Below are 41,945 nucleotides of genomic sequence, written 5' to 3' on the forward strand. Positions count from 1 at the left end.
GGGGAGTGGAGGCGATGTTGTGAGTCAGTTCCAGTGCCCGAGCGAGACGCATAAAAAAATCCGATACCTATTCAGGCATCGGATTTTGATTTCTTGCGGCCAAAGGTCAAGCAAGAGGGCTTAACTGATCGGCATTAACCCCAAGGTCTCCTTTTTTTGTCGCTCAAGTCGCTATCAGAACAACACACGGCAACGAATAGTAAATTCAACCATCCCGGTGCATCAGGAAAACTGCGTGTTCTGGGTTTATGACTGCTACGCAGCCGAAGCGGCCACCGCCTGAGTAGAGGTTACTTCTGTTGAGCGTGATGATGTGACACCCCTTCAATAAAGCCACATGAACTGCTTTTTATCTCTCTCCCAGAGGCAGACCGGTTTTACATAATGCTGCTGAGTCAAATTTTGCTAACAGATCATCAATCTCTACAGAATGCACCAAGAATTTCTGCCTGAAATCGGATTTTTTGATGTAAGAAATTTTACTATGGATAGTAGTTGGTATTGAGAGTACCCAATCTCTAAACACGTTATATGCAGTAAACATTTTACTGTTGATAGGGGGGTGTTGCGGCATAACTTACGTGCTCTATCAAATGGAATTCAAATTATTGCAAGGGATGCTATATGCAAAATTCTATCGCTTTTCCTCCGCCGTTGACATCGTCGAACGYTCTGCCCAACCAGCACAACGAATATCCAGGGTTTCTGTCAAATTTTGACAGTGCTCTAAATTGGGATGGAGAGCTTCCGACGGTTACTGTGGCTCACCGTGTTGAAACTATCAATAAAGAGCGCGACGCATATTCAAAGTTGGTAGCTATAGCACATTCGGTGCAGGATCAGATAGGAAGTGTTTTTTCGAATGGTACGGCGGGTGTGCGAAATGAAATAGAGGAGCGCATAAATTCATCTGTTGATACCCATTCATTAAATAAGCTGGAGGGGGACTTAAAAAAGAAATTCATTATTGTTGAGCTTCTGCAACAATTTAGAATGAATAGAAGTTGGTATGAAGCGGATATGTTTTTTGGCATAAATGCATTGTCGTTGGACAGTATGGAAACTGCCGAGCTATTCGCGGCTTATGTGGATACAGCAGAACACGAGGAAGAACGCCGAGGCTATTACGAAAACTTTCTGAGATCTCTGACAGCCGCCTACGTTAAACGAATCCTTGTCGAGGCTGTTTCCATTTTAGAGGACGCATCTCCAGCTATAGATGCTGCGATCCATTCTGCCTTGGCTAGAGGTGAAACGGCCTACAGCTTCAATTTAACCCTTAGTCAATCCGCGCAGGTGGTGACTGTAGCGGGTTCGGCTACTCTCCAAAACGCGGTCGGTTGGACCTTCGAGGCAGCGATCCGTAAAAGCACCCTGTTGTTGACAGGATTGGGAGAAGCACTTCTCAGTCGAGCGACGGCGATTGGGATCGGCACCTTGCTCTATTCGCCCGCTCTGGGTAACGGCGAGCGATATCCTCAAACGGTTCTCAAATTATCTGGTAGTGCAGTCTTGCCAGATGCATCGACTAACCTGAATGAAATCGCCGCTGTCGAAGGAACCATCGATCTTCCCTATCGGGTTTATGGTGATCTTGGCCAATACACACTGGTTGCAACACCGGCGGGAGGGAACATTTCGCCAGCGGTGCCAGTTCGGGCGCTGGAGTTCGACCAGCAGACTAACAGCTACAGTTTCACCTCCGCCGACGCACCGCCGATCACCCTAAGTTTTCCCATTATCCACTGGGATAACAGATCGACAACTTCACCTGCCAGACCCCTGCAAGTACCGCAATACACTGGCGTTGAACTGTTGCCACTACTCGTGCAGCCCGAAACATTGCCTGCGTTCGAGTTGCCGGACTTCAGGGACTGTATTTACTGCTTTCCGATCAGTAGTGGCTTGCCGCCAATCTACGTTGTTTTCAATAGTCCTTATGAAGGGGCTACCACAAGAGGAAAGCACAGCGGTCGATTGTTCAATCCCGCCAAAGCGGGAGGCCCGATCCTTGATCTCGATTGGACGGGTGCTACCGTGACTCAGGCGGGTGTTGACCTAGTTAAACTGCATACGGGCCGCTTCGACCATTCGGACGCCAATGCCATCATGGTTGACCGATTGGAAAAAATTCTGCGAGGTGAATTGATAACTACGGCTATCGACAAACGTTTCTATACTCATGAGTTGAGAGAGCTTGAACGTTTCAGAGCATTAGGGGTGGCTGACGGTGTAAATCCAAATGATTAAGGTGCTACCTGGAATAACACCCACGCGGCGACACTAGAAGACTACAAGCTAAAGGGTGAGTTTGAGTTGCTCTACACGCCTGAAGCTATAGAAGCAGATAACAAGCAGACAGAGAGAGAATACAAACAATTGGGAGGGACAAAGCAATGAGTGTCATAACAACCATCGTGCTCAACGAGAAACCTGAAGAGGTAATTCTATTTCTTACAAAAAATGAACTAGGTATCGATCTTCCTCGGCTTGACGGGCTTTATAATCGGGCTAGCTGGGCGCATGTGGGAGACAACATGGGATTATTGCATCTTGTTTTGAAAATGCGTGACGCTGGATTTGTAAAAATGGATGGAACCAGGATTAGGAGGGGGCCTAACTGGAGGGAACCGATATTCATGGTAGAGGGAAAATATACTTTTGATTGATATTGCTAAGCCTCTGTCACCTTTAGGGCGCGATTAGCAACTATTGTTTGGAAACGTCCGGCTTCCTGATATTGGTGATTGGATTCTGTCGAGCCTGGAGATAGGTTTACGATCGTTTGAGGGTTAGACAATTAACAAAAAAGAGAGCCCCTCGGCATTACGCCGAGGGGCTCCCTTTTTTCAGCGCTGGGCACCTGCGGTGTCCACGCGTTTTTCGCGAGCAGAGCTCGCTCCCACAGTCGCTATCAGAACAACACACGGCAACGAATGGTGCCGTTGATGTGCTGCAGTTTCTCTTGGGCGATTTCCGAGTAATCGGCGTCGACGTCGATGACGACGTAACCGACTTTCTCGTTGGTCTGCAGGAACTGACCGGAGATGTTGATGCCGTTTTCGGCGAACACCTTGTTGATCTCGCTCATCACACCCGGAATGTTTTCGTGGATGTGCAGCAGACGGTGCTTGCCAGGGTGAGCCGGCAGGGCCACTTCCGGGAAGTTCACCGACGATACGGAGGTACCGTTGTCGCTGTACTTGACCAGTTTTTCTGCCACTTCCAGACCGATGTTGGCTTGCGCTTCAGCGGTGGAGCCACCGATGTGCGGGGTCAGGATCACGTTGTCCAGGCCACGCAGCGGGCTTTCGAACTCTTCTTCGTTGGAGCGAGGCTCCACCGGGAATACGTCGATGGCCGCGCCGATCAGGTGCTTGTCCTTGATCGCATCCGCCAGGGCTTGCAGTTCAACCACGGTGCCGCGAGCCGCGTTGATCAGGATGCCGCCCTTCTTGATGGCGCGGATTTCCTTCTCGCCGATCATCCACTGGGTCGCAGCGGTTTCCGGAACGTGCAGGGTGACGATGTCGGACATGCCCAGCAGCTCGTGCAGGTTGCCGACCTGGGTGGCGTTACCCAGTGGCAGCTTGGTCACGGTGTCGTAGAAGTACACCTGCATGCCCAGGCCTTCAGCCAGAACCGACAGTTGAGTACCGATCGAGCCGTAACCGACGATGCCCAGCTTCTTGCCACGGATCTCGAAGGAGTTGGCCGCGCTCTTGATCCAGCCGCCACGGTGGCAGGAAGCGTTCTTCTCAGGGATGCCGCGCAGCAACAGGATCGCTTCGGCCAGCACCAGCTCGGCAACGGAGCGGGTGTTGGAGTACGGTGCGTTGAACACCGCGATGCCGCGTTCGCGCGCTGCGTTCAGGTCAACCTGGTTGGTGCCGATGCAGAAACAGCCGACAGCGACCAGCTTCTTCGCGTGATCGAAGATCTCTTCGGTCAGTTGAGTGCGGGAGCGAATGCCGATGAAGTGCGCATCAGCGATCTTTTCCTTCAGCTGGGCTTCCGGCAGAGAACCAGTGAGGTACTCGATGCTGGTGTAGCCCGCCGACTTGAGAACGTCGACAGCCGATTGGTGGACGCCTTCGAGAAGAAGGAACTTGATCTTGCTCTTATCGAGAGAAGTCTTGCTCATCTGCGTAAACCTGTATCCCGGAGAAAAATGGCAGGAAATAGCCAGCAGACGCTGACCCGGACGGCAAGAAAGCCGTCACCGCAGTTTGGCCGTTGGGCACTATGCTGCGGGGTCGGTATGCTAGCATATGCACCCCGCTAAACACTCATTCCTGCGACGTGAAGCGTTCTCAGGATGACCATGAATTGTTCGAGAGTTCTGTCGATGACCAATCCTGCCTTGATTGAAGAGCTGAAGACCCTGGTTGAGCCTGGCAAGGTGCTGACCGATGCCGACTCCCTGAATGCTTACGGTAAGGATTGGACCAAGCATTTCGCCCCCGCCCCGACCGCCATCGTGTTTCCCAAGACCACCGAACAGGTGCAAGCCATTGTCCGTTGGGCCAATGAACACAAGGTGGCGCTGGTGCCGTCCGGTGGTCGTACCGGGCTTTCCGCCGCGGCGGTAGCCGCCAATGGCGAAGTGGTCGTGTCCTTCGACTACATGAACCAGATTCTCGACGTGAACCTCACCGACCGCACTGCCGTTTGTCAGCCAGGCGTAGTGACCGAGCATTTGCAGAACGTCGCTGAAGAAAAAGGCCTGTATTACCCAGTGGACTTCGCTTCGGCAGGTTCCAGCCAGATTGGCGGCAATATCGGCACCAATGCCGGCGGGATCAAGGTCATTCGCTACGGCATGACCCGTAACTGGGTGGCGGGCATGAAAGTCGTGACCGGCAAGGGCGACCTGCTGGAACTGAACCGCGACCTGATCAAGAACGCCACCGGCTACGACATGCGTCAGCTGTTCATCGGCGCCGAAGGCACCCTCGGTTTTGTGGTTGAAGCGACCATGCGTCTGGATCGCGCGCCGAAAAACCTCACCGCGATGGTCCTTGGCACCACCGATTTCGACTCGATCATGCCGGTGTTGCACGCGTTCCAGAGCAAACTCGACCTGACCGCCTTCGAGTTCTTCTCCGATAAAGCCTTGGCCAAAGTCATGGCGCGCGGCGATGTCCCGGCGCCCTTCGAAACCGATTGCCCGTTCTACGCGCTGCTGGAATTCGAAGCGACCACCGAAGAAGTGGCCAACCACGCCCTGGAAACCTTCGAGCACTGCGTCGAGCAGGGCTGGGTGCTGGACGGCGTGATGAGCCAGAGCGAAACCCAGTTGCAGAACCTGTGGAAGCTGCGCGAGTACATCTCCGAAACCATTTCCCACTGGACGCCGTACAAAAACGACATTTCGGTCACCGTGTCGAAAGTCCCGGCGTTCCTCAAGGAAATCGACGCGATCGTCGGTGAACACTACCCGGACTTCGAAATTGTCTGGTTCGGACACATCGGCGACGGCAACCTGCACTTGAACATCCTCAAGCCGGACAACCTGAGCAAGGACGAGTTCTTCGCCAAGTGCGCGACCGTCAACAAGTGGGTGTTCGAAACCGTCGAGAAGTACAACGGTTCGATTTCTGCCGAACACGGCGTGGGCATGACCAAGCGTGATTATTTGACCTACAGCCGCTCGCCGGTCGAGATCGAGTACATGAAAGCGGTTAAAGCGGTGTTCGACCCGAACGGCATCATGAACCCGGGCAAGATCTTTGCTGTTTGATTTTCGAATGTTAAGAGCACGAATCAGGAGGCGGTAAATGAGCTATCAGCACCAGTATGTCGACGGTACGCGCATCCATTTCCCGTTGGGGAAAGTGGTGTGCATTGGCCGCAACTACGCCGAACACGCCAAGGAACTGGACAATCCGGTGCCAACCGAGCCACTGCTATTTATCAAGCCGGGCAGTTGTGTCGTACCGCTGGAAGGCGGTTTTGCCATTCCAGCCGAGCGCGGTTCGGTGCATTACGAAGCGGAAATCGCGGTGCTGATCGGCAAGCCGTTGTCGACCAAGCCAAGCCGCGAAGAAGTGCTGGATGCCATCTCCGGTTTCGCCCCGGCGCTGGACCTGACGCTGCGCGACAAGCAGGCCGAGCTGAAATCCAAAGGCCTGCCGTGGGAAATCGCCAAGTCGTTCGACGGCGCGGCGGTGATCGCGCCGTTCGTGTCTGGCAGCACCTTTGCTGACCTGACCGATATCGGCATTCGCCTGACCATCAACGGCGAAGTGCGCCAGGATGGTAACAGCAGCGCAATGCTCAACCCGATCGTGCCGATGATTCAGCACATGGCCGGCTGCTTCTCGCTGCAGGCCGGTGATGTGATCCTGACCGGTACGCCGGTGGGCGTTGGTCCGTTGAATGTCGGTGATGAGATTGTTCTGGAGTTGCCAGGCACAAGCCGCTTCACCAGCAGCGTGCGCTAACCCCGGCGCAAAACCCTGTAGGAGCTGGCTTGCCAGCGAAAGCGGTGTAACAGTCAACATGGATGTTGAATGTAAGGGCCTCTTCGCTGGCAAGCCAGCTCCTACAGGACTTGGGGCAATCCCGCCATTTYCCGTTTTTTTCACATGGTCTCTGGATAATTCCGGCGCTTGCGGCGTCTGAGCCGGTCCCAATTATGCTATTACCCCTAGCCTGAATTTCTGGAACGCATCCCCCAATGGCCACCACACCGCTGCCCACCTTCAAAACTACCCGCCGCTCCCGCTTCGGCTTGCGTTGGTATTCCTGGCTGTTGCTGGTTGCGGCCATCGCCTACGGTGTAGCGTTTGCGATGCATTGGGATGACCGGGGTGTGCTCTGGGTGAAAGAGCAATTCAAAAGCCCGGCCGAGCGTCAGGCCAGTGTCTGGCTGCCGGATTACCGGGCAGTGATCGACGCCAAGCTGCTGCCGGGCATGGAAAAGGATGAAGCCTCGGACCTGTCTTACGATCCGCAGACCAAAACCCTGTTTTCGGTGATGGGTAAAAAACCGTTCCTGGTCGAGTTGTCGTTGCAGGGCGACGTGTTGCGCAAGATGCCGCTGGTGGGTTGGAGCAACCCGGAAGGCGTGACTGTGATGGGCAATGGTCTGTTGGCCATTGTTGATGAGCGCGAACACATCCTGTCCATCGTCAAGGTCGATGCCGACACTCGCGAGCTGAACATCGCCGACTTCCCGAAATACGACCTCGGTCCTTCGAAAGACCAGAACAAAGCGTTTGAAGCCGTCGTCTGGGATGCACGCAACCAGCAGATCCTGCTCGGAGAGGAGCGTCCGCCCGCACTGTTCAGCTGGAAAAGCGACGGCAGCCCAGTGCTCAAGGGCGACAAGCAGAAACTGGTCAGTGACAAACTGGACATGCGTAACCTGTCGGCCCTGGCCATCGATCCGCGTACTGGCCACACTCTGGCGCTGTCTGCCGACTCCCACTTGTTGCTGGAGTTGGACGAGAAGGGCGAGCAGGTCAGCTTCATGACCTTGCTCAGTGGTTTCAACGGCCTGAAGAAAACCATTCCACGGGCCGAAGGCGTGACCCTGGACGAAGCGGGTACGTTGTACATGGTGAGTGAGCCGAATCTGTTCTATCGCTTCGAAAAGCAGAAGTAGTCGGCAACAATCGCGCGGTTGTGATTAAAAGCCACTGGCCATTAAGCTTGAATTCATACAGGCGTGATATTTCATCCGCCTGTTTTGTTTTTGAGCTTGCCTGAATGCGCCGACTTGCCCGTCCCAAACCCCTCGTTTTGATCCTGTCAGTGATTGCGCTGATCGCGCTGGTCGCGGTCGGCCAATACATGCGCCTGTTCGAACGTGCCTGGTTCAACCTGCATACCCTTTGGCAGCCGCAGAGCACTGTGTCCATTGGCCTGGATCAATACCGGGTGGACATCGAAGCGCGGGTGATCGACGGGCTGGACGATGACGTCTCGGCGCTGACGTTCGATCCGGTGCGCAAAAGCCTGTTCACGGTCACCAACAAAAACTCGGAACTGATTGAGCTGTCCCTTGAGGGCAAGATTTTGCGGCGTGTGGCGTTGATAGGTTTCGGCGACCCGGAGGCGGTGGAATTTATCAGTCCCGACACCTACGTAATCACGGATGAGAGCGAGCAGCGGCTGATCAAGATTCATCTGGAGCAGGACACCACCTTCCTCGATGCTGCAGACGCCGAGCAGATGACCCTCGGCGTGCATATGGGCAGCAACAAAGGCTTTGAGGGATTGGCTTACGATTTGGTGGGCAAGCGGTTGTTCGTCGCCAAGGAGCGCGACCCGATGCTGATCTACGAAGTGCAGGGCTTCCCGCATTACAACCCGGAAAAATCCTACGCCGTGCACGTGGTAAACAACCCCAAACGCGATGCCGGGATGTTCGTGCGAGACCTGTCGAGCCTGCAATACGACGAGCGCAGCGGCCATTTACTGGCGCTGTCTGATGAGTCGCGGTTGATTCTGGAAATGGATGTAGACGGGCGGCCGTTGAGCACGATGTCATTGAGCAAGGGGCGTCAGGGCCTGCAAAAGAACGTGCCGCAAGCGGAAGGCATCGCCATGGACGATGATGGCACGATGTACCTCGTCAGCGAGCCGAACCTCTTCTACGTCTTCAAAAAACCCACACAACCCTGACCCATGATCGGTGCCATACGCAGATAGTGGGTTCACCGCAAAACCACTGTGGGAGCGAGCCTGCTCGCGATAGCGGTCTGCCATTCAACATCTCTGTCAACTGACACGACCCCATCGCGAGCAGGCTCGCTCCCACAGGTTTTGTGTTGTATATGGTTTATTCGGCGCGCAGGGTTTTTACGCCTTCGCTGGTGCCCAGCAGCAGCAAATCCGCCGGGCGCGCCGCGAACAGACCGTTGGTGACCACGCCAACAATCGCGTTGATCTGGCTTTCCAGTTCAACCGGATTGGTGATCTGCATGTTGAACACGTCGAGAATGATGTTGCCGTTGTCGGTCAGCACGCCCTCGCGGTAGACCGGGTCGCCGCCCAGTTTCACCAGTTCACGGGCCACGTGGCTGCGGGCCATCGGGATCACTTCGACCGGCAGCGGGAACTCGCCGAGCACCGGTACCAGTTTGCTGGCGTCGGCGATGCAGATGAAGGTCTTGGCCACGGCGGCAACAATCTTCTCGCGGGTCAGGGCTGCGCCGCCACCCTTGATCAGGTTCAGGTGTTCGTCGCTTTCATCGGCGCCATCGACGTAGAACTCCAGGTCGCTGACGGTGTTCAGCTCATACACCGGAATGCCATGGCCCTTGAGACGGGCGGCAGTGGCTTCGGAGCTGGCGACCGCGCCGTCGAACGCGCCTTTGTGCTTGGCCAGGGCATCGATGAAGCAGTTGGCGGTGGAGCCGGTGCCGACCCCGACAATGCTCTTGTCGTCGAGTTTCGGGAGGATGAAGTCGACGGCGGCCTGAGCCACTGCCTGTTTGAGTTGATCCTGGGTCATGCGGGCTCCGAAAGCGGCAAAGGGAGAACGGAAAGGCGGGCATTATAGCTCCATGCCCGGTTAAAACCTCTTGATTCGTGTGGTCGCCTGCCCGAAAGCCGGGTTAGACTCCGAGGGTCTGTTGACGTTTGGTGGYGGGCCGCGTTGTGCGCCAAATTGCGCGAGGCAAGGCGCGGGATGCCGCCCATGGTTGTTCCCTTGGCAAATCCCGCAACGCAGCCTTGCGCAATTTGGCGCACAACCCGAAGGGACGGTGCCAATTTTGCGCAGGGCTGCGTTGCTCGGAACTTATTTGGAACAACCGAACTGCGTTCCTCGCGCCTTGCCCTGCGCAAAATTGGCCTCCGTCGCGGCCCRCCACCAAACGTCAACAGACCCTAACCCTGCCCAACCCGCTCAGTGATGCTTTCCGATGCTCGAACAGTACGTCAAAAAGATCCTCACCTCGCGCGTTTATGACGTTGCCATAGAAACCCCATTGCAGACGGCCCGCCAGCTCTCCGAGCGGCTGGGCAACAGTATTTGGCTCAAGCGTGAAGACTTGCAGCCCGTGTTCTCGTTCAAGATTCGCGGCGCTTACAACAAGCTGACCCAATTGAGCGATGAAGAGCGTGCTCGCGGCGTGGTGACGGCTTCGGCGGGTAACCACGCACAGGGGCTGGCCCTGGCGGCGAAAGTGTTGGGTGTCAAAGCCACCATCGTCATGCCCAAGACCACTCCGGAAATCAAAGTCGAAGGCGTGCGTTCGCGCGGCGGCAAAGTGGTGCTGCACGGGGATTCGTTCCCGGAAGCTCTGGCCTACTCGCTGAAACTGGTTGACGAAAAAGGCTACGTCTACATTCACCCGTACGATGATCCCCACACCATTGCCGGGCAGGGCACGGTAGCGATGGAAATTCTGCGCCAGCACCCGGCGCCGCTGGATGCGATCTTCGTTCCGGTAGGCGGTGGCGGGCTGATCGCCGGCATTGCGGCCTATGTGAAATACCTGCGCCCAGAAATCAAGATCATCGGCGTCGAGCCGGACGACTCCAATTGCCTGCAAGCGGCCATGGCGGCCGGCGAGCGCGTGGTATTGCCGACCGTGGGCCTCTTCGCCGACGGCGTGGCGGTGGCGCAGATCGGTCAGCACACCTTCGACATCTGCAAAGACTATGTCGATGAAGTGATCACCGTCAGCACCGATGAGATCTGTGCGGCGATCAAGGATATCTACGACGATACCCGCTCGATCACTGAACCGGCTGGCGCACTGGGCGTGGCCGGGATCAAGAAATACGTCGAGCAGAACGGCGTCACCGGCCAGACCTTTGTGGCCATCGACTCCGGCGCCAACGTCAACTTCGACCGTTTGCGCCACGTCGCCGAACGCGCCGAACTGGGTGAGGGTCGCGAAGCAATCATCGCCGTGACCATCCCCGAGAAACCGGGCAGCTTCAAGGCGTTCTGCGAAGCCATCGGCAAGCGCCAGATCACCGAATTCAACTACCGCTACAACACCGGCAGCGAAGCGCACATCTTCGTGGGCGTGCAGACGCACCCGGAAACCGATCCGCGCAGTGCGCTGCTGGCGAGCCTCACCGAGCAGGGCTTCCCGGTGCTGGACCTGACCGACAATGAGCTGGCCAAGCTGCACATCCGCCACATGGTCGGTGGTCGTGCGGCCCATGTCGTCGATGAAGTGGTGCTGCGCTTCGAATTCCCGGAGCGTCCGGGGGCGTTGTTCAACTTCCTCAACAAACTCGGCGGACGCTGGAATATTTCGATGTTCCACTACCGCAACCACGGCGCGGCGGATGGCCGGGTGGTGGCGGGGCTGCAAGTGCCCCGTGACGAGCGTCATCTTGTGCCGGCGGCCCTTGAAGACATCGGCTATCCGTACTGGGACGAAAGCGACAACCCGGCCTATCAGCTGTTTCTCGGCTGAGTGGCTACTCTGAAGGGCAGGTCATAAGGAAATCGACAATGGAAACGTTAACTGCCCTGAAAGCGGCGCACATGGTTGCAACGGTGGTGTTGTTGATCGGCGCGCTGGGCCTGGGGATCTGGGTCTGGCGCACACGGCGCAATGGCGACGCGACCGCTGCAAGCCGCACCTTGCAGCGACCTCGCGTGTTTATCTGGCTGTTGATGGGCCTGGCGCTGCTGAGCATGCCGGTGACTGGCTGGTGGATGGTGCATCTGGTGGGCTGGTCGTTGGGGCAGACGTGGTTGTTGGCGTCCAGCGTGCTTTATACCGTTGCGGCGTTGGCGTGGTTCTGGCTGTTGGTGCGGCTGAATACATTGCGCAAGGCGCCGGGAGGCGCGGGCAAGTTTACCTTTGCCTTGGCGTTGTTCAGTTTTGTCTGTTTTGTTGCCATTGCTGGGTTGATGGGTGCCAAGCCTGTTTAGCGCGGAATCTGTAGCAGCTGTCGAGGTACGAGGYTGCGWTGGGCTGCGAAGCGGCCCCATGGGCGGTCCTGCGGACCGCAACGCAACCTCGTACCTCGGCAGCTGCTACAGGCGATATCAGTCGCGCAGACTGATCACCGGCCAACCACGCCTCTCGGCTTCAGCGCGCAAATTCGGATCAGGATCAACTGCCAACGGATGAGTCACCTGCTCCAGCAACGGCAAATCATTCATCGAGTCGCTATAGAAGTAGCTGTCCTCCAGCGAATACCCGGTCTCTTCCAGCCAACGATTCAACCGCGTCACCTTGCCTTCCCGGAAGCACGGTACGTCAGTGCTGCGCCCGGTATAACGACCATCGACCATCTCGCACTCGGTGGCGATCAAGGTTTCAACCCCCAAACGCTGGGCGATCGGCCCGGTCACAAAGCGGTTGGTCGCGGTGATGATCACCAGTTTGTCGCCAGCCTCGCGGTGTTTGGCCAATAGCGCCATGGCCTTGGGCAGCACGATCGGCTCGATGCAATCGCGCATGTAATCCAGGTGCCATTGCTCCAGCGTGGCCATCTCGGTGCGGCCGAGGACTTCCAGGCAGAAGTTCAGGTAGGCGGCGTTGTCGAGTTTGCCGGCCAGGTAGTCCTGATAGAACTCGTCGTTGCGGGCCTTGTAGGCGACGGCGTCGAGAAAGCCGCGCTCACACAGGTAATCGCCCCAGGCGTGGTCACTGTCGCCGCCCAGCAGGGTGTTGTCCAAGTCGAATAAAGCCAGACGCATTGCAGTTACTCGCTGAAAAGTCTGTAGAAAGGCGCCCAGAATACGGACTTTTCACAAGAGTGCACATAAGGTCGGTCGGCGCGTTGCTGCTTTCACAACCTTTGTGGAACAATGCGGCGATATGCGTTTGCGAGGTTGTTGCCGTGATCGACCCCGATGGTTTCCGCCCCAATGTCGGGATCATTCTCACGAATGATGCCGGACAGGTGCTATGGGCTCGCCGTATCAATCAAGATGCGTGGCAGTTTCCACAGGGTGGGATCAACCCCCAGGAGACGCCGGAAGACGCCTTGTAYCGCGAGYTGAAYGAAGAAGTGGGKCTKGAGCGCGAAGATGTKSAAATTCTCGCCTGCACCCGGGGCTGGTTGCGCTATCGTTTGCCGCAACGTCTGGTCCGTACCCACAGCCAACCGCTGTGCATCGGCCAGAAACAGAAATGGTTTCTCCTGCGCCTGATCTCCAACGAGCAGCGGGTGCGGATGGATTTGACCGGTAAACCGGAGTTCGATGGCTGGCGCTGGGTCAGTTATTGGTATCCGTTGGGCCAGGTGGTGACATTCAAGCGCGAGGTGTATCGACGCGCTCTCAAAGAGCTTGCCCCGCGCCTTTTAACGCGCGACTGACGACGGAGTTCGACCCCGAGCCATGCTCAATACGCTGCGCAAGATCGTCCAGGAAGTTAACTCCGCCAAGGATCTCAAGGMGGCGTTGGGGATTATTGTGTTGCGCGTCAAAGAGGCCATGGGCAGCCAGGTTTGCTCGGTCTACCTGCTGGACCCTGAGACCAACCGCTTCGTGCTGATGGCCACCGAGGGCTTGAACAAGCGCTCGATCGGCAAGGTCAGCATGGCACCCAACGAAGGTCTGGTCGGCCTGGTCGGTACGCGTGAAGAACCCCTGAACCTCGAAAACGCCGCGGATCACCCGCGCTACCGTTATTTCGCCGAGACCGGCGAAGAGCGCTACGCCTCCTTCCTCGGGGCGCCGATCATTCATCACCGTCGCGTCGTTGGCGTGTTGGTCATTCAGCAAAAAGAACRCCGCCAGTTCGATGAAGGTGAAGAAGCCTTCCTCGTGACCATGAGCGCGCAGCTCGCCGGTGTTATCGCTCACGCCGAAGCCACCGGTTCGATCCGGGGCCTGGGGCGTCAGGGCAAGGGCATTCAGGAAGCCAAGTTCGTCGGCGTCCCGGGTTCGCCGGGTGCGGCGGTCGGTACGGCGGTGGTCATGCTGCCTCCTGCAGATCTGGACGTGGTGCCGGACAAGACCATCGTCGACATCGAAGCTGAACTCGGGCTGTTCAAGACCGCCATCGAAGGCGTGCGCGCCGACATGCGTGCCTTGTCCGCCAAGCTGGCAAACCAGTTGCGGCCCGAAGAGCGCGCGCTGTTTGATGTTTACCTGATGATGCTCGACGATGCCTCGCTCGGCAGCGAAATCACCACTGTGATCAAGACTGGCCAGTGGGCTCAGGGCGCGTTGCGTCAGGTCGTCACCGAACACGTCAACCGTTTCGAATTGATGGACGACGCCTACCTGCGTGAACGTGCCTCGGACGTCAAAGACCTCGGTCGCCGCCTGCTCGCCTATTTGCAGGAAGAGCGTCAGCAAACCCTGGTTTACCCCGACAACACCATTCTGGTCAGCGAAGAACTGACGCCGGCGATGCTCGGCGAAGTGCCGGAAGGCAAGCTGGTGGGTCTGGTGTCGGTCCTCGGTTCCGGCAACTCCCACGTGGCCATCCTGGCGCGCGCCATGGGTATCCCGACGGTGATGGGCCTGGTCGACTTGCCGTACTCGAAAGTCGACGGCATCCAGATGATCGTCGACGGTTACCACGGCGAGGTCTACACCAACCCGAGCGAAGTGCTGCGCAAGCAGTTCGCCGAAGTGGTCGAGGAAGAAAAACAACTGGCCCTCGGGCTGGATGCACTGCGTGATTTGCCGTGTATCACCGTCGATGGCCACCGCATGCCGTTGTGGGTCAACACCGGCCTGCTGGCGGATGTAGCGCGAGCGCAGAAGCGCGGTGCCGAAGGCGTCGGGCTGTACCGCACCGAAGTGCCGTTCATGATCAACCRGCGGTTCCCGAGCGAAAAGGAACAGCTGGCGATCTACCGCGAGCAACTTGCCGCTTTCCATCCGCAACCGGTGACCATGCGCACCCTGGACATCGGCGGCGACAAGTCACTGTCGTACTTCCCGATCAAGGAAGACAACCCGTTCCTCGGCTGGCGCGGCATTCGCGTCACCCTTGACCACCCGGAAATCTTCCTGGTGCAGACCCGTGCCATGCTCAAGGCCAGCGAAGGCCTGAACAACCTGCGCATTCTGCTGCCGATGATCTCCGGTACTCATGAACTGGAAGAGGCGCTGCACCTGATCCACCGGGCCTGGGGTGAAGTGCGCGACGAAGGCTGCGACGTGCCGATGCCGCCGATTGGCGTGATGATCGAGATTCCAGCGGCGGTGTATCAGACCAAGGAACTGGCGCGGCAAGTGGATTTCCTGTCGGTCGGCTCCAACGACCTGACCCAGTACCTGCTGGCCGTGGACCGTAACAACCCACGGGTGGCCGACCTTTACGACTACCTGCACCCGGCGGTGCTTCAGGCGTTGCAGAACGTAGTGCGTGACGCCCATGCCGAAGGCAAGCCGGTGAGCATCTGCGGTGAAATGGCTGGCGATCCGGCAGCGGCGGTGCTGTTGATGGCGATGGGCTTCGACAGCCTGTCGATGAACGCCACCAACTTGCCGAAAGTGAAGTGGATGCTGCGTCAGATCAACCTGAGCAAGGCCAAGGATTTGCTCGCGGAACTGATGACCATCGACAACCCGCAAGTTATCCACAGCTCGCTGCAACTGGCGCTGAAGAATCTTGGGTTGGCGCGGATGATCAATCCGGCTTCGGTCAAGACCCTCTAAAAGGCTGAAGGCCCCATCGCGAGCAGGGGATAGGTGTCGATCACAGATCCAATGTGGAGCGAGCCTGCTCGCGATGGGGCCAGTCCCGACAACAAAAAATTAAACCCAGATCTCCACTTCCCCAAGATGCCCGCCATACGGCCCGAAACTCCTTTCGACCACATGCCGCAACCCATCCGCCTGAACAATCAGCGCCGTACTCGCTCGCGTCCCATAACTCTGGCTGGCAATAAACACACTCGACAACAACGTTTCGGTCGCCAACCCAACCCCGGTGTCCGGCAGTTCGGTAAACGGCGCGGTCTGCGAGTCCGCCAATAACGCCAGCAAAGCCTGAGGCTGTGGATCCCCCAACACTTCCTCCAGCGCCGCCCGTGCTTTGAGCAATTTCGGCCACGGTGTATCCAGACCGGCATTCGACAGCCCATAAACACCGGGTGCCAGCATCACCGCCTCAGACTCTCGTGAATTGAAATGCCACAGCTCGTTGACATTGCCGATCAACAGATTAAACCCGGAATATTCCAGCGAACGCCTGACAACATCGTCCAAATAGTCATCAATCGGCTTGTCGCCTAACAGAAAACCGGCCACCAGTTCACCCCGCGATTTGCGCGACGGCGGTTGATGTGGATCACGGATGTTGGTCAGCGCGGCGAAGCGCCCGTTAGCGCCGATACCGAGCCAGGTGCCGCCGGCTTCCTGGTCACGGCCCGCATAAACGTGTGGCGCTTCAGGCCATTGCGCCAGAGGCAGGCTCGGGCGGGCATAGAATTCGTCGCGGTTGGCCGCCACGATCAGCGGCTGGGCGTGGCCGGGCCGCCAGGCGAAGACAATCAGGCACATAAGGTGGTCCTTGTGTGTTTTTTGCCCACTCTACGCAGACATCGCGCGGGTATCCATCGCCATCCAGTGGAGCCCGAGGCCATGCATCCGTTACCATGCCGCTCCGGTTTTGGGTGAAGAGTKGGACGCAGGCATGGAATTTCTGCTCTATCTGGCGCTGGGCGCTTGCGCAGGCGTGTTGGCCGGGCTGTTCGGGGTGGGTGGCGGGATCATCATCGTCCCCGTGTTGGTATTCAGTTTCACCTTGCAGGGCTTTGACACGTCGATCCTGACCCACTTGGCGGTCGGCACGTCCCTGGCGACGATTATCTTTACGTCGATCAATGCCGTCCGCGAACACCAGCGTCGTGGCGCGGTGCGTTGGCCGATTTTTGTCTGGATGACCGTGGGCATTCTGATCGGCGCCGGTTTCGGCGCGCTGACCGCCGAGGCGATCTCCGGCCCTAATTTGCAGAAGATCATTGGTTTGTTCGCCCTGGTCATCGCCGCGCAACTGGCGCTGGACGTCAAACCCAAGGCCAGCCGAACAGTGCCGGGCAAACTCGGTTTGACCGTGGCCGGCAGCGTGATTGGCTGGGCTTCGGCGATTTTCGGGATTGGCGGCGGCTCGTTGACCGTGCCGTTCCTGACCTGGCGCAGTGTGCCAATGCAACAAGCTGTGGCCACGTCGTCGGCCTGTGGTCTGCCGATTGCTTTGGCCAGTGCATTAAGTTTCATGATTCTGGGCTGGCACGATCCGTTGCTGCCGGCCCATAGTCTCGGTTTTGTTTATTTGCCGGCGCTGTTGGGCATTGCCCTGACCAGCATGGTCTTCGCCCGCCTCGGTGCGCGACTGGCCCACAAGCTGTCGCCGAAGTTGCTGAAAAGACTGTTTGCCGCTTTGCTGTTCTGCGTTGGCCTGAGTTTTCTGCTCTGACACGCGTCGCAATCCTGGCTTAATCCTGAGGTGGCAGCGTCGCCCGGGAAATTTGGTTTCAACTCTAATGAGGAGTCGCAATGCTGCCTTACCCGCAGATCGACCCGGTGGCCCTGGCCATCGGTCCGCTGAAAATCCACTGGTACGGTTTGATGTACCTGGTCGGCATTGGCGGCGCCTGGCTGCTGGCGTCTCGCCGGTTGAACCGGTTCGACCCGACCTGGACCAAGGAGAAACTCTCCGACATGGTCTTCTGGATGTCGATGGGCGTCATTGTTGGTGGCCGTTTGGGTTATGTGCTGTTCTACGATCTGCACGCCTACCTGGCCAACCCGGCGCTGATTTTCGAAGTGTGGAAGGGCGGCATGTCGTTCCACGGCGGTTTCATCGGTGTGATGCTGGCAGCGCTGTGGTTCGGTAAAAAGAACAACAAGTCGTTCTTCCAGCTGATGGATTTCGTCGCGCCAATGGTGCCGATTGGCTTGGGTGCCGGGCGTATTGGTAACTTCATCAACGCCGAATTGTGGGGCAAGGCGACTGACGTGCCATGGGCGATGATCTTCCCGCCGTTCAGCGATCCGGCGCAGTTGCCGCGTCATCCGTCGCAGCTGTATCAGTTCGCGCTGGAAGGCGTCGCGCTGTTCCTGATCTTGTGGCTGTTCTCGCGCAAGCCGCGGCCAACCATGGCGGTGTCCGGAATGTTCGCGCTGTTCTATGGCATCTTCCGTTTTATCGTCGAATTCGTCCGCGTACCGGACGCGCAATTGGGCTATCTGGCCTGGAACTGGCTGACCATGGGCCAAGTGCTCTGCGTACCGATGATCGTCGGCGGTCTGTTCCTGATCTGGCTGGCGTACCATCGCGCCCCGGCGACCCCAGCGGCAGCCGTATAAATTCGAATCCCGGAGGCGACGGCCTCCGGGTTCAAGGACACAGGTAACTCATGAAGCAATATCTCGAACTGGTCGCCCACGTCATCAAGAACGGCACCARGCAAGCCAACCGCACCGGCGTGAACACCATCAGCTTTCCGGGCGCGATGCTGCGTTACGACCTGAAAGAAGGGTTCCCGGCGATCACCACCCGCAAGATGGCCTTCAAATCGGCCATCGGCGAGATGTGTGGTTTTCTGCGTGGCGTGAATAACGCCGCCGAATTCCGCGCGCTGGGCTGCAAGGTCTGGGACCAGAACGCCAACGAAAACGCGCAGTGGCTGGCCAACCCGTTCCGTCAGGGCGAAGACGATCTCGGTGAGATCTACGGCGTGCAATGGCGCAAGTGGCCGGCGTACAAGCAGATCCCGGTCAGCAACCAGGCCGCCATTGAGCAGACCTTGRGCCAAGGCTATCGCCAGATCGCTGAAGGCGAAGAAGACGGCCAGGCCTACGTGGTGCTGTACAAAGCGATTGACCAGATCCGCCAGTGCGTCGACACCATCATCAAGGACCCGGGCAGCCGCCGCATCCTGTTCCACGGCTGGAACGTCGCCCAGCTCGATGAAATGGCCCTGCCGCCGTGCCACTTGCTGTACCAGTTCCACCCGAATGTCGAGACCAAGGAAATTTCCCTGACCCTCTACATCCGCTCCAACGACCTGGGCCTGGGCACGCCGTTCAACCTCACCGAAGGCGCCGCGCTGCTGAGCCTGATCGGTCGCCTGACCGGCTACACGCCGCGCTGGTTCACCTATTTCATCGGTGACGCCCACGTCTACGAAAACCACCTGGACATGCTCAACGAACAGCTCAAGCGCGAGCCGTTCCCGATGCCGAAACTGGTGATCAGTGACCGTGTGCCGGAATTTGCCAAGACGGGTGAATATCAGCCGGAGTGGCTGGAGCTGATCGAGCCGGGCGATTTCTCGCTGGAAGGGTACGAGCACCACGCGCCGATGACTGCGCCGATGGCGGTCTGAAGGCCTCTTACGATCGATGTGGGGGCGAGCAAGCCCCCCGAATTGGGCCGGAAGTGCTCAACAAATCGGCGTTTTACGCTTGCCCGTATACCTATTCGATCTAATTGAACTGTCATTGTTGACAGTGTCAGACCCTCGCTCTGAATGCTCCACTGAACCCTCTTTTACTAGCCTGTAACAGTGGATCTATGGAAAACACAAATGCTCCCTCGACCGATGGTTTTGGTTTTTTTGCGCCCGAGCAGATCAACCCTGAGCTGACGCTGAAGTCTGCCGACGATCAAAGCTCTGCCGCACTTCGCCCGCCCTTGATTGTGTGCCACCATAAAATCGATGATAGGTATTTCGAGTTTGGCACCTTGATGGATAACATGCTTATTATCCCCCGGGAAATCATTGGGGTGCACCCGTTCCGCGATTCGATAACGACTTGGATCAGCCTGTCGTCATCAGAGGTGCAGATCGGTGATCAAATGCGGGTGGACTGGACACCGATGGACGGCTCTCCGGAGTTTCGGTCGGAGCCAGAGACGGTTGCCAGCAATGAGGGCTATATGCGCGTTGCTATACCAGACAGCGAGCTCATCAGGTTTGAAGGTAAAAGAGTCGAGGTTATCTACGTCCATCTTCCGAAACAAGGCGGCGCAGAACCCTCGCCCTCGCGGTACGTCCATGTCGCGCCGGCGTTGGGCGACAAGCCGTATGTGAAGGTGAAGGCTGTGGTTGATGGTGTGCTGGATACGTCCGCTTACCCGAACGGAGTTGAGGTGAGCATTGGTCCAATTGAAAAAATGTGTGATTACAATGCAATAGAAGTGGTTTGGACGGTGGACGGCTATTGCCCAGAGCGTCTGCGTGGGATGACGGTCAATCCGCAGCAGGCTATGAGCTTTCATATCGACCCGGTCGTCTATAAGCCCTATGTTGGCAAGCGCGTAACTGTTTATTACCTGATTCACCTGGGTGCAGGCCTGAATTCCTACTTTATCTGGACCGTGAGTTCAGGCGCTGTGAGCTTCGAATTAAGCTAAACCGGCTGCCAGGTTTTACATCAATGCCCATGACTTCTTCCAACATGGGAATGCTCAACTTCCGTCGCCACAACCCCGCCACTCACCTCCAGCCGCTGCAAAATCCCGCACTGATCAATTTCCGGCCCTTCGCCGCAGCGTTGGCGCAGGTCGAGCAGTTGTGCCTGCAATGCCAGTAACCCATCGATCCGCGCTTTGACGTGGTGAATATGCTCTTCGATCAACGCATTCACGCTTTCGCACTGATCCTGCGGACTGTCGCGTAACGTCAGCAGACTGCGGATTTCTTCCAGGGTCATGTCGAGGGTGCGGCAGTTGCGGATGAAGGTCAGGCGTTCGGCGTGGGCCTGGGTGTAGACGCGGTAATTGCCGTCGCTGCGGGCCGGTTCTGGCAGCAGGTTTTCGCGCTCGTAGTAGCGGATGGTTTCCACGGCGCAGTCGGTGAGTCTGGCCAGTTCTCCAATCTTCATGACGGCAATCTCCAAATGGGTGCTTGACCCTATAGTGGCTACAGGGTCTTTACTTGGCAACAGGCACCTTTATGGACGCGACCTGATGAGCGATTCCCAGCACACCCACACCCCCAAGGCTGAGCATGATCACAGCCACAAGCTGCAGCCTGTGCAGAAGCATGAGCATGGCGGCCACGGGGATTCCTGCTGTTCCTCCAAAGTGGCGGCGCCGTCGCTGATCAAGTTGAGCGAGACGCCGACGTCCAGCGCCCGGCTGAGCAGTTTCCGCATCGACGCGATGGACTGCCCGACCGAGCAGACGCTGATCCAGAACAAACTCGGCAAGCTCGCGGGTGTGCAGCAGCTGGAATTCAACTTGATCAACCGGGTGTTGGGCGTGACCCACGATCTGCCGAGTACGGCGCCGATCATCGAGGCGATCAAATCCTTGGGCATGCAGGCTGAGCCGCTGGAGCAGGGTGTTGAAGCGCCCGCTCCAGCGCCGGAGAAAAAACCGTGGTGGCCATTGGCGCTGTCCGGTATCGGGGCACTGGCCGCCGAAGTCATCCACTTCACCCATTTCGCGCCCAACTGGGTGGTGGCGGTCATCGCGCTGGTCTCGATCCTCAGCGGCGGACTGGGCACTTACAAAAAGGGCTGGATCGCCCTGAAAAACCTCAACCTGAATATCAATGCGCTGATGAGCATCGCTGTGACCGGTGCGATCCTGATCGGGCAGTGGCCGGAAGCGGCGATGGTGATGTTCCTGTTCACCGTGGCCGAGTTGATCGAGGCAAAATCCCTGGACCGTGCGCGTAACGCCATCAGCGGCTTGATGCAGATGACCCCGGAACAGGCCACGGTGCAGTTGGCCGACGGCAGCTGGGTCGAGCAAGAGGTCAAAACCATCGATCTTGGCGCACGAGTTCGAGTGCGGCCCGGTGAGCGGATCGGTCTGGACGGTGAAGTGGTCTCGGGCAGTTCGACCATCGATCAGGCGCCGATCACTGGCGAAAGCCTGCCGGTGGAGAAAACCGTCGGCGACAAGGTGTTCGCCGGCACCATCAATCAGGCTGGTTCTCTGGAATACAGCGTGACCGCAGCGGCCAACAATTCAACGCTGGCGCGGATCATCCATGCCGTGGAACAAGCCCAAGGTGCGCGGGCGCCAACCCAGCGCTTTGTTGACCAGTTTTCGAAAATCTATACACCCGTGGTGTTCGTACTGGCCTTGGCTGTTGCGGTGATCCCGCCGTTGTTCATGGGCGCAGTCTGGTTTGACTGGATCTACCGCGCGCTGGTGTTGCTGGTGGTCGCTTGCCCGTGTGCGCTGGTGATTTCCACCCCGGTGACCATCGTCAGCGGCCTCGCGGCAGCGGCGCGCAAAGGGATTCTGGTCAAGGGCGGCGTCTATCTGGAAGGCGGTTACAAGCTCGATTACCTGGCCCTGGACAAGACCGGCACGATCACCCACGGCAAACCGGTGCAGACCGATTATTTGTCCCTCGACATCACTGCTGACGAAAGTGCTCCGGCGATTGCCGCAGCACTGGCCGGTCGTTCGGATCACCCGGTGTCGCTGGCCATCGCCAACGCGGCTGTGGATAAACAATTCGCGCCGCTGATTGTGGATAACTTCGAAGCACTGGCCGGTCGCGGTGTGCGCGGCGACATCAATGGTCAGACCTACCACTTGGGCAACCATCGCTTGGTAGAAGAACTGAACCTCTGCTCGCCGGCGCTGGAAGAGAAACTGTTCGCGCTGGAAAAACAGGGTAAGTCTGTGGTGCTGCTGCTCGACAAGTCCGGCCCGCTGGCACTGTTCGCCGTGGCGGACACCGTGAAAGAATCCAGCCGCGAAGCGATCCAGCGATTGCACGATCTGGGCATCAAGACCCTGATGCTCACCGGCGACAACGTCCACACCGCTCAAGCAATTGCCGCGCAAGTCGGCATCGACGAGGCCAAGGGCGATCTCTTGCCGACCGACAAGCTGCAAGCCATCGAAGCCCTTTATGCACAGGGGCATCACGTCGGCATGGTGGGCGATGGCATTAACGACGCACCGGCACTGGCCCGGGCCGAAATCGGTTTCGCCATGGCCGCGGCGGGCACCGATACCGCCATMGAAACCGCCGATGTTGCGCTGATGGACGACGACCTGCGCAAAATTCCGGCGTTCATCCGCTTGTCCCGCCAGACCTCCAGCATCCTGAAACAGAACATCGCCCTCGCTTTGGTCATCAAGGCGATCTTTCTTGGGGTAACCTTCGCCGGGATCGCCACCATGTGGATGGCGGTGTTCGCCGACATGGGCGTGAGCCTGCTGGTGGTGTTCAACGGTTTGCGCCTGCTGCGTAAATAGACGAAGAGGAAAGGGTGTGCTGAGTGCGGAGCTGAAGGCGTTTTACATGGTGGCCCGCTTGGGCAGCATTACCCTGGCGGCGAAAAAGCTTGGCCTGAGCCAGCCCACGGTGACGACGCAGATTCGTAACCTGGAAAGTCAGTACTCAGTTGAGCTTTTCTACCGTGGTGGCCGCCGCCTCAGCGTCAGTGATGAAGGCGCGCGGCTGCTGCCGATGGTCAAGGCGTTGTTGCAGCAGGAAGCCGATATCGAGTTTTTCCTGCGCAACAGCGGTCAGGTTCAGGGCACGCTGCGCATCGCTGCCACGGCGCCGTATTACATCCTTGATCTGGTGAAAACCTTTCGCGAGCGTTTGCCGCAGGTGGAAGTGTCGGTAGAAATCGGCAACTCCCAGCAAGTGCTTGAAGCGCTGGAGGAATACCGGGTGGATGTCGCGGCGTCGTCGCAGCTTCTCGACGATGCGCGACTGATTCGCCGGGTCCTTGGCAGTGATCCGTTGGTGCTGGCCGTACATCGCAATCATCCGCTGGCGGTTCATGACCATGTGCCGCTCAGCGCGCTGGCCGGGCACACGTTGTTGATGCGTGAGTCGGGTTCGACCACTCGACGATTGACTGAAGAGTTGTTGGCCAGCGCCGGGGTGAGTTTCGGGCCGCTACTGGAAATTGGCAGCCGCGAATCGATCCGTGAGGCGGTGCTGCGAAACATCGGCATCAGCATCATTGCCCGGCAGGAAGTGCCGCACGATCCACAACTGCGGGTGCTGACCATCGAAAATGCGCCGCAGATTCCCGAGTACCTGTATTGCCTCAAGGAGCGCAAAGGTGCGCGGCTGCCCGCGGCGTTTCTCGGGTTGGCGCAGGAAATGGCCCCGGCCTGATGATCGTTCCCACGCTTTGCGTGGGAATGCAGCCCGGGACGCTCTGCGTCCCAAGAGCCGAACGCGGAGCGTCCGAAGAGGCATTCCCACGCARAGCGTGGGAACGATCAGCGGTGAACCAAAATCCTCGAATACCACTATTAGCCATTTTTGCCTCACTGCCACATGACGGACGCATTACATCCCTAGGATGGCCTTCATCTGCTTGATGAGGCCTGTCCATGAACCACTCGAACGCAACTGCCCTGACCCACCCCGGCGCCCCGATGAAAGTACGCGGCGTGCAGAAACGCTTTGGCGCCTTTACCGCACTGGATAACGTTTCCCTCGACGTGGCGGCCGGTGAGCTGGTGTGCCTGCTGGGCCCGTCGGGTTGTGGCAAAACTACCTTGCTGCGCTGCATCGCCGGTCYGGAAAAGCAGGACTGCGGCGAGTTGTACCTGGGTGATCGCGACGTTTCCCACCTGGCCCCCCAAGCGCGGGACTACGGCATTCTCTTCCAGTCCTACGCGCTGTTCCCCAATCTCACCGTCGAAGCGAACATTGCCTACGGACTCGCCGGCAGTGGTCGTGACGAAGTGCGCAAGCGTGTCGGTCAGATGCTGGAACTGGTCGGCCTGATCGGCAGTGAGAAAAAGTACCCCGGCCAATTATCCGGCGGCCAACAGCAACGCGTCGCCCTGGCTCGGGCCTTGGCGCCGGCGCCTTCGTTATTGCTGCTGGACGAACCGATGTCGGCGCTCGACGCCCGGGTTCGCGAGCATCTGTGTACCGAGTTGCGCCAACTGCAACGCAACCTCGGCATCACCACCCTGATGGTCACGCACAATCAGGACGAAGCCATGCTGATGGCCGACCGCATCGCCGTGATGAACAACGGCAAGGTCGAGCAGTACGCCACACCGCAGGAAATCTACGACCGCCCGGCGACGCCGTTTGTGGCGGAATTCGTCGGCCAGGGCAACTGGCTGCCGTTCCAGCGCAGTAGCGACAGCCACGCTCAAGTCGGCGGGCTGAACATGCGCCTGGCCGATGGCAGCGCGAAAACCGCATCGGGCCGTTTGTTCTGTCGCCCGGAAGCAATCAACGTCAACCCGCTGGTGCATGAAGAAAACCTGTTCCCGGCCAAGGTTCGCGAGATCACTTTTCTCGGCAACCGCTGCCGCATGAGGTTCGAACTCGACCAATTGCCGGGTCACCCGTTGCTGGCCGAACTGGCACCGGAAGCCATGCCACGCCTTGGCGCCCAACAAATCATGGTTGCCTTGCCGCCGCGCAGCCTGCAGGTGTTTGCCTGATGAGCGCGAACATCGCGCTGCCGATTCCTCATAAGCAGGTTCGGCAGACCTCCCGCGTAGAAATCGGCGACCGGGTGTTCGTGGTCGGCGGCAAAATCCTGTTGCTGGTATTGCTCGGCGTCGCAGTGTTGATGCCATTGCTGGCGATCTTCTGGCGCGGATTCAGTTCGGAGGCCGGGCAGGGCGGTGGTCTGGTGGCCGCGCGGGAGTTGGTGACCAGCGAGAATTTCCACTGGCTGCTGGGTAACAGCCTCAAGGTTTCCCTCTGCGTGGCGACGATTGTCGTACCGCTGGCCTATTTGTTTGCCTACGCCCTGCAACGCACATTGATTCCCTGCAAGGGCATCTGGCGCGGGATTTCCCTGCTGCCTTTGATGGCGCCGTCGATGCTGCCGGGGATTGCTCTGGTGTATCTGTTCGGCAACCAAGGGATGTTGCGGGGTCTGCTCTCGGACAACATCTACGGCTTCTGGGGCATTGTGCTCGGTGAAGTGATCTACACCTTCCCCCACGCCTTGATGATTCTGCTTTCGGCGCTGTCCCTGGCGGATGCGCGACTGTTCGATGCCGCGTCCAGCATGGGCGCGAGTCCGGCGAAAGCCTTCCGCAGCATTACTTGGCCGGCGACGCGTCAGGCCGTGTTCGCCGCGTTCTGCCTGGTGTTCACCCTGACCATCACCGACTTCGGCGTGCCCGTGGTGGTCGGTGGCGACTATCAGGTGCTGGCGCTGGAAGCCTACAAAGCCGTGGTCGGTCAGCAGCAATTCGGTCGCGGCGCATTGATCGGCATGGTCCTGCTGCTGCCGGCGCTTCTCAGCTTCGGTGTCGATGCGTGGTTGCGTCGACGTCAGGGCGATTCCATGAGCGGCCGTGCCCAAGTCTTCAAACCCGCGCCATCGAAGCTGCGCGATGCGTGCTACCTGACCATTGTGTTGCTGATCTGCGCGGCGTTGCTGCTGGTGTTCGGCATGGCGGTGTTCTCCTCGCTGGTGAAGTTCTGGCCCTACAACCTGTCGTTGTCGCTCAACCATTACCAGTTCAACGACACGGCGGGCGGCGGCTGGCTGGCCTACGGCAACAGCGTGAAGATGGCCCTGTGCACGGCGGTGATCGGCAGCGTGCTGATCTTCACCGGCGCTTACCTGATGGAAAAAACCAAGGGGCAGCGCGGACTGAATCTGACCTTGCGCATGCTCAGTTTCGTACCGATGGCGGTGCCGGGCCTGGTGCTGGGCTTGGGTTATGTCTTCTTCTTCAATCTCACCGGCAACCCGCTGCATGTGCTCTACGGGACCATGACCCTGCTGGTGGTCTGCACCATTGCTCACTATTTGACCACTGCGCAAATGACCGCGACCACCGCGCTGCGTCAGCTCGACGCAGAGTTCGAAGCCGCCGCGCTGTCGCTCAAGGCGCCGCTGTATCGGCATTACCTGCGGGTCACCGTGCCGATCTGCCTGCCAGCGCTGCTGGACATCGTGCGCTATCTGTTCGTCTCGGCCATGACCACCGTATCGGCGGCGATCTTCCTTTATAGCCCAGACACCATCCTCGCGGCGGTGGCGGTGCTGAACATGGACGACGCCGGAAATGTTGGCGGCGCGGCGGCAATGTCGACCCTGATTCTGTTCACCTCGGCGGGCGTGTCTTTGCTGCTGGCCTGGGCTTCGCGCGGGTTGCTGCGCCGCTCCCAGGCCTGGCGGCAGACGGCGCCCGGCAATTGATTCGCTGCTCCTAAAACCGAAAGCCCTTCAACTCAACAACAGGAAAAGATCATGTTCAAGCCTATGGCCCTGGCCGCTGCTGTCCTCACCGCTTTCAGCCTGAACGCCTTCGCGGCGCCAACCGAGTTGACGGTGTACACCGCCCTCGAAGCCGAACAACTTAAGACCTACAAAGAAGCCTTCGAAAAGGCCAACCCGGACGTCGAGATCAAGTGGGTGCGTGATTCCACCGGCATCATCACCGCCAAGTTGCTGGCCGAAAAAGCCCGTCCACAAGCCGACGCCGTCTGGGGCCTGGCCGCTTCGAGCCTGGCGATTCTCGACCAGCAAGGCATGCTGCAAGGCTACGCGCCGAAGGACCTGGGCAAGATCGGCGGCAACTACCGCGACGCCGCCAACCCGCCCGCCTGGGTCGGCATGGACGTCTGGGCGGCGACCATTTGCTTCAACACCGTGGAAGCCGAGAAACAGGGCCTGACCAAACCCGTGAGCTGGCAAGACCTGACCAAGCCTGAGTACAAAGGCAAGATCGTCATGCCCAACCCAGCCTCGTCCGGCACCGGTTTCCTCGACGTCAGCGCCTGGCTGCAAACCTTCGGCGAGAAGCAGGGCTGGCAGTACATGGACGAGCTGCACCAGAACATCGGCCAGTACGTCCACTCCGGTTCCAAGCCTTGCAAACTGGCGGCTGCGGGCGAATTCCCGATCGGTATTTCCTTTGAATATCCGGCCGTTCAGTTGAAGCGCCAGGGCGCGCCTCTGGACATCATCCTGCCGAAAGAAGGCCTGGGCTGGGAGATCGAAGCGACTGCCGTGATCAAGGGCACGCCGCATGAAGACGCGGCGAAGAAATTGGCCGATTTCTCGGCAAGCCCGGCGGCAATGGAGCTCTACAAAGAGAACTTCGCTGTGCTCGCCCAACCGGGTATCGCCAAGCCGCAGACCGAATTGCCGGCTGATTATGAGCAGCGTTTGATCAAGAACGACTTTGCCTGGGCCTCGAAGAACCGCGACGAAATCCTCACCGAATGGCGCAAGCGCTATGACGGCAAGTCCGAGAAAGTGGCTGCCAAGTAACTGACACCGATCGTTCCCACGCTCCGCGTGGGAATGCAGCCATGGACGCTCTGCGTCCACTGTGACGCAGAGCGTCACGGGATTCATGCCCACGCGGAGCGTGGGAACGATCAATGGGGAACTCCATGACACACCACAACGACATGCTGATCGTAGGCGCCGGCATCCTCGGCCTGTCCCACGCCTACGCCGCCGCCCGGCGCGGTCTTAAGGTCACGGTTTTCGAACGCAGCGAAACGCCCCTGGGCGCCTCGGTGCGCAACTTCGGCCAGGCGCTCGTCACCGGCCAGCCGCCGGGGCCGATGCTCGAACTGGCCAAGGCCAGCCGCGAGATCTGGGGCCAATGGGCGCAACTCGCCGGCCTGCAACTCAAACGCAACGGCTCGTACCTGTTCGCCCGCACCGAAGCGGAAGAACACCTGCTTGACGCGTTTTGCGCCGGTCGCGCCGTGGAACACGGTTACCGTGTCGAGCTGCTGCGCGGCGCGGCGTTGCGTGATCTGTACGGCGGCCAGTTCAGCCATCACCGCGCCGCATTGCACGGGATGGAAGATCAGCAACTGTATTCCCGCGAGGCGATTCCGGCGCTGATCGATTACCTGCACCGCGAACTCGGCGTGACCTTTCATTTTTCGACCCTGGTCCGCGACATCGAGCCGGGCCGCTTGCACAGCACCATCGGGACCTTCAGCGCCGAGCAAATCATCGTATGCTCCGGCCACGATTATCAGACGTTGCTGGCCGAGCCGATTGCCGCACTCAACCCACAAATCTGCCGCCTGCAAATGCTCCGCGCCCGCCCGCAGATCAACCTCAACCTGCAACATGCGTTGCTCACCGGTTTGAGCTGCGTGCACTACGGCGCCTTCGCCGATCTACCGGAAGCGGTGGCGGTGCAGGCGCAGATTCTAAGAGACGAGCCGCATCTGCATGACAACGGTATTCACTTGCTGATCAGCCCAACGCCTTACGGTGAATTGATCATCGGCGACTCTCACCACTACGGCAGCGATCCCTCGCCGTTCAATGCCGAGCAAGTGGACAACTGGATGATCGAACTGGCCGAGCAGACGCTGGGCTGCAAAGTGCAAGTGGTCGAGCGCTGGCAGGGGGTCTATGGTTCACGGGGGCCGGGGCCGTTCTCGTTTCTGCGACCGGCACCGGGATTGAGCGTGGCGCTGATGCACACCGGCGTCGGCATGAGCGTCGGGCCAGCGATGGCTGAACGTAACGTTGCGACTTTGTTGGGAGAGCGTTGATGGGTAACCACAAACAGATGATTGACGAAGTGTTCGGTCTGTACGAGCGCTTTGGCGACAGCGATTACATCGGTGAACCGGTGTCACAGATCGAACATATGTCCCAGGCGGCGCAATGGGCGATGGCCGAAGGCTTCGACGATGAAGTGGTGCTGGCCGCGTTCTTTCATGACATCGGCCACATCTGTGCAGAAAGCGCCGAGAACATGGGCGGCTTCGGCGTGGTCAGTCACGAGCGCCTGGGTGCCGACTACTTGCGCCGCGCCGGTTTCAGCGAACGCATGGCGCGACTGGTGGAATACCACGTGCAGGCCAAGCGTTATCTGACGCTCAAAGAACCTGGGTACTACCAGCGCTTGAGTGAAGCCAGCCGCCGCACGCTGGGATATCAAGGTGGGGTGATGACACCGGCCGAGGCTGAAGCCTTCGAGCAGGATCCTCTTTGCGAAGTCAGTTTGCGCATGCGGCAGTGGGATGAGTTGGCCAAAGAGATGCATGTGCCGGTGATTGATTTGGCGATTCTGAAAGAAAAAGCGGGGCGCTTGCTAGCTGCGTGATGCTTTAGGGGGAACGCATACCACTGTGGGAGCGCGCCTGCTCGCGAAGGGGCCGGCGCAAACACCACAATCATCAAGCTTCACAACTGCTGCGCCAACACCTCTATCAGCTCCTGCCTTTCCGCCTGATTCAACTTCGCCTGCGGATTGAGCGACGACCACTGCGGATGCGCCCGAGCCTTGTTCAGCGCCTCGGGCAGTTTGCCTTCGCGCCAGGTCTTGTCCTGGGGCGTGGCGACCTGAATGCTGTCCATTGCCGCGTGCCCGCGTGCGTTCAGCGCCTGTAGCAGTTGGCGTTGACGCAATGCCAACAACCTCAGCACGCTGTCATCGATGGTCAGTTCTCGCTGGCCTTTGATCTTGCCCATTAACCGGCTGCCATAGCTGCGCGCGGTTTGCAGTGCGCCGCCTGCAATCGCGCCGGCCAGTGCTGCTGCGCCCAGGGTCAGGCCTCCCACCAGCAAGTCGACTCCGGCCCCGGCTGCCGCGCCAGCCGCGATCCCGCTGCCGACCCGCACACCGAGCTGTTTCAGGGTTTCCGGGTTGAACAAATCATCTCCCCAACGCCCATCGAGCAGCGGCAAGTCACTGGCCGCCGCATCCTGCGGACGAAACGCATACAGCTTGAGCAGCGCTTCAACGCAACGTTGTTCACGCTGACGCACGGCTTTGTGCAGTTCGCTGATGGCGTGCTGTTCCTGCTCCGCATCGCTGGCCACGCTGCGCCGGCAGGCAGCGCAATCAATCAGCAGTTCGGCAATCAGCCGCACCGCGCTTTGCTGGCGGGCCAGGCGCTGAGCCTGTTGATCGGCGATCAATCGCTCAAGCTGTTCACGGGAGTTTTCCAGCAACAGAGCGAGGCTTTCATAGAGGCGACGTTCGCCATCTTCCGGCGGCGCGACGCTGTCGAAACGCACCAGGGCATGCAAGCCCAGACGCGCCAGCGCTTCACGCCAATCCGGCTCGCGGTGGTTGGCGCTGCTGACGAAATTCAGCACCGGCAGCAGCGGCTTGCCGCAACTGGCCAGTACTTCCAGTTCATCGCGGTATTTGGCCAGCACCGGTTCGCGGGCATCGATCACATAGAGGCCGGCATCGCAGGTGAGCAGTTGCCGCAACACTTTGGCTTCCTGCTCAAAGCGTTGCCGGGCTTCACTGCCCTCAAGGAATCGCGCCAGGCGTGCCGGGCCGTCGAGACGTTCGCCGGGACGCTCCAGGCGTTCGAGGTAGTCGAGCAGGGCGATGGCGTCTTCCAGGCCGGGCGTGTCGTAGAGGTCGAGCAACGGCTCGCCATCCACCGACAAACGTGCGCCTTCGACGTGGCGGGTGGTGCTGGGGCGATGGGACACTTCGCCGAAGCCGACATCACGGGTCAGCGTGCGCAGCAATGAAGTTTTGCCGACGTTGGTGTGGCCGACCACGGCCAGCTTCAACGGTGCCTTCCAGGCGTTAGTCATGACCGCTCTCCAGCCAGTTCAGTGGCGCGCAATCGGCGAACGGCAGCTCCAGGTTTTGCAACGCTACATGCCAGTCGCCCAGCCGTTCGGCATCCAGCGCTTCGCCGGGTGGCGCTTGTAGCAGCCAGACGCGGGTGGCAGCGGCATTGCGCGCCAGTTCGGCGATCAGCGCGAGGCTGCCGCGGTCCGGCGAGCGACGTGGGTCGCAAGCGATGACCAGACGCGCGGGTGGAAAGCGGGTCAATTGTTCGAGGAGTCGGTTGCGTGATTCGCGGCTGTCGAGAACGCCGGCATTGCCCACGGTTTTTGGCAGTTGCGGCGGCCATGGACGTTGGCCATCCAGTTCGATGGCGACCAGCAGGGCGCCGTCGCTTTGCTGGTCAGTGACACCGCTTTCGACGCGATGCAGTTGCGCCGGAGCAGCATCACTGATGCCGAGGCGTTCGCTGGTGGGCATCAATCGTTCGCGCAGTTGGGCATAGCCGGGCAGGTTCAGGTCCAGATGCAATTTTGCTTGGCCGGTTTTCCAGCGCCACCGGCAAAACAGCATCAGCAGCAGACGCGGCAGCACCCCGTAGATCAGCAGGACCCCCACCAGCCAGGCGGCCCAGGCCTGCCGGGCGCTTTCGATGTTCAGCGCGGCATCGCCGCTGGCGCGGATCATCTCCACGGTGGGCACGCTGAAGCCGAGCAGGGCCGGCAGTGCTCCGAGGGCCTGAGTCATGGCGACGAAGGTGTCAGCGCTCAAAATGGTGGTTTCCCAGACAAAGCCGTAGCGCCGGGTGGCCAGCAACGTCAGCAGAATCGCCAGGGCGCTGAGCATGGCCAGCAACCACAGGCCGTTGACCAGCATGCCGATGGCCCAGCGATTGAGTTTGTGTCGTTGCAACAACAGCAACAGGGCTGGGGCCAGTTGCGCGGCTTTGGCATCGCGGGCGAGTTTTTCACTGAGCCACAACCATAAGCGCCCAAGGGTGGCGCCCTGTTCGCCGGCGAAGACCAGGCCCAGCGCCCAGCTCAGCAGCAGAATCAGGTTCAGCCCGAGCAGACTGCCCAAGGCCCAGAACACGTTCACCGGGGTCTGTCCGTCGCCCATCGCGGCAAAGGCCAGACCGGCGCCACTGACCACGGCCAGCACCGCCAACACGATCAGCGCCAGTCGCGCACCTTGCAGCCAGTGCTGGAGGGCGCTGGCCAAACCATCGCGTTCGGCCAGCCACACGGCCCGACGTTGAATCCGTGTCGGCAAGTCACCGCCGGCGCTGCGGGCCAGTCGGTTGGCTTCCAGATCTTCCAGGGGGCCGGCGTGTTCTTCACGCAGGCGGATGGTTTCGGTCAGCCAGAGGTTTTGCAGTCCAGTCAGTTCAGTCACGCGCGATCCCATCGCTCCATTGAGCTGTGAGCATAACCGCTGTGGCGCTTATCGGGGTACGGATGGCTCTGGTATCCTCTTCGGCATGACTAAATCACTCCCCCTCAGCCTGATCGCAGCCCTCGGTGAAAACCGCGTGATCGGCGTCGACAACAGCATGCCCTGGCACTTGCCGGGAGACTTCAAATACTTCAAGGCCACCACCCTCGGCAAGCCGATCATCATGGGTCGCAAGACCTGGGATTCCCTCGGACGTCCGCTGCCGGGCCGGTTGAACATCGTGGTCAGTCGTCAGGTGGACCTGGTGCTGGAAGGCGCCGAGGTTTACCCGTCGCTGGAAGCTGCGGTAGTTCGTGCCGAAGAATGGGCGAAGGAGCAGGGCGTTGATGAGCTGATGCTGATTGGCGGCGCGCAGTTGTATGCGCAGGGGATGGCGCAGGCGGATCGGTTGTATTTGACGCGCGTGGCGCTGAGCCCGGAAGGGGATGCGTGGTTTCCGGAGTTTGATTTGAACCAGTGGAAACTGGTGTCGAATGTGCCGAATCCGGCTGAAGGCGATAAGCCGGCGTACAATTTCGAAGTCTGGGAAAAAGCCTAAAAGCATCGCCAGCAGGCTGGCTCCCACAGTGAGTTTGAGGTGAAACACAGATTGTGTAATCACTCAAATCCCCTGTGGGAGCCAGCCTGCTGGCGATGAGGCCAAATCAGACGCTAAAGAATTTAAGCGTGAGCCAACTCCGCATGCTCATCCGCATCCAGCAACTCTTTATCCGTCTGCTGCATGATCTGGCTGGTAATCGCCCCGGCCGTCATCGAACCACTGACGTTCAGCGCCGTTCGCCCCATATCAATCAGCGGCTCGACTGAAATCAGCAACGCCACCAGTGACACCGGCAAACCCATCGCCGGCAGCACGATCAACGCGGCAAACGTCGCGCCACCGCCCACGCCCGCCACACCGGCCGAGCTCAGCGTCACAATCGCCACCAGCGTTGCAATCCACAGCGGGTCCATCGGGTTGATGCCCACGGTCGGCGCCACCATGACCGCCAACATCGCCGGGTACAGACCGGCACAGCCATTCTGGCCAATGGTTGCGCCGAACGACGCGGCGAAGCTGGCGATGGACTGAGGGATGCCCAAACGGCTGGTCTGCGCTTCGATGCTCAGCGGAATCGTCGCGGCGCTCGAACGGCTGGTGAAGGCAAACGTCAGCACCGGCCAGACCTTGCGGAAGAAGCGCAACGGGTTGATCCCGGCGACGGATACCAGCACGCCGTGAACCACAAACATCAGGCCCAGGCCAAGGTAGGACACCAGCACAAAACTGCCGAGCTTGATGATGTCTTGCAGGTTGGAACCGGCGACCACTTTGGTCATCAGTGCCAGTACGCCATACGGCGTCAGCTTCATCACCAGCCGCACCAGCCGCATCACCCAGGCTTGCAGGGTGTCGATGGCGTTGATCACTTTTTGACCTTTCTCGACGTCATCTTTCAGCAGTTGCAGCGCTGCGACACCAAGGAATGCGGCGAAGATCACCACGCTGATGATCGAGGTCGGTTTGGCACGAGCCAGATCGGCAAACGGGTTTTGCGGAATGAACGAGAGCAGCAGTTGCGGCACGTTCAGGTCGGCGACTTTGCCGGCGTAGTCGGACTGGATGGTTTGCAGGCGCGCCAGTTCCTGGGTGCCTGCCACCAGGCCTTCAGCGGTCAAGCCAAACAGGTTGGTCAAACCGATGCCGATCAACGCCGCCAAGGTGGTGGTGAACAGCAGCGTGCCGATGGTCAGGAAGCTGATCTTGCCCAAGAACGATGCGTTGTGCAGACGGGCCACGGCGCTGAGGATCGATGCGAACACCAGTGGGATCACGATCATTTGCAGCAACTGCACGTAACCATTGCCCACCAGATCAAACCAACTGATCGAGGCTTTCAATACCGGGTTGCCGGCGCCATAAACGGTGTGCAGCGCCACACCAAACAACACGCCCAGCACCAGCGCGAGCAGGACTTTTTTCGCCAGGCTCCAGGTGGAGTGACGGGTTTGTGCCAGGCCAAACAGCAGGGCAAGGAATACCAGCAGATTGAGGATCAGCGGCAGATTCATAAAAACTCCGATCAGACATGTGCCAGCTACCTTCCGGGGCAGCTGCGAGCCGGCAAGCCTAACAGCTTGATATCTAATGAATTAATATCAAAAACAAAGGTTGATTGTCGTTTTTGGAATAAGCAGGTGTCGCTGTCAGGGATGCAGTTGGCGCGATGGGTACGGTAGCCGTCGCTGACAGACGGGGACTGTCACACTTATTTGTTAGCGTGGATGTCTTCCAAATTCAGGGACGTTTAATAAGGAGAAGCATGTCGATGAAATTCGTACCGAAATTACTGGCTGTAGCACTTTGCCTGGGTCTTGCCGGTCAGGCGCTCGCCACCGACTTGAAACACTGGCCGGCCGATCAGGCCAAAGCGCTGGACGCAATGATTGCCGCCAACGCCAACAAAGGTAACTACGCGGTGTTCGACATGGACAACACCAGTTACCGCTACGACCTGGAAGAGTCGTTGCTGCCGTTCATGGAGAACAAGGGCCTGATCACCCGCGACAAACTCGACCCCTCCCTGAAACTGATTCCGTTCAAAGACACCGCCGACCACAAGGAAAGCCTGTTCAGCTACTACTACCGTCTCTGCGAACTCGACGACATGGTGTGCTACCCATGGGTCGCCCAGGTGTTCTCCGGCTTCACCCTCAAAGAACTCAAAGGTTATGTCGACGAGTTGATGGCGTCCGGCAAACCGGTGCCGGCCACGTATTACGAAGGCGACGTCGTCAAAAAACTCGACGTCAACCCACCCAAAGTCTTCACCGGCCAGACCGAGTTGTACAACAAACTGATGGAGAACGGCATCGAGGTCTACGTGATGACCGCCGCCTCCGAAGAACTGGTGCGCATGGTCGCGTCCGATCCGAAGTACGGGTACAACGTCAAACCGCAGAACGTCATCGGCGTGAGCCTGTTGCTCAAGGATCCGAAGTCCGGCGAGTTGACCACCGCGCGCAAACAGATCACCGCAGGCAAATATGACGAGAAGGCTAACCTCGGCCTCGAACTGACCCCGTACCTGTGGACCCCGGCAACCTGGATGGCGGGTAAACAAGCAGCGATTCTGACCTACATCGATCAGTGGAAGAAACCGGTGCTGGTCGGCGGCGACACCCCGAGCAGCGACGGTTACATGCTGTTCCACAGCGTCGACGTGAAAAAGGGCGGCATCCACTTGTGGGTCAACCGCAAAGATAAATACATGACTCAGATTAACGGCATGATGGCCAAGAACGCTGCGGCCCAGGCCCAGGAAGGGCTGGAAGTCACGGCAGACAGGAACTGGGTGATCGTGAAACCTGAAGAGATTCAGTAAGCACTGAAGCTGATCGTTCCCACGCTCTGCGTGGGAATGCAGCCCGCGACGCTCCGCGTCACTGGACGCGAAGCGTCCCTTGAAGCATTCCCACGCGGGAGCGTGGGAACGATCAGCCCCGCACTTGGCGGGGCATTTTTATTTCTGCGATTGACGCTTACAGCCCGTCTAGCATCGCCTTGTTACGCACGGCGCCCTTGTCGGCGCTGGTCGCCAGCAGGGCGTAGGCTTTCAGTGCAGTGGTCACCTTGCGTGGACGTTTTTCCACTGGCTTCCAGCCTTTCTGATCCTGCTCGGCACGACGCCCGGCCATTTCTTCGTCGCTGATCAACAGGTTGATCGAGCGGTTCGGAATGTCGATCAGCACTTTGTCACCGTCCTGCACCAGACCAATTGCGCCACCAGCAGCCGCTTCTGGCGAAGCGTGGCCGATGGACAGGCCCGAGGTGCCGCCGGAGAAACGGCCGTCGGTGAGCAGGGCGCAGGCTTTGCCCAGGCCTTTGGATTTCAGGTAGGACGTCGGGTACAGCATTTCCTGCATGCCCGGTCCACCTTTCGGGCCTTCGTAACGAATGATCACGATGTCGCCGGCTTTTACTTCGTCAGCGAGGATGCCGCGCACGGCGCTGTCCTGGCTTTCGAAGATCTTCGCGTTGCCTTCGAAGACGTGGATCGACTCGTCGACGCCAGCGGTTTTCACCACGCAGCCGTCCAGCGCGATGTTGCCGTAGAGAACGGCCAGGCCGCCTTCTTTCGAATAAGCGTGCTCGACACTGCGGATGCAGCCGTTTTCACGGTCGTCGTCCAGGGTTTCCCAGCGGGTCGACTGGCTGAACGCGGTTTGCGTCGGAATGCCTGCCGGGCCGGCCTTGAAGAAGTGATGCACGGCTTCGTCGTCGGTCTGGGTGATGTCCCACTTGGCGATGCCTTCGGCCAAGGTCTTGCTGTGCACGGTCGGCAGGTCGGTGTGCAACAGGCCGCCACGGGCCAGCGAGCCGAGGATGCTGAAGATCCCGCCGGCACGGTGCACGTCTTCCATGTGGTACTTCTGGATGTTCGGCGCGACTTTGCACAGTTGCGGGACGTGGCGGGACAGACGGTCGATGTCGCGAAGGTCGAAATCGATCTCGGCTTCCTGGGCTGCAGCCAGCAAGTGCAGGATGGTATTGGTGGAACCGCCCATGGCGATGTCCAGCGTCATGGCGTTTTCGAACGCCTTGAAGTTGGCGATATTGCGCGGCAGTACCGATTCGTCGTTCTCGCCGTAGTAACGCTTGCACAGCTCGACGATGGTGCGCCCGGCTTGCAGGAACAATTGCTCGCGGTCGCTGTGGGTGGCCAGGGTCGAACCGTTGCCCGGCAATGCCAGGCCCAGGGCTTCGACCAGGCAGTTCATCGAGTTGGCAGTGAACATGCCGGAGCACGAACCGCACGTCGGGCACGCACTGCGCTCGTACTCAGCGACTTTCTCGTCAGAAGCGCTGGAGTCGGCGGCGATCACCATGGCATCGACGAGGTCGAGACCGTGGCTGGCCAGTTTGGTCTTGCCGGCTTCCATCGGGCCGCCGGAGACGAAGATCACCGGAATGTTCAGGCGCAGAGCGGCCATCAACATGCCAGGGGTGATCTTGTCGCAGTTGGAGATGCAGACAATGGCGTCGGCGCAGTGGGCGTTGACCATGTATTCGACGGAGTCGGCGATGATCTCGCGACTCGGCAGCGAATACAGCATGCCGTCGTGGCCCATGGCAATGCCGTCATCCACGGCAATGGTGTTGAATTCTTTGGCGACACCGCCAGCGCGTTCGATTTCGCGGGCGACCAGTTGGCCCAGGTCCTTGAGGTGGACGTGGCCCGGTACGAACTGGGTGAACGAGTTGGCAATGGCGATGATCGGCTTTTTGAAGTCGTCATCTTTCATCCCCGTGGCGCGCCACAATGCGCGGGCACCGGCCATGTTGCGGCCGTGGGTGGATGTTTTCGAGCGGTAATCAGGCATGAAGCACTCCGGGCGGCTAATCAGGTATCAAAAGGGAAGTGAGCTTCTATTGACGTCTGGAACACTCAGAAATGGCCGTGTGTCCGGAAGTTGCCGATAACTTTGCGGGATCGCCGCGCGCTTCAGCTTGAGCTCATAAACCCGCCGGGGGATGACTGGCGATGAATGTCGCGATTCTACACGGCTGGCGTCAGGAGGGAATGCCGGGAAGCGTTGATCCAGTGCAGACGGAGCGTGTGGAATGACGACTGGCACGTTTCACCCGGTCCTGAGTGCCTGTTGAGTCTTGTGATTGATCACTGTGTTCACTCCAAGCCCGGCAACGCTCAGTGTCAGAAAGCCCAGAGCCAGAATCGTGGTCAGGTTTTCGGGCATCAGATTGATTACCGAGCTGGTCACACCGCCGAACATGAAAATCAACATGCCACCGACCGACGTGGAGGCCCCAGCATTTTCCGGGTAGAGACTCATGGCTTTGGAGTTGGCGATTGGCCTGGCAATGGTGGTGCCGATGGTGCAAACCAGCATGGAGATCAACACCGTCGCCGCAGAGAGACCGAACAGACGAGTCAGCCACAGCATGATCCCTCCTGAAACCGCGATCAGCCCCAGGCCGATAACGATCTGGGTGTTGGCTTGCAGGTATCGATGCAGCACGCTGGCTAATACTCCGCCGCATACATACGCCACGCCATACAGCAACAACGTCCAGGCGAATTCGTACGGCGAAAGCGCCAGACGCTCCATGAAAATGATGGGCGAAGAAACAATGAACGAAAAATGACAGGCGAAGCCCAAGGCGGAAATCAACCAGTAACCCATGAAGCGAACATCCGAGCATAAGCGCCAATAAGTACTGAAAAACCCCTTGTGTGGCGCCCTGTGGATAGGCGGAATTTCCTTGATTTGCCGGTAGGCGCCGAGCCAGGCAATAAACGCCAGTGCAATGAAGACATAAAAACTGCCTTGCCAACCAAAGCACGATTGCAGCCAGGTTCCCAGCAGTGGCGAAATTGAAATGAACACTCCGCCCCCCGTCACCATCCAGATCCTGATGCGCTCCCGTTCTCGACCGGCGAACAGGTCCTGTATCAGCGCCTGTGACAACGAAAATGAACCGCAACCCATCGCCTGAATCACGCGAAATAACAAAAACCAGCGGAAGTCGCTGACGACCATGCAACCAGCCGCTCCAATGGCCGCGATAGCAATGCCTCCCAGTAGCAGTTTCTTGCGCCCCCACCTGTCCGACAGTGGCCCGACCAGCACCACAGCCACTGCCAGGCCGATGGCGAACACGCTGACAGACAGGGCAATTGCGGACGGTGAGGTCTGAAAATAGTCAGAAAGCGCAGGAAATGATGGAAGCACCACGTCGAGAGGGAAAACACCCAGCAGCGTCATGCTCATCAACAGAATGACCATGGCCCGTTGTTTGTTGCCGTGGACTGCATCGTGTCCTTCATTCATCGAAAAGCCCTGCCTTGGTGAAGAGCTGCCGGTTGTAAGGCAGATCGAAAAATCCTGCTTTTTTCAAGGCGTTCAGCGTGGCGCTGGCACCCGACCGGGCCCGTTGCAGGCAGGTTTGCGCGTCGGACAGTCCTTCGATGATCTCTATGCAGGAGGTCTCACTGAGGCCGACACTGCGAAAGCTTGCCCTCAGCCAACGCTCGTCGACCTCAAAGAAAACCCGAATGATCTCCGGCAGCAGCCCGGCGCAGAACAGGCGTTGGGCGCTGTTCAGGTGCAGCCACAGATGATGGAAAACCTCGGAGAAATAGCGACTGTGCAGCGCTTCGTCGGCGAGGTGATCCCTGAGCATTTCCTGAACACCGCACACCAAAGCGTCTCGACAGATGTTGAGCAGATCCTTGGCGATGATCGTTTCGGAGACGAAACCGGTGAGGAACCATGCCAGTGGCTTGTGCCTGTCGGGTGTGTGCTCGAGCAGGGCGTTCAGTCGGGTGATTCGTTGCGGCATGACCGGCCGATCGGCCATGCCGTAGTGAGCGGCAATCTGCTCGGCGAGGCTATTGGAAAACAGGGCGTGGTAACCCTCATCGGTGTACAGCTGCAGCGCAGCCTTTTTCATCCGTTGGGGAACGCATACGCCGAGTTCGCCATGGACGATGGCTTCGACGGATCGATTGACGATGCGGTGTTCGAGCAAGGTGGTGTAGTCGAGGAAATACACCAGATGATTGGCCGACAGGCGATGGGATATTGCCCGGCCGGCTTCTTTGACTGCCGGGTGATTCAGATAGGGCAGGAGGGCCGGCGGAAACCAGTGTCGGGTTTCCAGTTGCTGCTCAACATCTGGCGACAATGAATAGGTGTGCTCGCTGGTTCGTACGGCGGCCCGGTTATCCCAGTCTCCGAGGGTGAAACGATGGGACCAGCCGGCGGGAACCGAGGCCTGCTCAATAAGCGAGTCAGTCATGGTTGCGAGTCCTGACGGCTTAGCAGCGCATTGAGTTCCTTGCACATCACATCCCCGTTGCTCTTGCCGCAACCGACAAAAAACAAAGGCTGTTCTGCGCTGTCATTGAGGCCCAGCAGCGTTTCGACCTGATCGTCCGTCAGCGCTCCGGTCAGCCAGGTGTTCAATCCCAGCGCGGTGGCCACCAACTGGAAGGTCTGGGAAATATGCCCCGCTTCTACATAGGCCATTCGATACGCGCGCGAGTGTTCATATTTCCACCACAGCTTGTCGAATCGACTGGTGATGAACAGGCCCACCGGCAGGTTATTAATGAAGTGTTGGCCACACAGCAGTTGACCCAATGGCCGGCAGGGCAGTGGGTTGACGAAGCTCAACGCATGCTCGGTTGAATGGTAGGCATAGAGCCCGGGTTTCAAGCCGCTGACATTTTGTACAAGTAAGAACCCTTCACAGGCGTTCAGCCCACCCCCGGATGGACTGGTACGCCGGGCGCCAAGTCCTTCGGCAATGCGTTCGTCGACGTCGTCTTCCCGTTCCCGCAAATAGCCCAGGGACAAGTAGAGCAGTGTGCTGACCTCTTCAAGTGAGAGGGAATCCCCGGTGAAGGTTCGGCAGGTTTTTCGGTCGATCAGGGTATTTGCCAGAGAGCCTTCAGGCAGGCATGAAGGTTTCGGCAGCGTAATCAGCACGCCTGCCAGGTGTTCGGCCAGTCGTGTGTCTGGGGTCGGTGTGGCCAGGACTTCGCTGCAATGGTTCAGATACTCTCTGGACCATTCATGAATATCTTGCGGGGTATGTTGGCAGGGGATGTTCTTGGTGCCGATATGGAATATTTTCGACAGGTCATCCCAGCCCCATTCAATAATAGAAGGTGTTGCTGTGGTCAGTATTCCTGCTTCAAGAAGTTGTATGTCTATCCTGTTTCTATTATTGAATCTGTTCGGCTTGCTGATAAGTTCTGCTAGTCGGGTTGAATGCTCAAGATCCAACTCATACTGTTTGTGGTTTTTGTAATCCCACACTATTTGACCTGGCGTGCGAGGAAGTATGAAGAGATAAGGATTTATCTGCATGGTGGGCGGTTCGCTCTGGAGTGTTCCATAGAGAACGCTGGGTAGCCGGCACTCCCCAGCGTTTCATTTACTTAGCGGGCTTTTGGCGCAACCAGAAAAGCCAGGTTGGCGATGTTGTTAGCTTCCAGAGTAATTGCTTTCATGTTTGGAACTCCTTGTAATTGATAATGAGCGTCACTCCAATGTGACAATTCAATCATAGTTGCTAATGAGTCCTTATCAAGGAGAGATTGAGTAGGAAAGTTCTAGTAGTTTTGTCGGATCAATCGAGGGGCTGAATGAATTTTGTAAGGCGTATTC

General features: G+C 58.8%; 35 protein-coding genes. 23 read left to right on the forward strand and 12 right to left on the reverse strand.

Annotation, left to right across the window (positions count from 1 at the left end; genetic code table 11):
• Nucleotides 1-624 precede the first annotated feature (624 nt).
• Both AC1DSG_RS04865 and AC1DSG_RS04870 read left to right on the forward strand, forming a co-directional pair.
• The gene (locus AC1DSG_RS04865) at nt 625-2,250 is read left to right on the forward strand and encodes an S-type pyocin domain-containing protein (RefSeq protein ID WP_477789838.1); all 1,626 of its coding nucleotides are present in this window, start codon (nt 625-627) and stop codon (nt 2,248-2,250) included.
• A 146-nt stretch (nt 2,251-2,396) separates the two neighbouring features.
• On the forward strand, nt 2,397-2,669 hold the full coding sequence (locus AC1DSG_RS04870) for a hypothetical protein (RefSeq protein ID WP_477789839.1): 273 nt from the start codon (nt 2,397-2,399) through the stop codon (nt 2,667-2,669).
• A gap of 245 nt (nt 2,670-2,914) precedes the next feature.
• Here the strand turns inward: AC1DSG_RS04870 and serA are convergent, their stop codons facing one another.
• Nucleotides 2,915-4,144: a phosphoglycerate dehydrogenase gene (gene serA / locus AC1DSG_RS04875; RefSeq protein WP_477789840.1), complete on the reverse strand. Its 1,230-nt coding sequence runs from the start codon at nt 4,142-4,144 to the stop codon at nt 2,915-2,917.
• Nucleotides 4,145-4,348: 204 nt separating this feature from the next.
• Here serA and AC1DSG_RS04880 point away from each other — a divergent pair, with 204 nt between their 5' ends.
• From AC1DSG_RS04880 to AC1DSG_RS04895, 4 genes are all read left to right on the forward strand, one after another.
• Complete coding sequence (locus AC1DSG_RS04880) at nt 4,349-5,743, forward strand: FAD-binding oxidoreductase (RefSeq protein ID WP_033049202.1); 1,395 nt, start codon at nt 4,349-4,351, stop codon at nt 5,741-5,743.
• A gap of 37 nt (nt 5,744-5,780) precedes the next feature.
• Complete coding sequence (locus AC1DSG_RS04885; RefSeq protein ID WP_477789841.1) at nt 5,781-6,446, forward strand: fumarylacetoacetate hydrolase family protein; 666 nt, start codon at nt 5,781-5,783, stop codon at nt 6,444-6,446.
• Nucleotides 6,447-6,682: 236 nt separating this feature from the next.
• The gene (locus tag AC1DSG_RS04890) at nt 6,683-7,612 is read left to right on the forward strand and encodes an SdiA-regulated domain-containing protein (protein WP_477789842.1); all 930 of its coding nucleotides are present in this window, start codon (nt 6,683-6,685) and stop codon (nt 7,610-7,612) included.
• A 104-nt stretch (nt 7,613-7,716) separates the two neighbouring features.
• Nucleotides 7,717-8,634 carry an SdiA-regulated domain-containing protein gene (locus AC1DSG_RS04895; protein ID WP_477789843.1) on the forward strand — a complete coding sequence of 306 codons (918 nt, stop codon included), beginning with the start codon at nt 7,717-7,719 and terminating at the stop codon, nt 8,632-8,634.
• A gap of 157 nt (nt 8,635-8,791) precedes the next feature.
• Here the strand turns inward: AC1DSG_RS04895 and rpiA are convergent, their stop codons facing one another.
• Nucleotides 8,792-9,466: a ribose-5-phosphate isomerase RpiA gene (gene rpiA / locus AC1DSG_RS04900; protein WP_477789844.1), complete on the reverse strand. Its 675-nt coding sequence runs from the start codon at nt 9,464-9,466 to the stop codon at nt 8,792-8,794.
• A 412-nt stretch (nt 9,467-9,878) separates the two neighbouring features.
• Between rpiA and ilvA the strand changes: the two genes are divergently transcribed.
• Nucleotides 9,879-11,393 (forward strand): threonine ammonia-lyase, biosynthetic, encoded by a 1,515-nt coding sequence (gene ilvA / locus AC1DSG_RS04905; protein WP_477789845.1) that lies wholly within the window; start codon nt 9,879-9,881, stop codon nt 11,391-11,393.
• A gap of 38 nt (nt 11,394-11,431) precedes the next feature.
• Nucleotides 11,432-11,857 (forward strand): DUF2269 domain-containing protein, encoded by a 426-nt coding sequence (locus tag AC1DSG_RS04910; RefSeq protein WP_477789846.1) that lies wholly within the window; start codon nt 11,432-11,434, stop codon nt 11,855-11,857.
• A gap of 117 nt (nt 11,858-11,974) precedes the next feature.
• Here AC1DSG_RS04910 and AC1DSG_RS04915 read toward each other — a convergent pair whose 3' ends face one another.
• A complete protein-coding gene (locus AC1DSG_RS04915) occupies nt 11,975-12,631 on the reverse strand; it encodes a histidinol-phosphatase (RefSeq protein WP_477789847.1) in 657 nt (218 codons plus the stop codon).
• A gap of 143 nt (nt 12,632-12,774) precedes the next feature.
• Between AC1DSG_RS04915 and AC1DSG_RS04920 the strand changes: the two genes are divergently transcribed.
• The gene (locus AC1DSG_RS04920) at nt 12,775-13,254 is read left to right on the forward strand and encodes an RNA pyrophosphohydrolase (RefSeq protein WP_477789848.1); all 480 of its coding nucleotides are present in this window, start codon (nt 12,775-12,777) and stop codon (nt 13,252-13,254) included.
• 22 nt (nt 13,255-13,276) lie between these two features.
• On the forward strand, nt 13,277-15,556 hold the full coding sequence (gene ptsP / locus AC1DSG_RS04925) for a phosphoenolpyruvate--protein phosphotransferase (protein ID WP_477789849.1): 2,280 nt from the start codon (nt 13,277-13,279) through the stop codon (nt 15,554-15,556).
• Between the two features lie 99 nt (nt 15,557-15,655).
• Here ptsP and AC1DSG_RS04930 read toward each other — a convergent pair whose 3' ends face one another.
• The gene (locus AC1DSG_RS04930) at nt 15,656-16,402 is read right to left on the reverse strand and encodes an NRDE family protein (protein WP_477789850.1); all 747 of its coding nucleotides are present in this window, start codon (nt 16,400-16,402) and stop codon (nt 15,656-15,658) included.
• 133 nt (nt 16,403-16,535) lie between these two features.
• On the opposite strand from AC1DSG_RS04930, the gene AC1DSG_RS04935 reads away from it, so the two are divergent.
• The 4 genes from AC1DSG_RS04935 to AC1DSG_RS04950 all read left to right on the forward strand — a co-directional run bounded on the left by AC1DSG_RS04935 (nt 16,536) and on the right by AC1DSG_RS04950 (nt 20,264).
• Nucleotides 16,536-17,318 (forward strand): sulfite exporter TauE/SafE family protein, encoded by a 783-nt coding sequence (locus tag AC1DSG_RS04935; RefSeq protein ID WP_477789851.1) that lies wholly within the window; start codon nt 16,536-16,538, stop codon nt 17,316-17,318.
• A gap of 80 nt (nt 17,319-17,398) precedes the next feature.
• Complete coding sequence (gene lgt, locus AC1DSG_RS04940; protein ID WP_477789852.1) at nt 17,399-18,211, forward strand: prolipoprotein diacylglyceryl transferase; 813 nt, start codon at nt 17,399-17,401, stop codon at nt 18,209-18,211.
• Nucleotides 18,212-18,261: 50 nt separating this feature from the next.
• Nucleotides 18,262-19,233, forward strand: coding sequence for a thymidylate synthase (locus AC1DSG_RS04945; protein ID WP_477789853.1), 972 nt, complete (start codon nt 18,262-18,264; stop codon nt 19,231-19,233).
• A 188-nt stretch (nt 19,234-19,421) separates the two neighbouring features.
• Nucleotides 19,422-20,264 (forward strand): hypothetical protein, encoded by an 843-nt coding sequence (locus AC1DSG_RS04950; protein ID WP_477789854.1) that lies wholly within the window; start codon nt 19,422-19,424, stop codon nt 20,262-20,264.
• 20 nt (nt 20,265-20,284) lie between these two features.
• Here AC1DSG_RS04950 and cadR read toward each other — a convergent pair whose 3' ends face one another.
• On the reverse strand, nt 20,285-20,734 hold the full coding sequence (gene cadR / locus AC1DSG_RS04955) for a Cd(II)/Pb(II)-responsive transcriptional regulator (protein WP_477789855.1): 450 nt from the start codon (nt 20,732-20,734) through the stop codon (nt 20,285-20,287).
• A gap of 85 nt (nt 20,735-20,819) precedes the next feature.
• On the opposite strand from cadR, the gene AC1DSG_RS04960 reads away from it, so the two are divergent.
• The 7 genes from AC1DSG_RS04960 to AC1DSG_RS04990 all read left to right on the forward strand — a co-directional run bounded on the left by AC1DSG_RS04960 (nt 20,820) and on the right by AC1DSG_RS04990 (nt 29,876).
• Entirely contained in the window at nt 20,820-23,081 is a 2,262-nt protein-coding gene (locus AC1DSG_RS04960) for a heavy metal translocating P-type ATPase (protein ID WP_477789856.1), read from the forward strand.
• A 16-nt stretch (nt 23,082-23,097) separates the two neighbouring features.
• Nucleotides 23,098-23,961: a LysR family transcriptional regulator gene (locus AC1DSG_RS04965; RefSeq protein ID WP_477789857.1), complete on the forward strand. Its 864-nt coding sequence runs from the start codon at nt 23,098-23,100 to the stop codon at nt 23,959-23,961.
• Nucleotides 23,962-24,182: 221 nt separating this feature from the next.
• Nucleotides 24,183-25,259, forward strand: a complete 1,077-nt coding sequence (locus AC1DSG_RS04970; protein ID WP_477789858.1) for a putative 2-aminoethylphosphonate ABC transporter ATP-binding protein — start codon at nt 24,183-24,185, stop codon at nt 25,257-25,259.
• Nucleotides 25,259-26,983 carry a putative 2-aminoethylphosphonate ABC transporter permease subunit gene (locus tag AC1DSG_RS04975; RefSeq protein WP_477789859.1) on the forward strand — a complete coding sequence of 575 codons (1,725 nt, stop codon included), beginning with the start codon at nt 25,259-25,261 and terminating at the stop codon, nt 26,981-26,983. Before AC1DSG_RS04970 ends, AC1DSG_RS04975 begins: the two co-directional genes overlap by 1 nt.
• 51 nt (nt 26,984-27,034) lie before the next feature.
• On the forward strand, nt 27,035-28,060 hold the full coding sequence (locus tag AC1DSG_RS04980) for a putative 2-aminoethylphosphonate ABC transporter substrate-binding protein (RefSeq protein ID WP_477789860.1): 1,026 nt from the start codon (nt 27,035-27,037) through the stop codon (nt 28,058-28,060).
• 125 nt (nt 28,061-28,185) lie between these two features.
• Nucleotides 28,186-29,319: a TIGR03364 family FAD-dependent oxidoreductase gene (locus tag AC1DSG_RS04985; protein WP_477789861.1), complete on the forward strand. Its 1,134-nt coding sequence runs from the start codon at nt 28,186-28,188 to the stop codon at nt 29,317-29,319.
• Nucleotides 29,319-29,876, forward strand: coding sequence for a phosphonate degradation HD-domain oxygenase (locus AC1DSG_RS04990; RefSeq protein WP_477789862.1), 558 nt, complete (start codon nt 29,319-29,321; stop codon nt 29,874-29,876). The genes AC1DSG_RS04985 and AC1DSG_RS04990 overlap by 1 nt, the downstream gene beginning before the upstream one ends.
• 80 nt (nt 29,877-29,956) lie before the next feature.
• Here the strand turns inward: AC1DSG_RS04990 and AC1DSG_RS04995 are convergent, their stop codons facing one another.
• Both AC1DSG_RS04995 and AC1DSG_RS05000 read right to left on the reverse strand, forming a co-directional pair.
• On the reverse strand, nt 29,957-31,333 hold the full coding sequence (locus tag AC1DSG_RS04995; protein WP_477789863.1) for a GTPase/DUF3482 domain-containing protein: 1,377 nt from the start codon (nt 31,331-31,333) through the stop codon (nt 29,957-29,959).
• Nucleotides 31,326-32,705: a DUF2868 domain-containing protein gene (locus AC1DSG_RS05000; protein WP_477789864.1), complete on the reverse strand. Its 1,380-nt coding sequence runs from the start codon at nt 32,703-32,705 to the stop codon at nt 31,326-31,328. The genes AC1DSG_RS04995 and AC1DSG_RS05000 overlap by 8 nt, the downstream gene beginning before the upstream one ends.
• An 85-nt stretch (nt 32,706-32,790) precedes the next feature.
• Here AC1DSG_RS05000 and AC1DSG_RS05005 point away from each other — a divergent pair, with 85 nt between their 5' ends.
• Nucleotides 32,791-33,303 carry a dihydrofolate reductase gene (locus AC1DSG_RS05005; protein ID WP_477789865.1) on the forward strand — a complete coding sequence of 171 codons (513 nt, stop codon included), beginning with the start codon at nt 32,791-32,793 and terminating at the stop codon, nt 33,301-33,303.
• A gap of 122 nt (nt 33,304-33,425) precedes the next feature.
• Here AC1DSG_RS05005 and AC1DSG_RS05010 read toward each other — a convergent pair whose 3' ends face one another.
• Nucleotides 33,426-34,817: an L-cystine transporter gene (locus tag AC1DSG_RS05010; RefSeq protein ID WP_477789866.1), complete on the reverse strand. Its 1,392-nt coding sequence runs from the start codon at nt 34,815-34,817 to the stop codon at nt 33,426-33,428.
• Between the two features lie 257 nt (nt 34,818-35,074).
• On the opposite strand from AC1DSG_RS05010, the gene AC1DSG_RS05015 reads away from it, so the two are divergent.
• The gene (locus AC1DSG_RS05015) at nt 35,075-36,130 is read left to right on the forward strand and encodes an HAD family hydrolase (RefSeq protein WP_477789871.1); all 1,056 of its coding nucleotides are present in this window, start codon (nt 35,075-35,077) and stop codon (nt 36,128-36,130) included.
• 157 nt (nt 36,131-36,287) lie between these two features.
• On the opposite strand, the gene ilvD is transcribed toward AC1DSG_RS05015, so the two are convergent.
• The 4 genes from ilvD to AC1DSG_RS05035 form a co-directional block, all read right to left on the reverse strand.
• The gene (gene ilvD / locus AC1DSG_RS05020; RefSeq protein ID WP_477789867.1) at nt 36,288-38,129 is read right to left on the reverse strand and encodes a dihydroxy-acid dehydratase; all 1,842 of its coding nucleotides are present in this window, start codon (nt 38,127-38,129) and stop codon (nt 36,288-36,290) included.
• 258 nt (nt 38,130-38,387) lie between these two features.
• The gene (locus AC1DSG_RS05025) at nt 38,388-39,599 is read right to left on the reverse strand and encodes a Bcr/CflA family efflux MFS transporter (RefSeq protein WP_477789868.1); all 1,212 of its coding nucleotides are present in this window, start codon (nt 39,597-39,599) and stop codon (nt 38,388-38,390) included.
• The gene (locus AC1DSG_RS05030; RefSeq protein ID WP_477789869.1) at nt 39,592-40,569 is read right to left on the reverse strand and encodes a diiron oxygenase; all 978 of its coding nucleotides are present in this window, start codon (nt 40,567-40,569) and stop codon (nt 39,592-39,594) included. Before AC1DSG_RS05030 ends, AC1DSG_RS05025 begins: the two co-directional genes overlap by 8 nt.
• Nucleotides 40,566-41,645, reverse strand: coding sequence for a SagB family peptide dehydrogenase (locus AC1DSG_RS05035; RefSeq protein ID WP_477789870.1), 1,080 nt, complete (start codon nt 41,643-41,645; stop codon nt 40,566-40,568). Before AC1DSG_RS05035 ends, AC1DSG_RS05030 begins: the two co-directional genes overlap by 4 nt.
• Nucleotides 41,646-41,945 lie beyond the last annotated feature (300 nt).

The organism is Pseudomonas sp. P5_A12, assembly GCF_056400685.1.

What these genes read in the sequence shown, in the direction of transcription:
- ilvA (WP_477789845.1), top strand. Translation starts at nt 9,879, where the DNA reads ATGCTCGAACAGTACGTCAAAAAGATCCTCACCTCGCGCGTTTATGAC.
- cadR (WP_477789855.1), bottom strand. Translation starts at nt 20,734, where the DNA reads ATGAAGATTGGAGAACTGGCCAGACTCACCGACTGCGCCGTGGAAACC.
- AC1DSG_RS04990 (WP_477789862.1), top strand. Translation starts at nt 29,319, where the DNA reads ATGGGTAACCACAAACAGATGATTGACGAAGTGTTCGGTCTGTACGAG.
- AC1DSG_RS04910 (WP_477789846.1), top strand. Translation starts at nt 11,432, where the DNA reads ATGGAAACGTTAACTGCCCTGAAAGCGGCGCACATGGTTGCAACGGTG.
- AC1DSG_RS05035 (WP_477789870.1), bottom strand. Translation starts at nt 41,645, where the DNA reads ATGCAGATAAATCCTTATCTCTTCATACTTCCTCGCACGCCAGGTCAA.
- AC1DSG_RS04935 (WP_477789851.1), top strand. Translation starts at nt 16,536, where the DNA reads ATGGAATTTCTGCTCTATCTGGCGCTGGGCGCTTGCGCAGGCGTGTTG.
- lgt (WP_477789852.1), top strand. Translation starts at nt 17,399, where the DNA reads ATGCTGCCTTACCCGCAGATCGACCCGGTGGCCCTGGCCATCGGTCCG.
- AC1DSG_RS04995 (WP_477789863.1), bottom strand. Translation starts at nt 31,333, where the DNA reads ATGACTAACGCCTGGAAGGCACCGTTGAAGCTGGCCGTGGTCGGCCAC.
- AC1DSG_RS04880 (WP_033049202.1), top strand. Translation starts at nt 4,349, where the DNA reads ATGACCAATCCTGCCTTGATTGAAGAGCTGAAGACCCTGGTTGAGCCT.
- AC1DSG_RS05015 (WP_477789871.1), top strand. Translation starts at nt 35,075, where the DNA reads ATGAAATTCGTACCGAAATTACTGGCTGTAGCACTTTGCCTGGGTCTT.
- AC1DSG_RS05025 (WP_477789868.1), bottom strand. Translation starts at nt 39,599, where the DNA reads ATGAATGAAGGACACGATGCAGTCCACGGCAACAAACAACGGGCCATG.
- AC1DSG_RS04930 (WP_477789850.1), bottom strand. Translation starts at nt 16,402, where the DNA reads ATGTGCCTGATTGTCTTCGCCTGGCGGCCCGGCCACGCCCAGCCGCTG.
- AC1DSG_RS04885 (WP_477789841.1), top strand. Translation starts at nt 5,781, where the DNA reads ATGAGCTATCAGCACCAGTATGTCGACGGTACGCGCATCCATTTCCCG.
- AC1DSG_RS04950 (WP_477789854.1), top strand. Translation starts at nt 19,422, where the DNA reads ATGGAAAACACAAATGCTCCCTCGACCGATGGTTTTGGTTTTTTTGCG.
- AC1DSG_RS04980 (WP_477789860.1), top strand. Translation starts at nt 27,035, where the DNA reads ATGTTCAAGCCTATGGCCCTGGCCGCTGCTGTCCTCACCGCTTTCAGC.
- serA (WP_477789840.1), bottom strand. Translation starts at nt 4,144, where the DNA reads ATGAGCAAGACTTCTCTCGATAAGAGCAAGATCAAGTTCCTTCTTCTC.
- AC1DSG_RS04870 (WP_477789839.1), top strand. Translation starts at nt 2,397, where the DNA reads ATGAGTGTCATAACAACCATCGTGCTCAACGAGAAACCTGAAGAGGTA.
- AC1DSG_RS05030 (WP_477789869.1), bottom strand. Translation starts at nt 40,569, where the DNA reads ATGACTGACTCGCTTATTGAGCAGGCCTCGGTTCCCGCCGGCTGGTCC.
- AC1DSG_RS05010 (WP_477789866.1), bottom strand. Translation starts at nt 34,817, where the DNA reads ATGAATCTGCCGCTGATCCTCAATCTGCTGGTATTCCTTGCCCTGCTG.
- AC1DSG_RS04890 (WP_477789842.1), top strand. Translation starts at nt 6,683, where the DNA reads ATGGCCACCACACCGCTGCCCACCTTCAAAACTACCCGCCGCTCCCGC.
- AC1DSG_RS04985 (WP_477789861.1), top strand. Translation starts at nt 28,186, where the DNA reads ATGACACACCACAACGACATGCTGATCGTAGGCGCCGGCATCCTCGGC.
- AC1DSG_RS04895 (WP_477789843.1), top strand. Translation starts at nt 7,717, where the DNA reads ATGCGCCGACTTGCCCGTCCCAAACCCCTCGTTTTGATCCTGTCAGTG.
- ilvD (WP_477789867.1), bottom strand. Translation starts at nt 38,129, where the DNA reads ATGCCTGATTACCGCTCGAAAACATCCACCCACGGCCGCAACATGGCC.
- AC1DSG_RS05005 (WP_477789865.1), top strand. Translation starts at nt 32,791, where the DNA reads ATGACTAAATCACTCCCCCTCAGCCTGATCGCAGCCCTCGGTGAAAAC.
- AC1DSG_RS04975 (WP_477789859.1), top strand. Translation starts at nt 25,259, where the DNA reads ATGAGCGCGAACATCGCGCTGCCGATTCCTCATAAGCAGGTTCGGCAG.
- rpiA (WP_477789844.1), bottom strand. Translation starts at nt 9,466, where the DNA reads ATGACCCAGGATCAACTCAAACAGGCAGTGGCTCAGGCCGCCGTCGAC.
- AC1DSG_RS04915 (WP_477789847.1), bottom strand. Translation starts at nt 12,631, where the DNA reads ATGCGTCTGGCTTTATTCGACTTGGACAACACCCTGCTGGGCGGCGAC.